Raw genomic sequence first — 57671 nt, 5'->3', positions numbered from 1 at the left:
TGAATGGCTTGAGATTGAAGACGAAATTTATGCTGAAGATTCAACTATTCAGAATGAACCGATAGTTGGCATAGGTGCAGAGGCCTTAAAGCAATTACTTGAAGATTTAAATTTAAAAGAAGTTGCTGAGCAATTACGAGAAGAAATTGCTACGAGCAAAGGTCAAAAAAGGGCTAAGCTTATAAAAAGACTAAGAGTAATAGATAACTTTATTGCTACAAGTGCAAGCCCAGAATGGATGGTGTTAGATGCGATACCTGTAATACCGCCTGATTTGAGGCCTATGGTGCAATTAGATGGGGGTAGATTCGCTACCTCAGATTTAAATGACTTATACAGAAGAGTAATCAACAGGAACAACCGTCTAGCTCGTCTTCAGGAAATACTAGCTCCAGAAATAATAGTCAGAAATGAAAAAAGGATGCTTCAAGAGGCTGTAGATGCGCTTATTGATAATGGTAGAAGGGGAAGAACTGTTGTTGGCGCAAATAATCGACCCTTGAAATCGTTAAGCGATATTATCGAGGGTAAGCAAGGTAGATTTAGGCAGAATTTGCTTGGGAAAAGAGTTGATTATTCAGGTCGCTCGGTAATAGTAGTTGGCCCCAAGTTGAAAATGCATCAATGTGGATTGCCAAAGGAAATGGCGATAGAGCTTTTTCAGCCTTTTGTAATTCATCGATTGATTCGCCAGAATATTGTCAATAACATCAAAGCTGCAAAAAAATTAATACAGAAAGCAGATGATGAAGTAATGCAGGTATTACAGGAAGTCATAGATGGTCATCCTATCCTGCTCAATCGTGCTCCTACTTTGCACCGATTAGGTATCCAAGCTTTTGAGCCTAAATTAGTTGCTGGACGAGCTATACAACTACATCCATTAGTATGCCCAGCTTTTAATGCTGATTTTGATGGAGATCAAATGGCTGTTCATGTGCCTTTAGCAATTGAGGCGCAAACAGAGGCAAGGATGTTAATGCTAGCTAGTAATAATATTCTTTCCCCTGCAACTGGGGATCCAATAGTTACCCCATCCCAAGATATGGTCTTGGGGTCTTACTACCTAACTGCAATTCAGCCTCAAGCAAATCAGCCGAAGTTCGGAGATTATTCAAATACCTTTGCCTCACTTGAAGATGTTTTACAAGCTCTTGAAGATAAAAGAATAGATTTACATGATTGGGTTTGGGTTCGATTCCCTGGTGAGATTGAGGACGACGAAGAGCTTCAGAAACCTCGAAAGTCAGAGACTTTGAAAGATGGGACTCGTATTGAGGAATGGACATATCGACGCGACCGATTAGATGAAGATGGAAGTTTAATTAGCCGTTATATATTGACTACAGTTGGCCGAGTCGTAATGAACCATACAATTATTGATGCTGTAGCAGCCACCTCATAAACCTTAGAACAAATCCACTTTTTTTTGAATAGTATCTTTTTGTCATGACTTCTTCCTCTCCTAAAACTCGTAAATCCTCTACTAAATCAAAAGCAAAAAGAGGCTCTAAAGCAAAGAAAGCAGCAGAGATGAAAGTAGTCCAAAGACTTTCTAAAACTCCTCCTCCCTTTAGAAATAAAGTAGTTGATAAGAAAGTTTTGAAAAATTTAGTTGCATGGGCATTCAAGCATCATGGAACAGCTGCAACGGCTTCTATGGCAGATAACTTGAAAGATCTTGGCTTTAGATATGCAACCCAGGCGGCAGTTTCAATTTCTGTTGATGATTTAAAAGTTCCAGAGGCAAAACAGGATTTACTCGGTCAGGCCGAAGAGCTAATCACAGCGACAGAGGAATGCTATAGATTAGGAGAAATTACTGAGGTTGAGAGGCATACAAAAGTTATAGATACTTGGACTGAGACCAATGAAAGATTAGTTGATGCAGTTAAAAAGAATTTCAATCAAAACGATCCATTAAATTCAGTATGGATGATGGCTAATTCAGGAGCCAGAGGAAATATGTCTCAGGTCCGTCAGCTTGTTGGGATGAGAGGATTAATGGCTAATCCTCAAGGAGAGATTATTGACTTGCCCATAAGAACTAATTTTAGAGAGGGTCTAACGGTAACTGAATATGTTATTTCCTCTTATGGAGCTCGTAAAGGTCTTGTTGATACTGCTTTAAGAACTGCTGACTCTGGATATTTAACTAGACGCTTGGTTGACGTCGCTCAAGACGTAATTGTTCGAGAAGAGGATTGTGGTACCACGAGATCAATTTTAATTAGTGCAGAAGATGGAAGCTTTGGTAATAGGCTTGTTGGACGCTTGACCTCTGAACAAGTAGTTAATGCAGACCAAGAAGTTTTAGCTGAAAGAGATACTCCAATTGATCCTCAGCTATCTAAGAAATTTGAACAATCACATATTCAAGGTGTGAGGGTTAGATCTCCTCTTACGTGTGAGGCGACCAGATCAGTTTGTCGTAAATGTTATGGTTGGGCGCTGGCGCATAACCAACTTGTTGATTTAGGGGAAGCGGTAGGTATTGTTGCTGCTCAATCTATTGGGGAGCCAGGTACCCAATTAACTATGAGAACTTTCCATACTGGTGGGGTTTCAACAGCAGAAACTGGTGTGGTTCGCTCCACTCTTTCAGGAAAAGTTGAATTTGGTTCAAAGGCACGAGTAAGAGGTTATAGAACACCACATGGTGTTGAAGCTCAGCAAGCAGAGGTTGATTTTAATCTAAGTATTGTTCCGACAACTGGTGGCAAATCTCAAAAAATTGATATACCTATTGGTTCTCTACTCTTTGTAGACAATGGTCAAAATATTGATATGGATATTACTGTCGCTCAGATTGCCAGTGGAACTGTACAAAAAAGTGTTGAAAAAGCTACTAAAGATGTTATCTGTGATTTGGCTGGACAAGTTAGGTATGAAACAATTATCCAACCTAGAGAGGTCACAGACAGGCAAGGTAATATCACTCTTAAAGCACAACGACTCGGTCGACTTTGGGTTCTAGCAGGAGACGTATATAATTTACCTCCTAATGCATTGCCAGTTGTAACTGGCAATGTTTCTGTAAAAGAGGGACAAGTTTTAGCTGAAGCGAGTCAGGCAAGTGAGTTTGGAGGTGAAGTAAGACTCAGAGATTCTATCGGTGACTCTAGAGAAGTCCAAATAGTCACAACTTCGATGACTTTAAATGATTTTAAATTACTTGAAGAGTCAACGCACTCAGGCGAAATATGGCATCTTGAAGCCCAAGATAATACTCGTTATAGACTGAATACTATTCCTGGAAGCAAAATTGGGAATAACGAGGTAATAGCTGAGTTATCAGATGATCGCTTTAAAACTGAAACAGGTGGACTTGTTAAATATGCCCCTGGGTTGACAATTAAGAAAGCTCGTTCTGCAAAGAATGGCTATGAGGTAAGTAAAGGGGGAACTTTGTTATGGATCCCTCAAGAGACTCATGAAATCAATAAGGATATTTCATTGTTAATGATTAAAGATCGCCAATGGATAGAGGCAGGGACAGAAGTTGTTAAAGATATTTTTAGTCAAACTGCAGGAATAGTTACAGTTACTCAAAAAAATGATATTCTCAGAGAAATAATAGTGAGAAGCGGTACTTTTAAACTTTGTAAAGAAAGTAAAGCACTTGATAGATTTGAAGGAGATGGGCAAATAGTGAATCCCGGAGAAACTATCGCAAAAGGGATTAAGACTGATTCAATGGTAATGGTTCAATCAGTTGAGACACCAGAAGGTAAAGGTCTTTTATTAAGACCTGTAGAGGAATTCACGATTCCTGATCAGGCACAATTACCTGAATTAAAGCATGTTAAACAACCTAAAGGCCCATCACTAGGTATAAAAGCATCTCAAAGACTCGCTTTTAAGGATGGCGAACTTATTAAATCTGTTGAAGGTATTGAGTTGTTGAAAACTCAACTGATGCTTGAGACATTTGACACTACGCCACAGATGACAGTAGACGTAGAAGTAACACAAGACTTAAATTCAAAGACTGGTGATAGATTAAAATTAGTAATACTTGAAAGTATTTTAGTCAGAAGAGATACGACATCTGATTCTAGCCATGGATCAACACACACTGAATTACAGATTGAAAACGCTCAAATTGTTGTAGCTGGAGACGTTGTAGCTACAACGCAGATCTTGTGTAAGCAGGAAGGAGTTGTTCAACTCCCTGATGCTGTTGACGGAGATCCAGTCCGTCGACTTATCGTTGAAAGGGATGAAGATACAATAACAATCGATTCAAAAGGAACTACTCTTTTGAAAGTAGGACAAAGAGTAGTAGATGGAGACTTAGTTTCAAAAGATCAATCAATTGGTGCTTGTGGTGAAATAGAAAATATAGATGGAAAGAAAGTTAAGTTGCGTCTTGGTAGACCTTATATGGTTTCACCAGATTCAGTCCTTCATGTTCGTGATGGTGATCTGGTACAAAGAGGAGATGGTTTGGCTTTGTTGGTTTTTGAAAGACAAAAAACAGGAGATATTGTTCAAGGTTTACCGAGGATTGAAGAATTACTCGAAGCTCGGAGACCCAGGGATTCAGCTATTTTATGCAAAAAATCTGGAACAGTAGAAATTAAAGAAGGAGATGACGATGACTCCTTAGTTGTATCTATTATTGAGGAGAATGATGCGATTTCTGAGTACCCGATTTTGTTAGGTCGTAACGTAATGGTAAGAAATAGCCAACAAGTTGTAGCTGGTGAATTCTTGACTGATGGCCCAGTAAATCCACATGAGCTTTTGGAATGTTTCTTTATAGACCTGCGTGATAAAAAACCTTTAATGGATGCAGCTCAAGAGGCTATAGCTAAGCTCCAGCATAGGCTGGTAAGCGAAGTGCAAAATGTTTATAAATCTCAAGGGGTAGCTATAGACGATAAACATATAGAAGTTATAGTTCGGCAGATGACTAGTAAAGTGCGAATAGAAGATGCTGGAGATACAACATTTTTACCTGGAGAGCTGATCGAACTCAGGCAAGTTGAAGATACAAATCAGGCTATATCGATTACTGGAGGTGCTCCATCGGAATTCACTCCTGTATTACTTGGTATTACAAAAGCATCGCTTAATACCGATAGTTTCATATCAGCGGCTTCATTCCAAGAAACAACTCGAGTTCTTACCGAAGCGGCTATTGAAGGTAAGTCTGATTGGCTTCGTGGACTTAAAGAAAATGTTATTATTGGTCGTTTGATACCTGCCGGTACAGGTTTTAGTGGCTTTGTTGAAGAGTTGAATGCTGAAGCAGGTCCTCATCCAGACATTCTTGCAGAAGATCCGGCTGGCTATCGAAGGATACAAAACCTTAGACCTGACTATACTGTTGATATGCCTTCTTCCCCAGTCGCTAAGAATACCTCTGTTTTGGCTGACCCAAGCGAAGAGGATTTAGAGGCAACTAGAAGTAGACATGGAATTGACCCTACAACGAGCAATTTTGCAGCATTTGCGCGTCCAACAGGCGATGATGAATCGCCTGAAGACCAAATGCCAGATCCTGCTGCGTTGGAGGGATTGCAAGAAGAAGGCCTGCTTTCAGATGAATAAATGAATTTTCTACATTACTCTTTCAAACTTTCTAATATTTAGTTCTTCCACTTAAAAGTCCATCGATGATTGATCCACCTGTAGTACCCAAGCGTAAATTACCTCGCTATGGCTTTCATACACATACAGAAAGAGTTAATGGTAGATGGGCAATGATTGGTTTTATTGCGTTAGTTCTTTTGGAATTTAAATTGGGTCATGGCTTAATGAATTGGTGACAAAACTTCCTAAACTATTAAGTAATGCATCCTTGCTTGGCTTAAGTTCGGAAGATCTTCAACAATTTGCCTGTCAGGAAGGTGAAAAGGCTTTTCGTGGCAGGCAAATTCATGAATGGATATATCAAAGAGGAGCAAAAAGCTTAGATTCAATAAGTGTTCTTCCAAAAAAATGGCGAGATTCATTAGAAAGTAAAGGAATTAGGATTGGAAGACTGGACGAAATCAATAGAGTTGTAGCCGAAGATGAGACATTGAAATTATTAATGGGGACTATTGATGGCGAGATTATAGAAACAGTAGGAATACCAACAGATAAAAGACTTACTGTTTGTGTCTCAAGTCAAATTGGCTGCCCTATGGGTTGCAAATTTTGTGCAACTGGGAAGGGGGGGCTTAATAGATCTCTCAATGTCAATGAGATAGTTGATCAAGTGATTAGTGTTAGAGAAACAATGAACAGGAGGCCGACCCATGTGGTGTTTATGGGCATGGGCGAGCCACTCCTAAATATTCGGAATGTTCTAGACTCTATTGAATGTCTTACAAATGATATTGGTATTGGTCAGAGGAAGATAACTGTTAGTACTGTTGGGATACCTAATACTCTTCCAGATTTAGCGAAATTAGCTCAAGACCGTTTAGGAAGAGTTAAATTCACTCTTGCAGTCAGCCTTCATGCGCCTAATCAGACGTTACGTGAATTGATAATCCCCTCGGCGAGTTCATATCCAATTGATTCGTTATTGAAAGACTGTAAAAAATATATAGAACTCACTGGTAGACGAGTAAGTTTCGAGTATATACTTCTGGGTGGTTTAAATGACAAAGATATTCATGCAGAGCAGTTGGCTGATTTGATGAGAGGCTTTCAGAGCCATGTTAATTTGATAGCTTATAATCCAATTGCTGAAGAGAACTTTAAACGACCAAGCCAATTCAGAGTTAATGCCTTTAGAGAGCTATTAGAGAATAGGGGAGTTGCTGTAAGTGTCCGTGCAAGTAGAGGTAGAGATAAAGATGCGGCATGTGGACAATTAAGAAGGCAAACAATCGATAAAATAAGAATTAATTAAGCATGAAATACATATTTCTTTTGGGATCTTATGACATTCATTGATTGGTTTATTCTATTTGTTTATTTGATCTTTTCCTTGATATTAGGAATTTATATCTCTCTGAAAAATCATAATGAAGCAGACTATTTTGTTGCTGGTCGTCGTCTGAATGGATTGCTGGCAGGTATGTCTATGGCTGCAACAACGTTTTCTATTGACACACCTCTTTATGTGGCCGGTATTATTGGGACTAGAGGCTTGGCGGGAAACTGGGAGTGGTGGAGTTTTGGCCTTGCACATGTTGCTATGACAATTATATTCGCGCCAATGTGGAGACGTAGTGGAGTATTGACTGATGCAGCCTTTACTGAATTACGTTATGGGGGGCGTGCAGCAGCTTACTTAAGAGGTATAAAAGCTTTTTTACTCTCAGTTCCAATCAATTGTATTGGGATTGGTTATGCTTTCTTGGCAATGCGTAAAGTGGCTGAATCATTAGGTGCAGTAGATGGACATCTTGTATTTGGACCCTTTACTGACACGATGCTTTTAATGACTTTAGTTGCTTTATTTTTGCTTGTTTATACTGTACTAGGCGGGCTTTGGGCAGTAGTTGTTAATGATTTTGTACAACTAGTATTCGCTATTTTAGGTGCATTTGCTGTTTGCTTTGTCGCACTTGATGCTTCAGGTGGCATGACGGATTTGTTGACAAAGTTAGAGGCATTAGATCGACCCGAGCTGCTTTCTTTATTTCCATGGACATTCAATAAAAATGGTTTCAATTGGTTGGATAGCTCAGGAATAAGTATTACTACTTTTTTCGCTTTTATTTCTTTGCAGTGGTGGAGTTTTAGACGTAGTGATGGTGGTGGGGAATTTATTCAACGTTTATTGGCCACAAAAGATGAAAAACAAGCAACTTTGGCAGGAATAGTTTTTTTAATTGTTAATTATCTTATTCGCAGTTGGCTTTGGATTTTAGTTGGGTTTGCTGGTTTAGTCCTCTTGCCTCAACAAACTGACTGGGAATTAAGTTATCCAAACCTCGCTGTCAAATATTTGCCACCTGTGGGACTTGGATTAGTAGTGGTTTCATTGGTCGCTGCGTTTATGAGTACCGTAAGTACTTCAATCAATTGGGGGGCAAGTTATCTTACTCATGATCTGTATAAAAGATTTGTTAGGCCATCTGCTGGGCCTAGAGAAATGATTTTTATGGGCCAGATTGCAAGTATTTTGTTGCTTCTAATTGGAGTCCTCACGGCTTTATTTAGTAACAGTATTGGTTCAATGTTTAGACTTGTTATTGCAATAGGTACAGGTCCAGGTGCTGTTCTGGTCCTTCGTTGGTTTTGGTGGAGGGTTAATGCTCTAGCGGAACTTTCGGCAATGTTGAGCGGTTTTTTTATAGGATTAATTACCTCAGTTTCGCCTTATTTCATAATTGAAGATTTTGGAAAAAGACTCTTATTTACTACTTCATTTTCAGCTGTAATTTGGCTGCTAACTTTGCTTTTTACTAAGCCAGAGTCAGAAGAGACACTAAATGAATTTGTTAAACAAGTAAAACCCCCAGGCCCTGGTTGGAAAAAAATAAGGAAAACTTTGAATATTGATCCAGTTGACTCTTTTTCAATGCTTGGATCTCGCTTTTTATTAGGCTCAGGAATTCTCTATGGTGGCTTAGTAAGTATCGGAGCTTTCTTGTTACACCAAGAGAGGAGCGCTTGGATTGCACTCTCCATTGCTGTGAGTTGTGCGTTTTTAATCAAGAAAACAAGACTAATAACTCAATAATTTGACCCTTCATAGCCAAATGGTCAAAATTTAGAGCAGAATGAAATTCTAATTCACTTGCAATCTTGGGTTTCTTACGGACAACGCTCTTCCCTATTTTAATTGTTGCTCTTTTTGGTATCGCTTTATTTGCAGTCAGCGCTCGGATATGGCTGCCTGGGGATATGCTTGCACCAGCACCAATTAACTAATCTTGCTCTTCTTCAGTCAGGGCTATGAATGATGCAAATCAAAATTTAAGTAAAGAAGGTTTGGCTAACTTGGCCATAGACCCTGATCTCTTGGCTAGAGAATTAGCTGCTCAGTCAGCTGGAGATACTTTAGATGAACTTGAACTAGATAAAACTGATGAAGATTTAGTGAATTCATCAAAAAAGTGCGATATTGCATTGAAATGGCTTCAATCTGGAAATCAAGAAAGACTTCAAGGCCTGAGAGTCTTTTGTGAACATAGAGATTCCAGAGCTCTTCCATTGTTAGTACCTTTACTTGATGAACCCTCTCCTGTCGTAAGGATGAGTGCTGTTTATGCTTTAGGTAGAAACCCTTGTCCCCAAGCTATCGATCTTCTATTGCATTTACTGAGGTTCGATAGTAACGCTTATGTGCGAAAAGCTACTGCTTGGAGTCTTGGAAATTATTCAAATGCCCCCGTTCTAGAACCTCTGATTAATGCATTAAAAAAAGATGTTGCTGCTGTTCGACTTTGGGCATCCAGTTCTTTAGCAGAGGTTGGCCTTAATTCATTAGAAAGCTCTTTACCAGCAGCAAATCAATTACTTGAAAGTTTGCAAATTGATGGTGAACCAATCGTTAGGAGTAACTGTATTTGGTCTCTTGGTCGCCTTTACATCCATTTGAGTGAGGAAATCAAAATCCACATAGTAGAGGCTTTCATTTCTGTTTTATTGAATGACCGTGAACCTTCTGTCAGGTATGAAGCAAGGACAGCTTTGGAGCAATTGGACAGTCAAGAGGTACAAAAAAAATTAAAATCATTAATTGATGATGGTCAATTGGTTTAATTTTTGGTACAAAAACAATTCGTTGTCATTAATAATTCGCGTTTCTAGAGTTTTTTTCTATATCATGCGTGACTTAGGGCCTCTATCTTTCATGCCACAACGAACATTGCGTTTTAAAATTCGACAAGATGGACGGGTTGAAGAATCCGTTGAGGGTCTTGTTGGTGAAGCATGTATCGATTTGACTGAGAAGCTTGAGGATGCTTTAGGTACCGTCGAGAGAAGAGAACCAACCTCTGATACTTTTCTTCGTGAAAAGGTTCAAAAACAGACTATTTCTGCAGAAATCCACTGATGTCACATTTCAGCACTGTAAAAACCCAACTTCGTAAAAAAGAGTTTCTAAAACAAGCTCTTATTGATTTAGGTTATATCCCTAACGAAGGTGAAAATTTGGTTAGAGGTTATAGAGGTCAAACAGTTAAAGCTCAAATTACTGTTGAGATGAGTAAGGGTGCAGATATTGGATTTCGTTGGAATGAAGGGTCAAAATCATATGAACTAGTAACTGACCTTGATCTCTGGAAACAAACAATACCAATCGAAAGATTTTTAGCTCAAGTCACTCAGCGTTATGCTCTTAATACTGTTCTTAATTCAACAATTAGAGAGGGATTTCAATTATCTGAGCAAAAACAGAATTTAGATGGATCAATAGAACTAGTTGTCACACGCTGGGATTCCTAAGATTTTTTTTGAAAATTGACTTTTGATCCTAGAGCAGCTTTTGAAACTAGGTCTATTGAATATCAGTCCTCAAATGGTATTTATGATCCAAGTCTTGCATTCGAAGCAGCTAATAATGAAGATTTCGAGCTTAGTGGTAGAGATCCTGCCCTGGGAGGGAAGTTAAGGGAAAAAGCTGTTTGGGTTGATGAGAGAAAATGTATTGGCTGTACATACTGCAGCTCGGTTGCTACGAACACTTTTGCAATGGAGCCAGAAGAAGGTAGAGCAAGAGCTTTTAGGCAAGATGGAGATAGTCATGAATTAATACAAGAGGCCATAGATACCTGCCCAGTTGATTGCATAGATTGGGTTTCTTTTGAAGATTTAATTAAATTGAAGGAAGTTATAAAAAATCATAATTTTAGGAATTTAGGGTTACCACCTGTTACTTGATTTGAAAAATATAAGTGGCAAGAAATAAATATAGTAAAAACAATTCAATTCCTAGAAGAAGATTTGGGCGAACTGAGATTCAGATCCCAGTCTTATCTCTGGGAGGGATGCGCTTTCAACAAAGCTGGAAGGATTTAGATTCTAAAGAGATCAATAATCAACAGCAAGACAACTTGCAAAAAATAATTAACCAAGCCGCTAAAAACGGTATGCATCATATAGAAACTGCTCGTCATTATGGCACATCAGAGCGCCAGATAGGCTGGGCCTCCGATCAAATCGAAGACCCAAAAAGAATATTACAAACAAAAGTCCCACCAAATAATGATCCTGTGATATTTGAGCAAGAACTTGAGTTAAGTATGAGTAGATTAGGTTCCAAAAAAATTGATTTATTAGCTATTCATGGTATCAACCTACCTGAGCACTTAGATATGACTATTCGTCCTAACGGATGTCTACAGATTGTTCGTCGTTGGCAAAAAGATGGTCTTATTGGTCATGTTGGCTTCTCAACTCATGCAAACGTTGACCTGATAATTAAAACAATTGAAACAGGATTTTTTGATTATGTTAATTTGCATTGGTATTTTATTCGTCAGGAAAACGAAAGAGCTTTGCAAGCCGCATATGCTAATGATATGGGCGTTTTTATTATAAGTCCTACTGATAAAGGAGGCCATTTACATACACCGTCATTGAAACTTTTAGATTTATGTAGTCCTTTGCATCCAATTGAATTTAATGATCTGTTTTGTTTGAGGGATAAACGAATTCATACATTAAGTGTTGGAGCCTCAAACCCTGAAGATCTGGATATTCATTTAAGTGCGATTTCTAAAATGGAGACCATGCAAGGGGCAATTAATACCATAGAAAAGCGACTTATAAATGCCTCGTATAAGTCGCTTGGAGCGTCATGGTTGACTACTTGGAATATAGGACTCCCCCGTTGGGATCAAACTCCAGGAGAGATTAATATACCTATTTTGTTATGGCTAAATAATTTATTAGAGGCTTGGAATATGGAAAGCTTCGTTAAAGATCGTTATGGTCTTTTAGGGAGAGGAGGACATTGGTTCCCAGGGGAAAATGCAGATTGCTTGGATTGTGAAGTGAGTGAGGATGACTTGAAAAAAGTGTTGATTAATAGCCCGTGGAGCTCTGAAATACCTTTTGTACTGAGAAAATTGAAAGATAGATTAGGGGGAGAAAGAAGGGACAGATTATGGGGGATTTAGTAACCTAAAGGCTGTTTTTTGGGTTTGCCAATTGATCTTGGGTATTGATGGGGACATTTATTAATAGAATTAATCCTAATAATATTTCTAACACCGCGATTGTTAGGGAGTTTAAATTCATGTGTTCTTTGGATCACTGCATTCAGTTCAGCTAAAGCTTTTTTTAGTATTTCTTGCTCTGTTTCACTCCAGCCTCCTTTGAATATGAGCGCTTGACCTGTTGTATTTAAAAAAGGCACGAGATATTCTGCTACTACATTTGCAGAAGCAACTGCTCTTGCAATGGCATAGTCAAAATTACTTCGAAAGGTTGGATCCCTTCCTGCTTTCTCAGCACGTTCGGTTACTACTTTTATACGAGAATCCAATCCAATCTCTTTCGACACTTCTTTCAGAAAAGTTGTTTTTTTACTTGAAGAATCTAAAAGAGTAATATCTGAATTTGGCATTGCTATAGCTATAGCAATGCCAGGAAATCCACAGCCAGAACCAATATCAATATATTTATGAGAAACTTCTGGATATTGAAGTTCTTTATAGAGTGGCAACAAGCTATCGCAGACTTGTGCAGTCCAGAAATCATCCCCATCGACTAAACGAGTAAGGTTGGTCTTCTTATTCCATTCTTTCAGTAACTCTTGCAAATGGATGAATTGAGCTAATTGTTTTTCACTTGGTACCCATTTAAGCTCATCCCATATTATGAGATGATTTGCTGCTCTGTGTTTTTTATCAGTAGACATTTTTAATTGTTTTTGAAATAGTCAGTCCTGAGATATTTAGATAAAATCTATACATTATTAGATCATATTTTTTTTAGTTGACTCCTTCTTCTAATTGTTACGAACTGCTGGGTGTTTCTCCCTCTGCTAATAATGCAGAGCTCAGAAAAGCTTTCCGTCAATTAAGTAAGCGGCTTCACCCGGATACGACATCTTTCCCAAGTGATGAAGCAACAAGGCAATTTCAAAATGTCTGTGAGGCTTATGATTTATTAAGTGATCCTGTCCTAAGGGCAAACTATGACTTGTCTATAGAGAAAGACAATTATCTTATGAGTCAGAATAAAGAACCTTATTTAACAAATATAAAACCTGTACAGTTTTCTAAATCGATAGGAGTAAGGCGACCGTTATCAGGTGGAGAATTGTTTTCACTTCTTCTTTTAATTACCTCTATTTTTTTGAGTCTGGCTTTAGGAGTTTTTATTGCTTTGTTAAGAGGTGGAAACTTGGATTTTACTCCAAGTTGGTTAATGTAAGTTTAATTTTCAGAAATAATTTTATAATTAAGTGATTAGAGTCTTTACAAGAAAAAATCTTAGGATAGAGAATTTAAGCCCTCTTGGATTCCATAATAGCATTTCTCTAATTCTTTGTCTGTGATACATAGTGGTGGCATTAGATAAACTACATCTCCCAATGGCCTAATGAAAACACCAACCCTCAATGCACTTGCTTTCATTATTTTTCCAACTGAACTCAAATACCCTTTATTACCTTTCATTTTAATATTAAAAGCAGCAATGGTTCCTGTGATTCTAGGACATTCAATTCTTGGATCTTTAACTATTTTTTGTAGATGTGGTAGGTGACGTGATTCGAAATCTAAATACTTTTGAGGGGATTTTTCTAAAAGATCTAAGCTGGCATTAGCAGCTGCGCAGCCTAATGGATTCGCCGTGAAACTATGACCGTGCCAAAAGGTTTGCTTTGGATCTTCCCCAAGGAAACCTTCGGAAATCCTTTTGCTTGACATAGTAACTCCCATCGGAAGAAATCCACCGGTTAATCCTTTTGAGAGTGATATAAGGTCTGGCTTTAAACCTGCTCTTTGAAAAGCAAATAGTTCTCCACACCTTCCAAAGCCAGTTAATACTTCATCTGTGATAAGTAGAGAATTTGCATGGCGAATTCTTTTTTCGACTTCTACTAAAAATTCTGAACGAACCATTCGCATTCCTCCAGCTCCTTGCACTAATGGCTCAAGAATTACAGCAATAGTTGGTGTTTTTAGGAGGTGATCAAGAGTTTCTAAAACCTCCTTTTCGCGTCTTTCAAAATCTTCATCGCCCCACCATGTTTCAGGCCAAGGGACTCTGCTAACAGGAAATAGCATTTGATCAAAAGGTTCGCTAAATATATTTCTTTCGCCTACTGCCATAGCTCCGAATGTATCTCCATGGTAGGCACCTTCGAATGCAATGATTTGAGATCTATTGTCCCCTTTATTTTTCCACCATTGACGAGCCATTTTTAAAGCTACTTCTACTGCTGTAGAACCATTATCTGAAAAGAATAACTTTTCTAGACCTGTTAATTTACTAAGTCGATTAGCTAGTAGCTCAGCTTGAGGATGAGTGAAATCTGCAAAGATAATTTGTTCTAATTGTTCTGCTTGAGTTGCGATAGCCTTAGCAATATATTCATTTGCATGACCATGAAGAGTGACCCACCAGCTACTTATGCCATCAATTATTGGAGTTCTGTCTTTAGGAAGTAAAAGGGCATCTTTGGCTTTCTCAACCAATAATTGAGGCTTAGAGGATGTAAGTTGTGTGAATGGTGGCCATATATGAGGATTCTGAATAGTTTGATTTGAATTTTCTGTCTCATTCATCCAATTTAGTTTTCCCTCTTGTTTCATTTAACTTGATTGAAGTCATAATAATCTTTTGATTAAGAAAAAAATAAAAATTTAATTTCGAATGTATTTTTTAAGCTTGTGGTCTAATTGCTGTCTTTTCCATTCTCGTGAAAGTACTTTTGCGTTGACTTCGTCAAAGATAGGAAGACTTGCAAGAATTTTAGTATCTCCAAATTGCTCTAGAGTCTTAGGATTATCTTTATGTGGAGGGCCGTTTAATACTATTCCTAATACATCTAAATTTCTATTTTTCAAGGCTTCTAGACTTAACAAGGTGTGATTGAGAGTACCAAGACCGGTTCTGGCTACAAGAATTATTGGAGCCCCCCAAACCTTTAATTGGTCTATTTGTAGCCAATCTCGATTTAAAGGAACCATTAAACCACCTGCAGTCTCTATGATTATTAATTCATCTAAGTAAGGTAATTTTAAATTGCTTGGTTCAATAAAACCAGACTCTTGTTCGGCCGCCCAATGTGGAGAGACAGGAGCCTTGAATTTATATCTTTCAGAAAGAAAGCGGTTAGGTTCAAGACTTAAGAGATTGCAAACAGTTTTGGTATCTGTACCTTCCTCTGTTCCACTTTGAATGGGTTTCCAGTAGATACCTTTAAGACCTTGGACGAAAAAACTACTAACTATCGTTTTACCTACATCTGTATCTGTACCACAAATAATAATTCTTTTTGAGAAAGCACTCATCGCTTTATTAATAAAAATTGAATTGACCAACTAAGGCTTACTTGTTGATCTTGGTTGGAATTTGGCCAAAAAGATAATAGATGTCGCCAATCTGAAACACTTAGTTGTTCCTTCTGACTACTTTGGGCCCCGACCTTGATAATCGGTTTTAATAAAGAGGTCGCCTTCTTAGCTGTTTGTTTAATAACTTCAATTTTATCATATATAATACTTTGTCTCGGAACGACTCTAATCAGTGAGTCGTATGATGGTAAATCAAGAGCCGTACATGTTAAATTTGCCTTTTCTGCAGCTTCATACCATTCTGGAAAACTTCCTTGGATTGGGATTGCTAAAGCAATCCATCCATTTAAGCTTAGAGAGTTGAACCATTCCTTAAGTTTCTTTTGTGGATTATCAAGCCAATGTAAAACAAAACTTGAAGCTAATAAATTTGGTTTTTTAGGCCACTTAGGTAACCCATCATTTAAATCCCAAAGTTGTTTAACACTCTTTTCTGAATGTTGATCAATCATCTTTTTAGAATTATCCAATCTCAAAACAGATTGGTTTGGATGTATATCTTCTAATGATTTAGCAAGTAGTCCAGTGCCAGAACCAAGGTCAACCCATAGTCCATGTCTAATTGAATGATGAGAACATATTTTTGCAAGTTTTAAAGCAGTACTTTTTTGAATTGATGCTGATTCGTCATAACTTAATGCAGCGTCATTAAAGTTTTTCTTAACTTGGCTAGACCATGTTTTTTGCATGATCAAATTCTAGCCAGTGTTTTATTTTTTTGATATTTTTAATTTTTGTAATGGAATGCCCCTCGCCTTGAAGGTTGATTGTTTTCGGTAAGAGCTCTAAGTGTTGTTTTAAATCTTCAGCTAGCTTTACTTTCGTTTGATTAGCCAATATATAGTCTTCTTCACTATTAACAATAAGTACGTTGGCATGAGTATTTAATCCAGTTGGCAGAGAAGTAGAATTAATCAAACGTATTAAATCATTTTTTAGTCTCACCCTCCCTATCTCTGAGATGTTAATGAGATTGGATTCAATTGCCTTAGCATCTATGTGATTCGGTTTATAAGCTTTTACATGAAATTTTCTTAACATAGATGCTTCATTTGGTGTATTAATTGTATTCATCATCTTATTGAGTACCATTTGTACAGGGCGATTCTCTTTACCACTTGGGATAAAACGACTAAAACTATTGATTAATACAACGTGTGTAGCTGAGTGTAAGACTTGTTTATCTATCAAATGTGAACCAAGAGAGTGACATATCGCAACTCTTTTTAGGTTGACTGTATTTGAGTTGTGATTCCATTTTGGTGTGTGCGGACTTAAAGCTTTGTATCCGCGTTCACAAGTTTGCCATTCCCATTCGCAACACTTAAATATCTTTACCCAATTTGCCCATTGATTGCTATCACCAGCCCACCCATGCATAGCGATTATTTCTTTCATTTATTTTTAAGAACTTCAATAAGTCTTTCGAAGGCCTGAACTGGAGTATTTCGCCTGATCACTAATCTTAGTCTCGATTTACCTTCAGGGACAGTTGGTGGACGGATTGCAACAGTTAGAAGGCCTTTCACCTCTAGTCTTTTTTGATAATCCATGGCTAATCTGTCTGAACCAAGAATTATGGAGATTATTGGGCCTTTACCAGCAGGTCTTTGCCAACCAATTTGAGACAATCTGTCTCTTAAAACTATTGATTTTTCTATCAGTTGGCTCCCCCAGCAAGGGTTGCTTTCAATTATATTTAATGCAGCTAAAGCACTTGCACAAAGTGGAGGAGCTAATGCCGTGGTATAACGAAATGCTCCACAGTTTTGGATGAGATTTTCTCCTGTTATTTTATCTGTTGCTAGAAATGCTCCTCCACTTCCAAAGGCTTTACCGAAAGTCCCACTGATAATTGAAATTGGTTCTTTGAGTCCAAATGACTCACCTCTTCCTTCTGACCCCATGACGCCAAACGCGTGAGCTTCATCTATCAATAACTTTGAATCGTATTCAATACATAGCTTTGAAATTTCTTTTATGGGAGCTGTTGTACCCTCCATGCTGAAAATGCTTTCAGTAATTACTAAAGGTTTTTTTCGAGGATTGTTTTGTCTAGATTTTTTTAAAAGCTTTTCTAGTTCAGATAAATTGTTGTGTTTGAATCTAAAGAGCTTTGCTCCACTCGCTTTGACTCCAACGAGTAGAGAATGGTGTATCAGACGATCACAAATAATATGAGTGTGACGATCAGCAAGTGCTAAAACTGCAGCCAGATTCGCTTGGAAGCCACTCGGGTAGAGCAGTACAATCTCACGATTAAGCCATTCACCAAGCTTTGTTTCAAGTTTTTGATGAATATTTCTACTGCCGGTAATAAATCTTGATCCTCCAGAACCAATCCCATCAGTTTCTAAAATTTGTCTGGCTGCCTCTATTAATAATGGATGTCTTGCAAGATCAAGATAGTCATTACTTGCTAGGTCAATTAGAGTGATTTTATTTTTATTTTCATCTTCACCAATCAATTCTGATGATCTTTTTCCTGGAACCCAAGTCCTCAGTGTACGAATTCTAGAAGTAGGGATTTCAGGCATATTTTTATTTTCTCCTCTGGGATTAAAGATTTAGGTGTTGGCTTAACATTTTTTCTTGAGTTTCTTGATTTCATTACTTATCCACGTCAAAAATTATGTGGTCATAGAATATTCGTCTAAGGTTTAGTAATGAATTCATCAGAAAGAGATACGTCTGAAAACGAAATCCTCCAAAACAATTTAAATCCAGAGGAGATCTTTCCTTTTGCATTGGATGAATTTCAACTTAAAGCAATTGATTCACTCAATCAAGGACACTCTGTAGTTGTCAGTGCCCCTACAGGATCAGGAAAAACACTAATAGGTGAGTATGCAATTTATAGAGCGATTTCTCATGGAAGTAAGGTGTTTTATACAACGCCTTTAAAAGCTTTATCTAACCAAAAGCTAAGAGACTTTAGAAATCAATTTGGTTCAAACAATGTGGGTCTTTTAACAGGTGATTTAAGCCTGAATAGAGAGGCTTCGATTCTTGTTATGACTACTGAAATTTTTAGAAATATGCTTTATGCAGCAGCAGATAGAAATGATGACCCTTTACTTGATATAGAAACTGTTGTTCTTGATGAATGCCATTACATGAATGATGCGCATAGAGGGACAGTGTGGGAGGAATCAATTATTCATTGCCCTAAATCAATTCAGTTCGTTGCTCTATCGGCAACCGTTGCCAATGCAGGTCAATTAACTGATTGGATTGAGCAAGTTCATGGACCTACAGATTTGATATCTAGTGATTTAAGACCAGTTCCCCTGGAATTCAATTTTTGTAGTGCCAAAGGACTTCATCCATTACTCAATGATAAAGGAACTGGATTACATCCAAACTGTAAAATTTGGCGCCCAATAAAATCACATAAGAAGAGAGGACGTTTATCCAAGCCTACTCAACCTGAATCTCCTTCACTGGGCTTTGTGATATCGAAGCTGGCAGAAAGAAATATGTTACCCGCCATTTATTTCATATTTAGTCGTCGTGGCTGTGACAAGGCTGTGAAAACAATAGCTAACACTTGTTTAGTCAACCAAGAAGAAAGAAAATTAATTCAAGATCGATTTGAAAAATTTATAATTTTAAATTCAGAAGGTTTGAGAGATGATTTACACATAAAAGCTTTATTTAATGGGATCGGATCTCATCATGCAGGAGTTCTTCCTGCCTGGAAGGAGTTGATTGAGGAATTATTTCAAGAAGGATTGATAAAGGTTGTTTTTGCAACTGAAACCTTAGCTGCAGGAATCAATATGCCGGCTAGAAGTACAATTATATCTACTTTATCGAAGAGATCAGATAATGGACATCGTCAATTAATGGGGAGTGAATTCTTGCAAATGGCTGGTAGGGCCGGAAGAAGAGGCCTTGACTCTAGAGGCTATGTAGTCACTTTACAGACTCGATTCGAAGGGGTTCGAGAAGCTGGTCAATTGGCTACAAGCCCAGCCGATCCACTTATTAGTCAATTCACACCCAGCTATGGCATGGTGCTGAATCTATTACAGCGTTATGACTTAGATAAATCAAAAGAATTGATAGAGAGAAGCTTTAGTAGATACTTGGCGAGCTTGGATTTAGTTGAAGAAGAAGAAGAGTTATCTAGATTAAAAGAGGAGTTTAAAGAGTATAAAACTTTTTCAGAAGACATACCATGGTCCGATTTTGAGAGATATGAGAAAATAAAAAGTCATCTCAAGGAAGAAAGAAGATTATTAAAAATCCTGCAAAAACAATCAGCAGAAACCTTATCTAATGAATTGATCTTAGCCTTAGAATTTGCAAATAATGGAACCCTCATAAGTCTGAAGACATCACAATTGCGAGGAAAAGTTACACCTGCAGTCATTATTCAGAAAATTCAAAAAGGAGATAGACAAGCTCAATTGTTATGCTTAACAGATGAAAATATTTGGATACTCATTGCTTGTAAGGAAGTTGTTAGTCTTTATGCTGATTTGACTTGCTTAGACGTATCACATATCACGACTCCTAAAATTAGTAGAATTGGAGAGATACATCATGGTGATTTACTAAGCAATGAAATAGCTTCAATAATCTCGAATTTGGCTAAGAAAAATGACATGAGAACAGCTCAATATGATCTTGCTAGTGAAGTTTTATCTCAAGCTAAATTAGTTAAATCTCTGGAGGATGAATTATTGATACAGCCAGCTCATCGATGGGGGGATAAGAAAAAATTAAAGAAACATAGACGAAAAATGGACGAACTGGGTATTGAAATACATGAACGTGAGGAGATGCTCTACGACAGGTCAAATCGTCACTGGGAAACTTTCTTATCACTAATTAAAGTACTAAACCACTTCGGATGCTTGGACGATTTAAACCCTACAGAGATCGGCAGGAGTATTGGATCCTTAAGAGGTGAAAATGAGTTATGGTTGGGCTTGGCTTTGATGAGTGGACATCTTGATGAACTAACACCAACAGAATTAGCTGGAGTTGTTCAGTCAATTGCGACAGAAGTCAATCGCCCTGATCTATGGTCTGGATTTATTCCAAGTGCAATTGCGGACGAAGCATTTAATGATTTATCAAATATTCGAAGAGAATTGTTTAGAGTTCAAGAACGATTTGGTATAGAAATCCCTATCTTATGGAGTTCAGAGTTAATGGGCTTAGTAGAAGCATGGGCTAGAGGAAGTACTTGGACTGATCTAATTTCAAATACTTCGTTAGATGAGGGAGATGTTGTAAGAATTCTAAGAAGGACAAATGATTTACTTTCACAGATTCCCTATTGCGAGGCTGTGAGTAGACAACTTAGAAATAATGCTAAGGCAGCGATGAAACTAATGGATAGATTCCCAGTTTGTGAAGCTGAAGATATTAATCAAGCAAAAGAAATAAATCATGAACTTACTAATCCAGCGACTGAAAGACATAATTGAGATTAAATAACTTTTTTCAGTCACTTCCTATCATCGATTTTGGAGTAATGAGATTATCAAATTCTTCTTGATCAAGATAATTTAATTGGCTGGAAGCTTGTCTTAGACTTAGATTCTTTTCATGGGCTAATTGTGCTATCTTACTTGCTTTTTCGTATCCTATTGATGGAGATAAAGCGGTTACCAACATCAAAGAATTGTCTAGATATTGTTTGATTTTTGCTTTATTAGGTTGAATACCTTCAATCATATTCTCTCTGCAACTCCTACATGCATTTTGAATAAGGTTGATGCTTTTTATAATGTTGTAGCCAATCAGTGGCTTATAGACATTCATTTGTAGATGCCCTCCACTCCCTGCGATCGATACTGAGGTGTCCATGCCAATTATTTGCGTACATACCATTGCCATGGCTTCGCATTGAGTAGGATTTATTTTCCCAGGCATTATTGAACTGCCAGGTTCATTGGCTGGAAGCTGTAGTTCTGATAATCCAGCTCTTGGGCCACAAGATAAAAGTCGAAGGTCATTAACAATTTTGAGAAAAGTGACGGCTAGTAATTTTAGTTGAGACATTATATTTACAAGACCATCATGACTAGCCATGATGGCAAATTTATTATCTGCAGTTTCAAAAGGTAGATTTGTTTTTTTAGCTATGTCAAGAGCAATTAAATTATCGAAATTCTTAGGAGTATTAAGCCCTGTACCAATAGCGGTTCCTCCAAGTGGAAGTGGAAAAAGTTCCTCGATGTTGACTTCAATGCGTCTTAAAGCGGTTTCTAATTGAGCAGCCCAAGCAGAGACTTCTTGGCCAAGAGTTAGTGGTACTGCATCTTGAAGATGAGTACGTCCTATTTTTATAATATCTTTCCATTCTTTACTTTTTTTATGGAATACATCAATGAGGTTTTTTAATTCAGGTATTAATGTGTCTTTTAAGGTGACTACTGTGGCTATTTGGATTGCAGCTGGAAAAACATCGTTTGTTGATTGAGAGCAATTCACATGATCATTGGGATGTATTGGATCATGACTACCTAACGGATTATTTATACTTTTTGAGGCTATATTACATATCACCTCATTGACGTTCATATTGGTTTGAGTACCACTTCCTGTTTGCCAAACTTTTACAGGGAATTGATCATTATGTTTCCCTTCAATAATTTCTAGACTTGCTTCGGTAATAAATTGTGTGGTTTCTTTATTTATTAGACCTAGATGATTATTCACTTGAGCAGCAGAGGCTTTTATTTGAGCAATTGCATGAATAATCTCGAGTGGTATGACCTCATCACCAATAGCGAAATTTAATATTGATCGTTGAGTTTGAGCTCCCCATAGCGCATCCTTGGGGACATCAATCGAACCTAAGCTATCTTTCTCGAGTCGTTTCATATTGTGCATTGATCTTGGGTTGAGAATTTTTGAGTTTCCTATGGAATAGAACTATATTTAACTATGGATTTTAGTTAAATATAGTTCTATTCCTTTTTTAGAGTGCATTCACTGATATTAATTGATTCAGCTTTTAAAGTTAAATACCAAGCCTTTCCCAAATAACTCTCAAATTGGACTGATGTAATTCGGTTGAAAAACAGTCTGAAAGTTTTTCTGTTGAGAGACTATTCATTACTTCTGGATCATTCTCAAGGTTTTTTTTGAAATTTCCTTCGTTTTGATTCCACGCTGAATGAGCATTTTTTTGTACTAGTCGATAAGAATCTTCCCGACTCATTCCATTCTCAACTAAAGCCAAAAGAACTCTTTGACTAAAAACTACTCCTCCATAAATGTTCAAATTTTTCAGCATATTATCTGGATAAACCCCAAGCCCTTTAATAATTGCCGTCATTTCTGTGATCATAAAATGAAGAGTAATGGATGTGTCTGGCAGCATTAATCTTTCATTGGAACTGTGGCTTATGTCTCTTTCATGCCATAGAGCTACATTTTCCAGGGCTGCAACTACATAGCTTCTTAAAACTCTGGAAAGACCACTTACTCTCTCACTCCGTATTGGATTTCTTTTATGGGGCATTGCAGAGCTTCCTTTTTGGCCTTTAGCAAAGTTTTCCTCTACTTCAAGAACATCAGTTCTTTGAAGATTTCTAATTTCTGTAGAAAAACGATCTAAGGAAGATCCGATTAAAGCAAGAATCTGTACATAATTAGCATGTCTATCTCTTGAGATAACTTGAGTGCTAGCAGTATCACACTCAAGCTCCAAAAGTTCGCAGGTCATTCTTTCTATTTCTGGATCAGTATTCGCATAAGTACCCATGGCCCCGCTAATTTGCCCAACTGAAATGTCTTTCTCAAGATTGTTTAGCCTTTCTTTGTTTCTGAGAGTTTCAGCTAGCCATCCCGCTAACTTGAATCCAAAAGTAATAGGTTCTCCATGAATCGCATGAGAACGTCCAATCATTACGGTTTTCTTATGCTGCCTTGCTAAATCTCTAATAGCTTCTTCAAGTAATAAAAGCTCTTTTGTTAAAAGCTTGACTGATGACTTTAATTGAAGCGCAAGTCCAGTATCAAGAACATCACTACTGGTCATTCCCACGTGAATGTAACGGCCAGCATCCCCAACATATTCATTTACATTTGTTAGAAAGGCAATTACGTCATGGCGAACTTCCTCTTCTATTTCGAGGATGCGTTCTGGATTGAAACTTGCCTTTGTTCGAATCGTTTCCATTGCACTTTTAGGGATTTTCCCTGATTTGCAATTAGCCTCACATGCGGCAATTTCAACATCAAGCCATGTTTGGTATTTGGCTTGATCAGACCAAATATTTCCCATCTCTGGGTTTGTGTAACGCTCAATCAAAGTGCTACAAAGTTAAAGGGTACTATTAATTTAGATCCTCAAGGTCAAGCTGACTTGAGTCTATTGTGTTCAACTTCCCAATGGACATATCTTCCCCAAGCTTGTTGTCTTACCCTGCATCTTCCTCCTTTGCAATCAATCACTTGAAAGGGAGGCAAATCATTTGGATGATTTGAAAATATTGCAAAACTTCCTGGAGGTAGAAGTTCAAGCACTTCTCTAGTTTGTTTTTTTGAGGTTAGATGAAAATGACCATGGCAAGATAGCTCATTTTCATTTGTTGGATGCCTGAGCTTTTTAGACAAAACCTTTGGTCAGTTAAATAGATTCTCTATTGAAAAAGAGGATAAGCACTAGTTCTGCGGTTTTTGTTCCGTTTCCTGTTTGTTTTTGTAAACAAATGACTAAAAAATCGCGATTAGATCTTCACTTGCTGACTAAAGGGTTGGTAAAAACACGTCAAGAGGCTCAGAAGCTCATCAGAGCTGGCAAAGTTAAAACAATCAACGGTCAGGTTCTTGATAAACCAGGCCAAGAAGTTTTAAAAGATCTTGAGATAAAAGTTACGCAGTCCTTGAGATATGTATCTAGAGGGGGTGAAAAGTTGGCTGAAGCTTTTAATCAATTCCCACTAGATATTAAGAATAGGGTTTGTTTAGATGCTGGGATTTCAACTGGTGGTTTTACAGATTGTCTTTTGCAGCATGGAGCGGCAAAGGTTTATGGAGTTGATGTTGGTTATGGTCAGACGGCATGGAGTATAAGAAATGATCCAAGAGTGGTTCTTTTGGAACGTACTAATATTAGGCATTTAACTCCTGAAAAATTATTCAATGATGGAGACCCAATACCAAACTTCGCAGTTGCAGACTTATCTTTTATCTCTCTTAAAATTGTTTTCCCCAGTATTAAATCTCTTCTTAAATCTAACCGATCTGAGTTGCTTGTATTAGTGAAACCTCAATTTGAGGTTGGCAAAGATAAAGTGGGCAAGGGGGGGGTGGTTCGTGATCATTCACTGCATGCTGAGGCTATAGAAGGGGTAGCAAACGAATCTAAAAAATATGGGTGGTACCCAAAAGGATTGATTGCATCACCTTTAAAGGGTCCTGCTGGAAATCAAGAATATCTTCTTTGGATGGGTGATGAAGTTGAGGGAGGTATTGAAATCGAAAAATTGTTGAATGTTTTAAGCTTTTGAATTTTTTGGTTTAAAGAGCTGTTTCGTTTCTGTCGCCCGTTCTGATTCGCACAACAGAATCAACTGGACTAACAAAAATTTTTCCATCTCCGATCTCTCCTGTCTTAGCTGCATCAGCAATAGCTTTTAAAACAATTTCAGATTTTTCATCAGGAACTACTACCTCAATTTTGAGCTTTTGAAGAAACTCAACAGTGAACTCTGAACCTCTATATCTCTCGACTTGTCCTTTCTGTCTCCCAAACCCTCTTACCTCGCTTACTGTCATGCCAACTATACCTGCATTTACTAATGCAATTTTTACATCCTCCAATTTAAATGGGCGGATTATTGCCTCTATCTTTTTCATATCGCTTTTATGTAACTTCTAGGATCTTAGATAGTTTTTATTAGATTTTGTTCGTTTGAGTTAGAGAATTGATGAAATTTACATTTAGACCAGCAATTACTGCATCTCCACAAAGCATTTCTGCATCTTTGGTAGGAATTATAACCAGACCATTACTTATTGATTCCCAATGTTCAGATTCAAAATGGGTTTGTAGCCAAAGGAGTCCATGCACGCTTTTTGGTTCTATTTGAGTTCCATTTTGTTTTTCAAAAAGACTTATGTCCATGTAAAACCTTTATTTTTATCTATTAAGGGGGATAGCTGTAATTAGTTTTGTACCCAATGATACAAAACAGCTTTTTGCCATCATTCCGTAACTTTTTGATTAGAAAAATTTATTTAAAGTTTCAATTTTTAATAGAATTTATCTGTAGTGTGAGTTTTAAATGCAAATAAATTGTGATTAGACAAGAAAAAGACATCAATGAAAAAGTTATGTATGGGGAGAGAGAAATAGAGAATGGGCGCTTAAATTGTTTCCCAAATCCAAATAGTAATAGAGATTATGAAATTTCAATAGATTTCCCTGAATTTACATGTAAATGTCCTTTCTCGGGTTATCCTGATTTTGCAACTTTGAGAATTAAATATCAACCAAATACTATGGTTATAGAGTTAAAAGCAATTAAACTTTATTTAAATGGCTTTCGAGAAAAGAAAATATCTCATGAAGAAGTGACTAATAAAATAATCGACGACTTTGTTGAAGTTTCTGATCCTAAGTGGATGCAATTAGAGGCTGATTTTAATCCTAGAGGTAATGTTCATACAATCATTAGAGTCTGTCATGGGAAAAGAAATAATTTAGAGCTAACTCTCTAAGAAACTAATTAAACTTGGCAATTCTTTTGAAAGACCAGATAGATTTCTGTTGCTTAATCCACCTATATAAATCCTAGATTTTTCCTTTTCATGTAAGACCCAGATTTTCTTAGTTGAAATAATACTAAGTGAACCACCAATAATTATTATAGCAAAACTTGTATATACAAGAGGAACCCCAGGATCATGCTTTAATAGTAATCCACTACTTGGAATTATATTTATTATCTTTATTGAAATCTCTTTTATTTTTGCTTCCTTATTTATATTTAAGGTTGTAAGTAATGTACCATCATTATCAAAAATATTTACTGGTCCTAGTTCACTATCTACGGTTACTAAGATTGGGTCTTTACCATCTTTTTGTGTCGGTATAATGGTACCCCAAACTTGTTCACCTAGTTCAGGAATAGCTTCTATTGGAATTTGTAATTTCGGGCTATTATTTATTTGAATAGTAATGGCTGCCAAAGCCCAGTCGGCTTGATATAATGTTAGGCCTTGGTATCTTAAAGGATGATTAACACTAATTTCTTTTGATTGATTATTTCCATCTGGCTCATTAATATTGACTACAGACTTATACTGCTCAGCTCTTCCTTGAGGGTCTCTTTCGATTTTAAACTTTTGCAATTCAATAGTTAAGCCTTTCTCTTTATTATTGTTTAATAAATCTATTGATCTGCCAGGGGCTAGAAATTTTTCTATGGTTTTCCCATTTAATGATCCGTATGTTGCCCCTATCATTAATAGGATCATTCCTAGATGAATTAATATAGGTCCTAATCTACCAATTACTCCTTGACGAGCCGCTATCCTTCCATCTTTTTCTTTTATATTCCAACCTTTTTTTTTTAAATTAATTTTAATTTTTTCTAAGTGCTCCGAATAATTATTAGTCACTATTGTTTGAGCAATAGAAAGTTTTGCTATTTGGCGAGGTGATTTATAATCTACCCACTTTAATGCTGATTTAAGTATCGGTAATTGTCTTCTAAAACTACAAACTGCAAGAGCTAAACCAAGCCAAATAAGTAAGAATAAAAACCAAACACTTGTATAAACATGGTTGAATTCAAAAAGTAGTAATATATTTCCATTAATTATTCCAAGAAAAGGATTCTTATTGAAATTCTCGTAATAGAATTGATCTGATTCTTGTTGTGGTATTAAAGTCCCAGTTGCACATGCAATAGCTATTATTAGTAATAGTAATATCGCAATTTTTAAGCTAGAAAGCCAGTTTAAAACTTGGCTGATTTTTTTCATCTATTTTATATCCAAATAGAAATAAGGCTTACAAGACCTACGGTTAACAAAATTACTCCACTTATTGGCGGGACCCATTCCCCAATAGGTCGTAAAGATAATAATTTTGGAATACTTGCTGCAAAGGTACCTGCTACAAATAAAGGCACAATCTGTCCAATTGCAAAACTTCCAAGAAAAATTGTGCCACTAAGAGGATTTCCTTGTTTAGCAACCCAGGCTAGAAGAACTGCAAGAACAGGAGTAGTGCAAGGTGAGGAGGCTAATCCAAAAGCAAAACCTGCTGAAACTGGTGCGAATGCGGGAGGAACTTGATTTTTCCAAATTTCAGGGTCAGGACCAGATGGAAGTGAGAATTTAAGAATCCCAAGGAGATTAAGACCCATAATTATTGCTAGAAAACTAATGAATATTGAAAAGAAACCTGGTAATTGACCATAAATTTTTCCTAAAAAACCGCTTAGACTTCCTAATACCACAAGTGATATAACTATACCGCCGCAGAAACTAATCGTTTTTTGTAATGGGTTTTGGTTATTTTTAAATCCAGCTAAATATGCAACTGTGATTGGCAAAAGTGACAATGAACAGGGACCCAAGCTAGTCAAAAGTCCTCCCGTGAAAACTATCAGAATTGTTAGGGGGGTTGGATTATTGAGTCCATTGTTAATTAAATGCTCGCCATGACGAGTCAAATCAGAGAAGATTAAACTTGTAGAAAAAATGTTCAAAAAGAGATTTGTCACTCTAAGTCTTACCCAGATTATCTAGTTAGAAGTCTATTTGAGGCATTTTTAATTAATAACTCTGAAGATTCAATAGACGATCTGACCAATAGGGCCGCTATTAAAAAGCTTGAAATCAATGAGTTTCCCCCATAGCTAATCATAGGGAAGGGAAGACCAGTTGTAGGCATTGCTCCTGATGAAACTGCTATGTGCATAATTGATTGGCCAACAAGAATAGTACCTGATCCCATAGAGATTAGTTTAGAATAATTATTTCTACAATTAAGAGATATTTTCAGGGTTAAATATGCAACTACAAGCAAAAATAATAAAAGTAAAATTGATCCAAAGAAGCCAAATTCTTCAGCAAAAACAGCAAATATAAAATCAGTACTCCTGTAGGGTAAGTATTGTAATTTTTGCATTGAAAGACCATAACCTTCCCCAAATAGACCACCTGAACCAATAGCATAAAGACTCTGAATTAATTGATATCCACTCCCTTGTGGATCTTTCCAAGGGTCTATAAATGACATGACGCGACTTTGTTGATAGTCATTAAAAAAAATACTTGTTGCACCAATAAAAAAGCCTGATATAGCAGTGTTAAAAAGATATCTGAAGTTAATACCGGATGCTAATGCAATCATCCAAAGTAATATCCCGATTAATGCAGCTGTACTTAAATTTGGCTGCTTTATAATTAATAAAATAATAGATGCAAAAATAGTTAACCAAAAAATTTTTTTTTCTGAATTTATTCTTTCCCATTGACCAAAAAGCTTTGCACTTTGGAGAATGATGAAAGGTTTGATTAACTCAGATGGTTGAATTTGGACTGGGCCGATAATCAACCATCTAGTAGAACCATTAACGGTACTACCGAAAAAGCTTGTTGATGCAATCAGGACCATACCTATAAAAAGGCATGGTCCTGATATTTTAAGCCAATTTTTAAGATTGATATTTATTGCTAGGTAGAAAATACTCCAACTCGCGACCAGCCAAATGAGTTGTCTTTTTATGTAATAAGCACCTTCACCCATCTCTCTAATAGCTACCCACCAACTAGCTGATCCAAGAATAAAGATTCCCGATATGCTCCAAAAAACAAATAATCCCATTATCAAACGCCCTTCCTTGGGCCAAAAAGACCAATGCAATGGAAGTATCTTGTTGCTTAATAGATTATCTAGATAATCTTTTGATTCATAAGTATTTTTCCTTCTGGGTTTTGAATGAATTTTTTTATTCGAAATATTACTCAAAGGATCTTTTGCTTATAAACCATTGAGCCGCTTAATTGCCATCTTGCCAAGTCTCTAAATGTAATTAATTGTTAGTTTTTAGAGACAAAATAAAAAAAACAGATGAATCTCTAGTTATAAAATGTCATGTCATCAGCATTAAATTTTTAATATAGATTATCTATTGATTTAAATTTTAAGACTTAGAATTATACTGAAAATTCTTGCTCAAGTTATAAAATTAGCTAACTTTTCAATTTTATTGATAAATTTTTTTTGTTTTGATGCAAGTCTCGTGATAGATTCCGCGGGCCTTTGCAGAGAGCTTAGGTGTCTTGATTTCAAACAACTTCTCGCTATCACTGATGAACTCAAATAAGAGGAATTTTTGTGGCATCTGAGACTGTTGAAAATTGCTCAAGTCATGATCCTCTACTGGATTTTGATTCATCGGATTTATCGTCCGGAGTCAAATCAGACGAATATCTTGAACTTCAATTTCGAGTATTCCGTCTGGCTTTTTTATTGACTATTTTTTCTGTTGGCATAGCAGGTTTCTTTTGGGGAATCCAAGCTGGCGCAAGCCTATTTATTGGTGCTTTATCAGGAATTTTTTATTTTCGCTTGCTTGCTCGCGGAATTGGAAGGTTAGGTACTTCATCAAAAATCGTCGGTAAAGTCCAGTTATTAGTTCCGGTTCTTTTGGTTTTGGTATCTTCTAGATTTCCTCAACTTGATTTGATTCCGGCTTTATTAGGATTTTTGCTTTATAAACCAGCGTTAATTATTCAGTTTCTATCTATGCCGTAGGGCTTATTTAGAAATCAAATTTTTAAGTTTTGTTTGTTTGGCTTTTATTTTCTACGCAACCTAAACTTCCAGATAATGGGTTTTTTGCCATTTGTTTTTCCTTTCGCTGAATTAGAAGTTGGTCAACAACTCTATTGGCAAATTGGAAATTTTAGAATTCACGGCCAAGTCTTTATGACTTCATGGCTTCTTATAGGCGCTTTGCTTGCCTTAGTGGTCATTGGGACTAAAAAAATGGAACGTGATCCAAGGGGTGTTCAGAACCTTTTGGAATTTCTTTGGGATTACATACGTGATCTTGCAAGAACACAAATTGGTGAAAAGGTTTATAGAGATTGGATGCCTTTCATCGGAACCCTCTTTCTGTTCATTTTTGTGAGCAATTGGGGCGGGGCATTAGTTCCGTGGAAGCTGATCAAACTCCCAAGTGGTGAACTTGGGGCTCCTACAGCTGACATAAATACAACTGTTGCTTTAGCACTACTGGTATCTCTCTCATATTTCTATGCGGGTTTGAGCAATAAAGGTTTGCGTTACTTCGAGTACTACGTACACCCAACGCCAATAATGCTCCCATTCAAAATTGTAGAAGATTTTACTAAGCCTCTATCTCTCTCTTTCCGTTTATTTGGAAACATTTTGGCAGATGAACTTGTTGTAGCGGTACTTGTCTTTTTAGTACCACTTGTTCTACCAGTTCCTGTTATGTTTCTAGGCTTGTTTACTAGTGCTATTCAAGCTCTGATTTTTGCAACTCTTGCTGCCTATTACATCGGGGAAGCAGTCGAAGAGCATCATTAATCAAAATATTTTGCTACTGAATTAACTTTTTAATGGCAAATTTCCTGCTTTTAGGCCTGAAATTCTTTCAGTATCATCTCAAGAACTATGAGATGCACCCCTCGCAGGTATAAACTCCCGATCACAACTTTATAAGCGTTTAAAGCGCTACACATCTTTAGCAGAATTATGGATTCCATTACCACCGCCGCATCAGTTGTTGCAGCTGGTTTAGCTGTAGGCCTTGGCGCAATAGGCCCTGGTATCGGTCAGGGTAGTGCTGCACAAGGAGCAGTAGAGGGTATAGCCCGCCAACCAGAAGCTGAGGGAAAAATCAGAGGTACTTTGCTTCTTTCTTTCGCTTTCATGGAATCACTTACCATCTATGGCCTTGTGGTTGCATTGGTGCTTCTTTTCGCTAACCCTTTTGCTGGCTAAATATTTTCAAAAAAGGGCTGATTGCAGAATTCATTCAAATTGATTAACTTTCAGCCCCAATATTTGAAAATTCTTTAGCAAATTTCAATTGCCTTTATCTGGCTCGTTTAAATTCTTGCACCCCTAGCTAATGCCAACTTTGTTTTTGTTTGGTGCCTCTGAGGGAGGTCTGTTTGATTTCGATGCAACTCTTCCGCTTATGGCGGTTCAGGTTGTATTGCTTACTTTCATACTAAATGCTCTTTTCTTCAAACCTGTTGGACGGGTAGTTGAAGAAAGAGAGAATTATGTAAATAAAAGTAGGGCAGAAGCAAAGAAAAAAATCGCTGAGGTTGAACTACTTGAGACTGAACTCAAAGATCAGCTCAAAGAGGCTCGTCTTGAAGCACAGAAGGTGATTCTTGAGGCAGAGCAGGACTCTGAGAATCTTTATAAAGAAGCACTTGCTCTTGCTACTTCAGAGGCAAATGCATCGAGAGAGAAAGCTAGGCGTGAGATTGATTCTCAAAGAGATGAAGCTCTTAATCAACTCAAAAGCGAGGCTGACAATCTTGGTGATTTGATTATTGAAAGACTCTTGGCAAAAAAATGACTCCTTTAATTTTCGCTTCCGAAGGCTTTGGCCTTAATTTAAATATTTTTGAGACCAACATCATCAACTTAGCCGTTGTTGTCTTTGGCCTCTACAAGTTCTTACCAGGCTTTTTAGGAAAAATCCTTGAAAAGAGAAGAACTACAATTCTTTCTGACTTGAAAGAAGCAGAAGAGCGTTTAGCACAAGCACAAGATTCTCTTTCACAAGCAAAAGATGATCTTTCATCAGCTAAGCAAAAAGCTGACAAAATCAGAAATGATTGCAAAGTTAGAGCAGAAGCAATTCGTCTTGAGAGTGAAAAAAGAACTGTTGAAGAAATGGCAAGAATTAAACAAGGAGCTGCTTCTGACTTAAGTGCTGAAGCTGCAAGGGTGACTGCCCAATTAAGAAAAGAGGCTGCAGAACTTGCTATTGAAAAAGCATTAGCAACGCTTCCTAAAAAGTTAGATTCAAATACTCAAGATAATTTTCTTAAACAGTCAATTAAAAATATTGGAGACAACTAATGCCACTACTTAATACAATAACTACTCCATATGCTGAAGCGTTCCTTCAAGTAGCAGAGAGCCGCAACGAGGTGGATGAAGTAGTTACACAAGCTAAGTCTATTTTAGAACTTTGGAATTCTTGCCCTGAATTTAGTGATGCGATGTCATCACCAGTTTTAGAGGTTAATCAAAAGAAAGCCGCTTTAGAAAAGCTTTTCTCTAGTCAAGTCACTCCATCTTTCTTAAATCTTTTAAAACTTTTGGCAGATCGACAAAGAATAGGATTGTTGAATTCTGTTCTTGAAAGATTATTAGAAATCTATCGAGAACAAAGAAATATTGCTCTAGCAACTATTACTTCTGCTTCAGCGCTAAATGAAGATCAACAATCTGAGCTACTCAAGAAAGTACAATCTATAGCTGGTACAGATAATTTGGAAATCGATCTCAAAGTCGACTCCGAATTACTTGGTGGCTTTGTGGTCAATGTTGGATCAAAGGTCATTGATGCCAGCATCGCAGGGCAAGTCAGAAGACTTGGTCTTGCTTTGGCCAAAGTCAGCTAATTCTCTCCTGACTTTCTCCCCTTCTTCCTCTTTTTCTTCTTCCCCAACTTTAAGTTAATCCCATGGTTTCTATACGTCCCGACGAGATCAGTTCAATCCTTAAACAGCAGATTGCTGATTACGATAAGTCAGTATCTGTAAGCAATGTAGGTACCGTTTTACAAATCGGTGATGGTATCGCAAGAGTTTATGGCCTCGAAAAGGTTATGGCAGGTGAACTAGTTGAATTCGAAGATGGAACAGAGGGGATTGCTTTAAACCTTGAAGATGACAATGTTGGTGTCGTTTTGATGGGTGAAGCTTTAGGAGTACAAGAGGGAAGTACAGTTAAAGCAACTGGAAAGATTGCCGCAGTCCCAGTTGGTGAGGCAATGCTCGGAAGAGTTGTTAATCCTCTTGGACAGCAAATCGATGGGAAAGGAGAGATGGCTACAACTGACTCAAGATTAATTGAGTCAATAGCACCTGGAATTATTAAGAGAAAGTCAGTACATGAGCCTATGCAAACTGGGATCACATCTATTGATGCGATGATCCCTATTGGAAGAGGTCAGAGGGAGTTGATTATTGGAGATCGACAAACAGGGAAGACTGCAATAGCAATCGATACAATCATCAACCAAAAAGGTCAAGATGTTATTTGTGTTTATGTAGCGGTTGGTCAAAAACAAGCATCAGTGGCAAATGTGGTTGAAGTTCTTAAAGAAAAAGGAGCTTTGGATTATACAATTATTGTTAATGCCGGAGCATCTGAAGCTGCTGCTTTGCAATATTTAGCTCCTTATACAGGTGCCGCAATTGCTGAGCACTTTATGTATCAAGGTAAGGCGACACTAGTTATATACGATGATCTAACTAAGCAAGCTCAGGCGTACAGGCAAATGTCATTACTTTTACGTCGTCCACCAGGACGTGAAGCATATCCTGGAGATGTTTTTTATTGCCATAGTCGTTTACTTGAGAGGGCTGCAAAACTTTCTGATGCAATGGGTGCAGGATCAATGACCTCTTTGCCTATTATTGAAACCCAGGCTGGTGACGTATCTGCATACATCCCAACAAATGTTATTTCAATTACTGACGGTCAGATTTTCTTGAGCTCAGATTTATTTAACTCCGGTTTAAGACCTGCAATTAACGTTGGTATATCTGTTAGTCGAGTAGGAGGGGCTGCGCAAACAAAAGCCATTAAAAAAATTGCGGGTACGTTGAAACTTGAACTAGCTCAGTTTGATGAACTTGCGGCATTCTCTCAATTTGCTTCAGATCTTGATGAGGCTACACAAAAGCAATTAGGTAGAGGAAAAAGACTAAGAGAACTTCTTAAACAACCTCAGTTCGACCCCTTGAACTTGGCTGAGCAAGTAGCTATTGTTTATGCAGGTGTTAAAGGATTGATTGATGAGGTGCCTGAGGAAGAAGTGACAAAGTTTGCTCGTGAATTGCGTGATTATCTAAAAACAAATAAGGCTGATTTCATTAAAAATATTCTCTCTGAAAAAGTTTTAAGTGAAGCATCTGAATCAATGCTTAAAGACGCTATTAACGAGGTTAAATCCTCCATGCTTGCGGCTTAAACACAAAGGCTATCTAAGAGAGAATTACCTATGGCTAACCTAAAAGACATAAGAGACAGAATTGTATCTGTCAAAAACACAAGGAAAATCACAGAAGCAATGAGACTTGTTGCTGCTGCGAAAGTTCGCAGAGCACAGGATCAGGTCTTAAGGAGCAGACCTTTTGCTGACAGATTGGCAAGGGTTTTAGAAAATATTCAATCAAGAATGCAGTTTGAAGCAGCTGACTCTCCTCTGTTAAATAAGCGTGAAGTTAAGACAATTACTCTCCTGGCTGTCACTGGGGACAGAGGATTATGTGGGGGGTACAATGCAAATATAATCAAACGAACAGAGAAGCGCTATGCCGAATTAAAAGGACAAGGATATAGTCCCGATCTAGTTTTAATTGGCAAGAAAGCAATAGGATATTTCGAGAATAGATCTAGTCTTTACAATATAAGAGCTACTTTTAAAGAATTAGAGCAAGTCCCGACTTCTGAGGATGCTGCATCCATAACTAGTGAAGTATTAGCAGAATTTCTCTCTGAAAGTACTGACAGAGTAGAAGTCATTTTTACTAAGTTTGTAAGTTTGGTTAGTTGTAATCCAACAATTCAAACTCTTCTGCCTCTAGATCCTCAAGGAATAGCAGATTCAGAAGACGAAATTTTTAGATTAACTACAAAAGATAGTCAACTAATTATTGAGAAAGATGCTGCTCCTTCTAATGAAGAGCCGAAACTACCATCGGATATTGTTTTTGAACAAAGTCCCGATCAGCTTTTGAATGCTCTTTTACCTCTTTATTTACAGAATCAATTATTACGAGCATTACAAGAGTCTGCTGCTTCAGAATTGGCGAGCAGAATGACTGCAATGAATAACGCTAGTGATAATGCTAAGGAATTGGCTAAAAATCTTACGGTTGATTATAACAAGGCTAGACAAGCGGCAATTACGCAAGAAATTTTAGAAGTTGTCGGTGGAGCAGCAGCATAGTTGCTTATCTATCCCTGTCTTTACGAATTGTCAATGTATAAGTAATAAATAAAGTGAATCTTGAATTTACAGAATTGGACCTTGATTGGCCTTCTGAAGTAAGTTTGTTTGACTTGAAAAAATATATTTTATTTAAGTTAATGGAGTATGGTGAACCACTTAGGTGGGCCATTACTTCCATTACTAATCATCCTGAAAAAAAAATCAAGATAATATCGGTCGAAGTTGTGTTGATTATTTATCAAGATAAGGGTAAACCTATTATTCCTGAATTGAATATTTAATGACTAACGCTGGACCTTTGCCAACATTAATGATTATACCTGCTGGAATTGGTTGCAATGTCGGTGGATATGCAGGGGATGCAATCCCTGCTGCAAGATTATTGGCTTCTGCTAGTGACTGTTTAATAACTCATCCTAATGTTCTGAATGGTGGATCTTTATATTGGTCAGATACTTGTATCCACTATGTAGAAGGATATAGTTTAAATCTTTTTGCCGCTGGAGAAGTATTTTTAAAACCAGTAAGGCAACAAAAAGTAGGTTTATTATTAGATGCTGGCTTAGAGTCTGATTTAAAGAAAAGACATTTACAAGTTGCTGATGGCTGTGTGGCAAGCTTGGGGTTAGATATTGGCCCTGTGATTACTACTGAAAGAGCTGTCCGAATTAATCTGAAAAAAGGTTTAAGTGGTTCAAGTTGGGGAAATATCGAAGAACCAGATGTCCTTTTGAGAGGAGCTGAAAAACTTAAGAAAGCTGGTGCAACAGCAATTGCTGTGATAACTCGCTTCCCTGATGATAGCGAGGAACTAGAAACTAAACTTTATCGACAAGGTAAAGGTGTTGATATTATTGCGGGGGTCGAAGCTGTAATAAGTCATCTTCTTGTAAAACATTTATTGATTCCATGTGCACATGCACCGGGGTTGCCCCCCTTGCCAATTGATTATGATCTTGATCCTCGAACCTCGGGAGAGGAGATAGGATATACATTTTTGCAAAGTGTTTTAGTTGGTCTTAGTCGTGCACCCGATCTGATTTGTAAGTCATCTATGAAAACCAAAGAAAATACTTTTTTACAGTTGAAAACTTTATTAAGTAATAGGGATTTAGGAGCAGTTGTTGTTCCACAGGGCGCATTAGGTGGCGAAGCGGTTTTGTCTTGCATCGAAAGATTTATTCCTTTGATAATAGTTTCTAATCAGGGAGTATTAAATGTTAATTCCACAAAGATGAGGCTAGATTCCGTAAGTGGTGATAAACATAAAAATATTTTGTATGCTGAGAATTATGTAGAGGCTGCAGGACTAATAACAGCTTTACGTCATGGGATTAATATTAAGTCTCTGCGAAGACCAATTGATTGCTTGAAGGAAATGAATGACGAATAAAGTAATTTTAAGGACTTATCTTGAAGCTATTGGTTTTTTCCACCCACTTCCAAAAGCTTGATTGCTTATTTTCAATAAAGGAGGTGCTTGATAACGTTTGAATTCGGCGTTCTTTAACAAATTGGCGACTTTATGGACAATCTTTTCATCAAATCCTTTTTCTATTAAAACTTTTGTTGGCAAGTGCTGTTCAATCAATCCTTTAAGTATTGGATCAAGAATAGAATAATCTGGCAAAGAGTCGCTATCTAATTGTTCTGGGCTTAATTCAGCACTGGGAGGCTTATTTCTTATTTCAGAACCTATGATTTCTCTGGTTTTAGGTAGAAAGAAATCATTTCTACAACTGGATGACGACTCACTATCTATCCAATTACATAAATCAAATACGCTTGTTTTATAAAGATCTCCAATTACAGATAAGCCTCCATTCATATCTCCATAGAGGGTGCAATATCCTACGGCCAGTTCTGATTTATTTCCTGTAGAAAGAAGTAAATGATTTTTTTGATTTGCTAGAGCCATCAATATTGTGCCCCTAATACGAGATTGTAGATTTTCAGCTGTGATATCGGTTGGTATCCCGCATGTTGTATTCGATAAAACATCGTTAAAACTATTCATTACATTAGAGATAGGAATCTTTTGATGATTTATTCCAAGTCGATTAGCTAATGTCGTGGCATCTTTTATAGATCCTAGTGAACTCCATGGAGATGGCATTAAAATTGCATGAACTTTAGAGTTGCCTAAAGCTGCTACTGCAATAAGGGCTACTAGAGCTGAGTCGATACCACCACTTAATCCAACAATGGCACTATTGAAATTACATTTTCTTGCATAATCTTTAACTCCAAGTACTAAAGCTCTGAAAAGAACTTCTTGTGAAACTGGATATTTACTAGATATCGAAGGTTGTTGTGTAAGAGAAGATATATCAAAAAGACCAACTGACTCTTTGAAGGCAGGAAGTTCGTATTGTAATTTGCCTTTTTTATTAAGAGCAAAACTAGAACCGTCAAAGATTAGCTCATCATTCCCTCCCACTTGATTGACATAGACCACCGGACATGAAAGACGAATAGCTGCTTTGGCCGCTATTCGTTGGCGTAATAAATTTTTTGATTCAATAAATGGAGAAGCTGAGAGATTTATAAGTAAATCTAATTTTTCTTTTTCTAGGGATCTTATAGGATCTTCTCCGAGGATCTTTTCCTTTTGAAGATTTTGCTCAACCCATAAATCTTCACAAATAGTTATTCCTATCTTCCAAAGTTTTTCTTGGTAATTAAAATTTAAAACACTACTTTTCTCTGCCGAACGAAAATAACGTTTTTCATCAAACACATCGTACGTGGGAAGGAGTTGCTTCCTCGCTACGATTCTCCAAGTACCCTTTTCCAAAATAACAACTGAATTATAGAGTTTAGGAACTTCTATGTCTGGAGTTGGTTCTGCGATACCAATTAATATAGAAAAGTTTTGACTAAGCTTACTTATTCTTTCGCTTAATTTGTTTAGGACATCTTTTTCGTCTTTATAAAGCAGTGGGTTAAATAATAAGTCTTTTGGGGGGTAGCCGATCAAAGAAAGCTCAGGTGTTATGACTAGATCCACCTCCTTGTCTTTGATCTCTTTGCACACTTCAAATATATTCTCGGCATTACCCTCGAGATCTCCAATGATTGGATTGAGTTGGGCTAATGCTAATTTCATTATGTGTTATCTGCTATTCCGTATAGATTCTCTTCAAGTAGTAAGGGGACAAGCTCTTTAGGGACAAGAACTTCTTGAGGTCTCTCTCTAAATTTTGAACTTGATGATTCAGGTATATTAAAAGGCAATAGATCAATTTCACCTCCAAGATTTTTAATCTCTTCTAATTGATTATCTCTAATTGGCCATCCATCCCTCATCGCAATCGCTATTGTTGCTTTATTGAGAATAGACTTGGCATTAAGCCACTTTGGAACTTGAACAGCTAAATCACTGCCAATTACAAAACTAAAACTTGCTTCAGGCCATAGTTGGAAAGCTTTTTTTAGAGTATGAATTGTCCTAGGGCTACTCAATTCTTGAACTAGCTCTAATTTAGGATGTGAGATTTTTTTTACCAGAATTCTTAAAAGCTGGGTCCTTTTCAAAAGTGGAATTTGATGCTTTTTATCAGGGTTATCACTTGCCCAGGTTATAACTTTTGGGAAGATTTTTATTAATTCACCCAATAAGGCCTCGTGACCTAGAGTGGGTGGATCAGCACTTGTCCCAAATAAAGCTATTGAATTAATTTTTGCTTTCATGGCAACAAATAATTTTTATTTTTTTCCGTACTTGATGTAAGAAATTTAAAGTCACCAAGCATTATTCTTAAGTCTGAGTTGTTTTTGAGAAGATAGTTCAACATTAATCGAGGCCTTCCATCATTTCTATTTGTCCCCATTAGAAATTTATAAGCGGCGAGACGACCTATAAGTTTTGTCGTATAGATAGCAAGAGCTGCTTGAGCTAAGGCTATAGGAGCAGTTGGCGCAAGGCTTAATCCTCCAGTAAGAGGTGCCGCAAGGATCAGAATATGCTTGAAAATATTTAAAGTAATTTGTATTCCTATCTGTGCTCCCCCTAGTAATGAATTTTGGAGACTAAGCTTTTTTACTAGTTGTCTGGCGGTGGGACCACCTACTTCTAACCCATATAATTTACTTAGTTGAATAATAAGAGAACTATCAAAAGCTAGACCGGTAATAAGGTCAATCATTAAGAAGGGATTAACTGCTACCCCTGAGGCTTTTAAAGTTGCATATCTGCCGATTAAAGATTGCGCTTCTTTTTTCTTTTTCAGTAGTCGATTCTCCTTAAGTAATTTGTAGAATTGGTCTGCAATTCTTAAAGTATTTATACAAAGAAAAAATTCCCCACTTTTGTCGATAATATCTTTAAGTTCGTTTTTGAGGATATCAACTTTAGGCGTTGTTTGTTCACTTCTAACTGTTCCGTCCGGTTTTATTTTTGCTTCCCTTGGGGATGACGATACTAAAGCAATCTTAACCTTTTGTTTGCAAAAGGATAATTTTCTGTGAACACTTGAGAGTATTAATTTTGTTTCTCTTATATTCCATTGATCACAACGATTTAAGACTATTAGCAGAGGTTTGTTATTCCTTAACAGATCCTCAATGGAGTTCAAATCGACTCTCGTTATATCACTATCAATTACATAAAGAATCAAATCTGAATCTAAGACATAATTAAAATTTATTTCTTCATTATTAGAATTATTTATTTCATCTGTGCCTGGAGAGTCTATTAGCTCAACTTTATTTAAGCCTTTAAAGCTCTTGCCCCATTTATAACATTTACTGGTTTTTGTATTACCGTTAATTATATCAGTTGGAAATATATGCTTTTCAATTAATGCATTTAATAAGCTTGATTTGCCAACACCTACTCGACCATGCACTGATATCTGTAGTACTTTTTTTTCTAATTTATTTATTTGAAAATCAAGTTGATTTAAAGTGTCTTCAAATTTTGTTTTCTCGTAATTCGTGAGATTTAACTTTTCTTTCCATTGACCAACTAAAATCTTGCATTTTTTAGTTATATCTCTTTGGTTCATCATTTATTTGATTTCCTCCACCAACCAGCTAAAACTGCTAAGACAGCTTCTGCTCCTATTAAACCAACAAAGCCACCAAACTCATCAACTACAACCCTGACTCCATTTTTATCTTCATTAAAACCAAGCAGTAGTCTATCTACTCGAATCATTTCAGGTACAAACTCTACATTCTCGCTTAGATCATAAGGAGTTAAATGAGAGTCTCCTTGAAGTAAAGAGGCTAATAACTTTTCACGATTAGCAACCCCAACAACCTTGTCTACTTCTTCTCCTAATACTACCCACCATGTTGCATTATTTTCTAACAAGTTTGATTTAACAGATTGCAAAGAAACTCTTCCTGGAAGTGTGGGAGCCGCAACTCGTGGAGTCATCAAATCTTTAGCAGTCAGATCATTAAGTTGGAAAACTTTGGATATCATTGCAGCCTCATCAGCTTCTATTTGACCTATTTGAGATCCAAGTCTAGCCATCTGTCTTATCTCTTCTTCGTCTGTTGTTAGCTCGCTCTTGGCAGTGATAATTGGTAGTAGACGTTCAAGAATTATTAGCAATGGACGCATAACTATACTTAAGAAATCAAGGACAGGAGCGCTTGTTAAACTGATTTGTAATGCAAGTCTTGTGCCGAGAGCTTTGGGAACAATTTCTCCAAGAAGTAAAACAAGAATAGTTAGGCCAACAAAAAATATGGGCTTTACATTTCCGATTCGATCTTGAAATATGTAAGTTGCGTAGCTACCCACCATCAAACTTCCAAAAATATTGAAACTGTTATTTGCAATTGTTACTACAGTTAAAGTCCTCCCAATTCTGTGGCGTAATTTTTCTAATCTTCTAGCTCCAAGTATTTTGGGCTTTCTCCTGGCGAGCTCATGCACGCGTAATGGGTTAACTGCTAACAATGCTGCTTCTATCCCTGAGCACATTGCAGAACCCATTATAATAACTGCAACAAGAGCAGTTAAAAGCAGAATATCTTGGCTCATCCTCTAAAGATTTTTTTAAAGAGTAGGGATCTTTTACTTTTATTTTTCCACTAAGTTAGTTCTCTTGCCATCCTTAAGTGTAAATAGCAGTATTTTTGTGGCTGATCTAAGTGTTTTTCATCGCCGTAGAGACTTGTTTTTGTCACGTTTAGGTTCTTATGCGGCTATTATTCCAGCCGCAGAGTTGGTTACTCATCATGCAGATTGCGAATATCCCTTTAGGCAAAATAGTGATTTTTGGTATTTAACAGGTTTTGATGAGCCAAATGCAGTGGCTTTGTTTTTGCCTCATAAACCCAAGGGGGAACAATATATACTATTCGTCTTACCTAAAGAGTCTGCGGCAGAAGTTTGGACAGGCTTTAGATGGGGAACAAAAGCAGTTTTAGAAAGTTTTGATGTTGACATCGCCCACTCTTTGAATGAATTGCCAAGCCTTCTAGCTCATTATTTAGAGGGGGCAGAGGGAATTGCTTTTCGAATTGGGAATCATCCGCATATTGAGCCTTTGGTTTTAAAAACTTGGTCGGAGCATTTACAAAAACTTCCAAGAAGTGGCTTAGCCCCATTATCCATGATTGCTCCTTGTCCAATACTTCACAATATGCGACTTCGTAAGGATGATTTTGAAATAGAAAGGATGCGTATGGCATCAAAAATTTCTGCAGAGGCTCATGAATTAGTTAGAGAGTTTGCTCGCCCAGGCATGAATGAGAGAGATTTACAAGCTCAGATAGAAAAATACTTTCTTGAAAAGGGGACTCGAGGACCTGCTTATGGCTCAATAGTTGCATCAGGTGATAATGCATGTGTGCTTCATTACACGGAAAACAATTCACCCATAGAGAGTGGGGACCTTGTTTTGATAGATGCAGGTTGCTCTTTAGATGACTATTACAACGGTGACATAACAAGAACATTTCCAGTCAATGGAAAGTTTTCTGGAGAGCAAAAAGCTTTATATGAAATTGTTCTTATTGCTCAAAAAGCTGCAATTGAGTGTGTTCGTCCAGGTGATAATGCTGAGAACGTACATATGACTGCCTTGAAATATCTAGTTGGCGGTTTAGTTGATATTGGATTACTCGTTGGCGATGTGGATTCTATTATTGAACAACAAGCTTACTCGCATTTATACATGCATCGAACAGGGCATTGGTTAGGTCTTGATGTCCATGATGTAGGTGCTTATAGACTTGGTGACTATCATTTAAATCTTGAACCTGGAATGATATTGACAGTTGAACCTGGCATTTATATTAGTGATCGGTTAGCGGTTCCTAAAGGACAGCCTGAGATAGACCAAAGATGGAAAGGTATCGGCATTCGTATCGAGGATGATGTTTTAGTTACAAAAGATTCCTTAGAAGTTTTGAGTAGTAAAGCAGCTAAGAATTTGGCAGACATGGAATATTAGTTTAAATTCTTTGAGTTATTTTCTAGGAAATAATCTGATCAGTTAAAAACCGTTCATTTTTTTTTGAATGAATTCATCCACATATTTTGCTTCTTTAAAATTCCATTATTGTCCAAAAGTAGAAAACCTTTTGGATTCCCACCTGACTAATTCAAATATGTCCTGGTTCCTGTTAAGTTAGAACTTTGTTAGTTAGTTGAAAATTAGAAATGATGGTTTCTGAAGAGGCCAGTACTGTTCAAGAAGATTTAACAAGTACTGAGGAAAGCACACAAACTGAAAATCAAGAGAAAGTAAATTCAGGTGAGACTAAATCAGGTCGACCAAGTGCGCTTGGAGGTGCTGCAGCATTAGCAACAGCAACAATAGATGCCGATGGTGTACCTTCTGGACATACACCAAAGGCAGACGAGGGAAGGTTTTTACTGAAAATTCTTTGGTTGCCAGATAATGTGGCATTGGCCGTTGATCAAATTGTTGGAGGCGGTCCTAGCCCACTTACAGCCTATTTCTTTTGGCCAAGGGAAGACGCATGGGAAACATTAAAGTCTCAATTAGAAGAAAAAAGTTGGATTACTGATAATGAAAGAGTGGAAGTATTAAACAAAGCGACAGAAGTTATTAATTATTGGCAAGAGGAAGGCAAAGGAAAAACCTTAGAACAAGCCAAAGTTAAATTCCCTGATGTAACTTTTTGCGGTACGGCATAAAAAAACCTTGAACAAAATATTTGTTCAAGGAAAAATATTCATTAAAAATCTTAGTTTGATTTTGATGCTTGAAACCAAGCTTTTGCTTTGTTCAATGTTTCTTGTGCTTTGATTTTTTCAGGAGAATTTCCTTGATCCTTGTTTTGGCTTAGTTGATTTTTAGCTTGTTCTAATTCAGCTTCAGCTTTGCCAGAGTCAATATTTTTACCCATTTCAGCTTTATTTACTAAAACGGTAACTTCGTTAGATTCAACTTCTGCAAAACCTCCAGTTAGGGCAATTGAATCCCAATTACCATTTTTTAAAACCCTCAATACACCAAAATCAATAGCAGTAACCATTGAAATGTGACCAGGTAATACTCCCAAAAGACCTGTAGTGCTTGGAAGTATTATTTCATCAGCAGTATCGTCAAATACGCTCTGATCAGGAGCAAGAACTCGTAGAGTTAGAGTCATTTCTTGAGGAATTTAAAAAAAAGTTGAGTTGAGGTAATTAAACAAAACAAATTGATTTAAGCTTTTGCTTCAGATGCTATCTTTTCTGCTTTAGCTTTCACTTCATCAATGCTTCCAACAAGATAGAAAGCTTGCTCAGGGAGTTGGTCAAGTTCACCTGAAAGAATCATATTGAAACCTTTGATTGTATCTTCTAATTTGACGTATTTACCTGACATACCTGTAAATATTTCAGCAACAAAGAATGGTTGAGATAAGAATTTCTCAATTTTGCGGGCACGATCAACAGTCTTTCTATCTTCTTCTGATAGTTCGTCCAATCCCAAAATAGCAATAATATCCTGCAATTCCTTATATCTTTGAAGTGTTGATTGAACAGCTCTTGCCGTGCGGTAATGTTCATCTCCAACAACAGATGGCTGAAGCATTGTGCTGGTTGAGTCAAGTGGATCAACAGCAGGATAAATTCCCTTAGCGGCAAGAGCTCTTGCTAAAACTGTAGTCGCGTCTAAGTGAGCAAAAGTAGTAGCAGGCGCAGGGTCTGTTAAGTCGTCAGCAGGTACATAAACAGCCTGAATTGAGGTAATAGATCCTTCAAGGGTAGAGGTGATCCTTTCTTGAAGCTCACCCACGTCAGTTCCCAAGGTTGGCTGATATCCAACTGCAGATGGCATTCGTCCTAGCAAAGCAGATACTTCTGATCCAGCCTGAACAAATCTGAAAATATTATCGATGAAAAGAAGAACATCTTGCTTATTTACATCACGAAAATGCTCAGCCATAGTCAATGCAGATAAGCCCACCCTCATTCTTGCGCCTGGGGGCTCATTCATTTGGCCAAAGCACAAAGCTACTTTTGACTTCGTTAGATCTTCTGAATTAATAACACCAGATTCTTTAAATTCTTCATATAAATCGTTACCTTCTCTAGTTCTTTCTCCAACCCCACCAAAAACTGATACTCCACCATGCTCTTTGGCAATATTGTTTATGAGCTCTTGAATTAGAACTGTTTTACCAACTCCAGCACCACCAAATAATCCAACTTTTCCACCCTGACGATATGGAGCCAGCAAATCGATAACTTTGATACCAGTCTCAAATACTTTTGGTTTTGTTTCTAAATCTGTAAGGCTTGGGGCTGATCGGTGTATTGGAGAAGTAGTTACGTTTTTAAGATCACCCTGCTCATCTACTGGCTCTCCAAGTACATTGAAAATTCTTCCAAGTGTTGCTTCTCCAACAGGTACTGAAATAGGAGCGCCCGTGTCTGAAGCTTCCATTCCTCTGACTAATCCATCAGTTCCGCTCATGGCAACGGCTCTAACTCGATGGTCACCTAAAAGTTGTTGAACTTCGGCTGTCAGTGCAACATCTTGCCCGGCAGGGTTCTTAGCCTCAATTCTTAAAGCATTGAGGATTTTTGGGAGCTTGCCAGCAGGAAATTCGACATCTAAAACAGGTCCAATTACTTGACGAACAATTCCCTTAGTTCCAACTGTAGAAGTAGCAGAAGCGGCCATAAGATAACTAGTAACTTTGTGAGCATGCTCTGATGTGCATACTCTCTATCAGCGGCTAAGACTACCACTCCACAGGCATTTTTTTTTAGTGTTCGGTCAACCGCACAGAATAAATGTGGTCTAGAGCGTACCTACGGGCATAAATTGAAATGGTTGGTAATGAGTAATACTCTTTATCGAGTTTGCGCTAAGCGCTTTTTTGTTTTTTTGCTCCTGCATTAATTTATGGCAGCTGTATCCCTCAGCGTCTCCACTGTAAAGCCACTTGGAGATCGTGTATTTGTAAAAGTTTCTGAGTCAGAAGAGAAGACAGCCGGAGGCATATTGCTTCCCGACACAGCTAAAGAGAAACCTCAAGTTGGCGAAGTTGCTCAGGTTGGACCTGGCAAACGCAACGAAGACGGCTCTCGTCAATCTCCTGAAATTAGTGTTGGAGACAAAGTTCTCTACAGTAAGTATGCAGGTACTGATATCAAACTTGGCAGTGATGAATATGTTCTTTTATCTGAGAAAGACATCTTGGCTGTCGTCAATTAACACTCAGCTTTTTAGCTGCAGTCCAAACCCAAAAAACTTTTCGAAATCAAAGGAAATCGCCTCTTATGGCTAAGCGCATCATTTACAACGAGCAAGCCCGCCGAGCACTCGAGCGAGGTATTGACATTTTGGCTGAATCAGTCGCGGTAACTTTAGGCCCAAAAGGTCGTAATGTTGTCCTAGAAAAAAAGTTTGGTGCACCTCAAATAATCAATGATGGTGTAACCATTGCTAAGGAGATCGAACTCGAAGATCACATTGAAAACACTGGAGTTGCGCTCATTCGTCAAGCAGCTTCAAAAACTAATGACGCTGCTGGCGATGGAACAACTACCGCAACTGTTCTTGCTCATGCGATGGTCAAAGCAGGTTTGAAAAACGTTGCCGCAGGTGCTAATGCCATCACTTTAAAAAAAGGAATTGATAAAGCAACTGAATTTCTGGTTGAAAAAATAAAAGATCATTCCAAACCAATCAGTGACAGTAACGCTATTGCCCAATGTGGAACAATAGCTGCTGGTAATGATGATGAAGTCGGCAAGATGATTGCTGATGCAATGGATAAAGTTGGCAAAGAAGGAGTAATTTCCTTAGAGGAGGGCAAATCAATGACCACAGAATTAGAGGTCACTGAAGGAATGCGCTTTGATAAGGGGTACATTTCTCCTTACTTTGCAACTGATACTGAGAGAATGGAAGCAGTATTGGATGAGCCTTACATTTTGCTTACTGACAAAAAAATTGGCCTAGTGCAAGATCTTGTTCCAGTTTTAGAGCAAGTAGCTAAAACCGGTAAACCTCTTCTAATCATTGCTGAAGATATAGAAAAAGAAGCTTTGGCTACATTAGTCGTCAATCGCTTAAGAGGTGTTCTAAACGTTGCAGCTGTTAAGGCTCCTGGTTTTGGTGATCGTAGAAAGGCGATGCTTGAAGATATGGCTGTTCTAACTAATGGTCAACTCATAACTGAGGATGCAGGATTAAAACTTGAGAATGCAACTCTTGATATGCTCGGAACTTCAAGGAGAGTGACAATCAATAAGGACACATCAACAATTGTTGCTGAAGGCAATGAAGTAGCTGTAAAAGCAAGATGTGAACAAATTAAGAAGCAGATGGATGAGACCGACTCAACCTATGACAAAGAAAAACTGCAAGAAAGATTAGCTAAACTTTCTGGTGGAGTGGCTGTAGTGAAGGTTGGAGCTGCGACTGAGACTGAGATGAAAGATAAGAAACTTCGATTAGAGGATGCAATTAACGCAACTAAGGCTGCAGTTGAAGAAGGCATTGTTCCTGGTGGTGGAACTACACTCGCTCATTTGGCTCCTGCATTGGGAGATTGGTCCTCCTCCAATCTTCAAGGTGAGGAATTAATCGGTGCAAATATTGTTGAAGCTGCTCTTACATCTCCATTAATGCGCATAGCTGAAAATGCTGGGGCTAATGGAGCAGTTGTTGCAGAAAATGTTAAATCTAAGCCGGTCAATGATGGCTATAATGCTGCAACTGGTGAATATGTAGACATGTTATCTGCTGGAATCGTTGATCCTGCGAAGGTAACAAGATCTGGTTTGCAAAATGCTGCTTCAATAGCAGGAATGGTTCTTACCACTGAATGCATAGTTGCTGATCTACCTGAGAAGAAAGATTCTTCCCCAGCAGGGGGTGGAATGGGTGGTGATTTTGATTACTAAATAATCATTCTCACTCAATCAAACAAAAAAGAGAGATTGTTTTTAACAGTCTCTTTTTTTTGTTTGAAAACTTAGATATGTATTCTAGGTTTTAAATAAATGTAGTTCATAGTTAGCTAAGAATAATATTGATATGAGTTGAAAAATAAGACAATATAAATCTATAAATTTACTTTAACCATCCTGCGCTAAGAATAACAGCAAGAGATAAAAACAAGATAAGACATGCCCAGGTTGCTCTATTTAAGGTCGATTCTGCACTGCTTGCACTCGTAAACATTGAACTCCCACTAGAGGCTAGGCCACCCATCCCATCACCTTTTGGGCTATGAAGAAGAACTAGTAGTATTAGAAAAACTCCTGAGATTGCCCATGCCCAAGATAAAAAAGGAATGATCATTGTTTTATTTTAATATGCTGGTTGAGGGATAAGATTCGGTTTCTTAGGTAAGTTAATTGGCTCAATAAGAGTAGTTCCAGTCATTGCTTTTGGCTTTGGTAGATTCAATAAGTGTAAAAGAGTTGGAGCCAGATCAGCTAGTCCTCCGCCGGACTTTCTTAGCTTTATATCATTACCATATCCACTCAATTTACGCTTTTCACCTTCAATAAGTATAACTGGTACAGGATTTGTTGTATGCGCGGTCCATGGTTGACCATCAGGGCCAATCATCATTTCAGAATTACCATGATCAGCTGTTATGAGAAGAGATCCTCCTAACTTCCCAATTGAATTTAATAATTTTCCAACGCAGCTATCAACTTTTTCATTAGCTTTTATCGCAGCTTTCATTATTCCCGAATGTCCAACCATATCTGGATTAGCAAAATTAATTACTACTAATGAGTAAATTCCAGTTTCAATTGCTCTGATGCAACTTTCAGTTAGTTCGTCTGCTGACATCTCAGGCTCTAGATCGTATGTTGCAACTCTTGGGGAAGGAACAAGATGTCTTACTTCTCCTTTTAATGGTTTTTCAATACCTCCATTTAAAAAATAAGTTACGTGTGGATATTTTTCAGTTTCAGCTGTCCGATATTGATTTAAACCATGAGCAGAAATCACTTGACCTAACAAATCATTTAGAGGCTCAGGTGGAAATGCAACTGATACAGGAAGACCTGATTCGTATTGTGTAAAGGTAAGAACGTTAATATCTATTTTGTTTTTCCTCTCAAAGCCATCAAAATCTTTTAATTTAAGTGCCTTTACTAACTGCCTAGCTCTATCAGGACGGAAATTAAAAAAAACCAATCCATCTCCATCTTTTAAAAATGAGGAGGAAAGTCTAACGGGTTCAATAAATTCATCTGTTATTCCTTCTTGATAGCTTTTATTTATGCTTTCTGATGCTGATAGCTTGCTTATCGCAAGGTTTGGGTTGGTTAATAATTCGTAGGCTTTTGATGTCCTTTCCCATCGATTATCTCGGTCCATAGCCCAATATCTGCCACAAAGTGATGAAATTTCTCCTACTCCTGTTGCTTTGATTTTAGCTTCTATCGTTTTTATATATTTAGATGCACTCTTTGCGGAAGTATCTCTCCCATCAGTAAATAAATGCAATGAAACATTTTTTAGCCCCTTGTTGGCAGCCCACTCAATTAATCCACATAAATGATTAATGTGGCTGTGAACTCCTCCATCAGAACAAAGTCCCATGATATGGAGCGTTCCTCCATCTGTTTTCAAGGATTTGGAGAATTTATTAAGAGCAGGGTTTGTAATTAATTTATTTTCTTTAACTGTATTAGATATTCGAACTAGTTCTTGCTGAATAATCCTCCCTGCTCCAATGGTGAGATGGCCAACTTCAGAGTTACCCATTTGTTCGTCTGGGAGTCCAACATCTGCACCACTAGCCTCAATAAGAGTATGAGGATAGGCATGCCATAAGGCATCAATTACAGGAGTTGATGCTTGTTTTATCGCATTATGTTCAATTTCTTCTCTATGTCCCCAACCATCAAGTATCGCTAGCACGACAGGCGCTACTTTCATTTTATTCATTGAAACAGCTGGATTACTGTCTGACATTCAAAGTGAATTTGTTTCTTTTGATGGTTTTCTTTTGTATTAAATTACTTCCTAATTGGCAAAGAGGCTAATACTTTGATGTTTGGTTAGCTTTTCCCTATTAGATTAAAAAAGTATTTCAGCTATTCCTAAGAAAAAATAAAATTTTTAGGACTTTAAAAAATGTCAGATCAAGCCATAAATAAAGAGATAGAAATCCTCTCAAAAAAAGAACTTGATAGAATGATAAAGAGATTAGCCTCTCAAATCTTGGAAACAACTCCAACTATAAGTTCTTTATTGCTTAGTTGGAATACCAACTAGATGAGTTTATTTATCTAAATTATTAGAAAATAAACAGAGGAACTAGCTGATCAGCGAGTTGAGAATGGTTGCTTAGATTCTACTTTTCATAGAGATGATCTTGCGAGGGTAGGAACTCACATTGCCCAAGTGACTGATTTATCATCCTCAGTTGATGATAGAGAGGTTGTTTTGATTGATGATTTCATATAGAAATGGAGAAAAAAGATCAAAGCTGCATTAGAAGCCCTACATTCATGAGGAAGAAGGGCGAAAAGGGGTTGATAGGGGCCAGCGAAAATTTCCAATTCAAGGAGATTTTTGTGGACATGTATGACTACCAACCAGTAAAGATGAGACCGTTGATCTTAGATTGAGAGAAGTTGATGGTGAAGAAGGTATCTTTATTGTGTGAAAAATTATATATGATTAATATTAAAAAACATAAAATATTTATCTTATTTCTCCAAGATTTTGACTTGTTATCTGTTTATTATTACGTAAATCGATACCCTCAACCTCAAGTTGACAACTATCATTAATATTAAAAATTAATTTAATACAATCTTGACCAATTTTACCAGGAGGATCCAAAGGGATTGAAATAATAGTATTATCTATCTTCTTGATTTTATCCTTGGATTCTATTGTTGTTAAAGTAGGTAATCCATTAATATAAACAATCTCATTTGATCCTTCTTCCATAGGTTCTCCGATTATTAAATCTATGCTTAATTGATTATTTATACTTGCAGCTAAAATTATTTCTAAAGGCTTATTTGTTGGCCATGTTTGACCGGCTAAAAAAAGAGGATGCCATATGTGCTTTTCATTTTTTTTATTCCAGCATCTTAAACTTACCCCTTTATTAAGAACATCTTTTATTTGAACTCCTGGCGTGAGGTTTAATGCTCCCAATGCAATTGCTTCAATAGGTGGAGGAGTCAAAAAAGGGATGGAATTGCAGATATTACTTAAATAATTTTTAATTAAAGGTATGCGAGATCCTCCTCCGACTAAGACCACGCTATCAAGATCTTTTAATTCAAATGAATTTCGTTTTGCAATATTAATTGTTTTTATGAAAAGATTTTCAATACTTTTTAGGAGCCCTTTTTCTAAAAGTAATTCTTCAAGTCCTTTCTTAGATAGTTTTAAAAACTTTTCTTCATTCTGATTATTTTTTACTTTTTTAGTGATAACCAACGTCTCTTTTATATTAGTATCACTTAATTCACATTTGAGTTCCTCGGCCTTTCGCAAGATTGAATTGTTTGGATTTTCTTCTGGTAATAAATGATGAGATATCCATCTATCTATATCTTTTCCTCCTAACCGAAGCCCTGATTTACCAAGAACTTTTGCTGTGCGAAGAACTTGTGTACTTTTACCCTCTAAATTATTGCCATCAAATCTAACAAGCTGAGCAATTGGTGAAGCTTTTCCCTCTCCTCCCTCTAAAGCAACAATTGACATGTCAATTGTGCTTCCTCCAAAATCTAAAACAAGTAATGTTGACCCTGGATCTAGTCCAGCTCCCATGGCAGCAGCAGTAGGTTCGTCAACTAAAGCAATCTCTTTTACTTCTAAGGAATTACATACATTGACTAACCAAGTTCTATATTCTCGATAGGTATCTACTGGAGAAGTTAATACTAGTCTTTTGATGTTTACCTTCTTTGAGACTTCCCCCCATATATTGTGAATTAAAATCTCACCTGCTTTTTCTGGTGTGATTTTTGAATCATATATAGGTTCAATTTCCGTAGATCCTATCCATCTTTTAAAATCTTGACTTAAGTTATTGTCTTTTTCATTAATGAGATTTAAATCTATAATTTGTTGACCAATTAAATAGGATTCTTCTTTTTCTGATAACTTCCAAATTAAGCTTGGTATCTCTCCAGGAGATCGACTAATTGGAGGTAGATCTAAAAGTTCAGGAGGTTGCCCATTTTCTTTTTGGAAAACAACTACTGTTGTTGAACTTCCTAAATCGATGGCTAATGTTCCAAAAACATTTTTGTTGATTTCAGGTGGAAAGATGTTTTCGGATTGATCAATGTTATTTTTTTCCATCTTGCTTAGTGAATTTTTAATAGGTGCAACAAGACTCAATCAGGAACAAGTTAGTCTAGAAAAACTAACATCAATCTTATTATTTTGAGAAAAATATAGAAATGAATGATTATCTCCTAGAATGAATCAACAATAAATTTTAAGTGTGATTAAGTCAGGTTCAGGGTTGAATTCCAACGATTTAGCAAAAAGAGGCGAGAGTCTCATCAGGCACTCAACTAATCGCTACCTCACTACTGTGAAGATTGCTTTTAGAGCAAAGCAAAGAAGATTTGATGATTTTGATGGACTTTTAGAGGAATCCACAGTTAAGCCAGTACAAAGATCGATAATTGAACTAAGTGATGAACAAGATCAACCTGATTTATTACCTGGTTAGGTGATCAAAAAAGAAGGTCCAGGTTGGAGAATAATTTTTGATTCATCAAGAGATAACTTTTCTACGCTTATAGGAGGAGAAGATTGGGCAATAGAGTTGAATAAGTCTGAATGGAAAACTTTAGTTGAGATAATAATAGAGTTGTGCGATCAATACAAATTAGTGAAGGAGCAATTAATGGGTGAAGAGGATATAACTTTGGAATTAGAACGTAGGCCTTGGTTAGCAATTTTGAAAGGTGATCAATATGGGTGGAATCTTAGATTGATCTTGAGTGCTAGTGGTCTATTTAATCGAGGAGCAGAGGTCTATTGGCCTAGAGATGTGACTAAACATGTTGAAAATGCCATGAGAACAATGTGGGATTCAGACTATTTGTGAGAGAACGTAACAAAAAGTTTTTCAATTTTTCCCCAAATCTAACTGGATTAAACTCACATCTTTTCCACAGGATTTATGCTCTTAACTCAGTCCGGACTGCCTACTGTTGAAAAAAACTGAGTTTGATAATTTAAATTTGCCTATCAAATAAGTCGAATGCTAATAATAAGTAATTCTTATAGTTTCTTTTGAAAAGTAGTTGAGTACTTAATTTGAGAATGAGATTGCCTGAGAAAGCATTTTTTATAGATCTGATTTTGGTAGTAGTTTGCTGATGGAATAAATTTTCTAAGAGCTTTTCAAATGAATAATATTGATTTTATGGAAGATAAAAGTTTGATCCAAAGTCCGGAAGTTTTGGAATCTGAGGAAACAATTAGTTTTCAAACAGAAATACCCAAGCAAATTCAACAAGCAATGGAGGTTTACATTGAGAAACATCCCAATTGGGATCAATACAGACTTTTACAAGCTGCGCTTGCAGGGTTTTTAATCCAAAATGGCATCAGTTCCAGATTGATAACGCGTCTTTATATTGGAAATATGTTTGGATCTCATTCTTTTTGAATTAATTTTTCTCTAGCTTTGTGAGAATCTCCAAAGCAATATCTTTATTAATTGGCATAATTGATAGCCTGTTGCCTTTGCGAACTAGAGTGAGTTCTTCAGACGTATAAGTTTCAGATAGCTCCTTTAAAGTAATCATATTTTTAAATTCACAGATATATTTAGTCTTGACGCAATCCCAACGAGGGTTATCTTTTTTTGATTTTTTGTCAAAATACTTTGAACTTTCATCAAACTGAAATGGGTCGATTAAGTTTTTTGCAATAATTTCCATCAGGCCGACTATTCCAGGGGGTTTAGTATTTGAATGATAAAAAAAAGCTTGATCACCAATTTCCATTGACCTCATAAAGTTTCTAGCCTGATAATTTCGAATTCCATCCCAGAGAGTTTCTTCTTCTTTTTTTAAATCTTTAATACTGTAAGCATTTGGCTCACTCTTCATTAGCCAATAGTTAATCTCTTCAAGTGCCATGGTGGAATCTCAGCGAAAATGTTAAGTTCGAATGAAGTTCGAATGAAACTTGTTATAGCTTCTATCTCTTTACATTATCCCCTATGAGGAGATTGAGCTCTAGCTCGATTCTTAATTTGACTTCAAACATTTCTGTCAAAGCTTGAAAAAGCAAATGTAACGGTTTTGATTTTTAGCTATAAAGAAGTCTATATAACTACTTTTCTGCGTCGATATTAGTTACCTTCCCTTGCCCTAAAAGTATGATTAAGGAAATAGGAATCAAAAATCGGCCGAAAAGGACTTGTGATGAAACTCCTTTGAATTGGATATATGATAAGAAGGAGACTCGCTACTGTTTATCAAGCTGGTTTAGAAACTTTCTACTTCTCTCGTGTCTTGCATTAGAAAAGAAGATATTTGGAGGAGATGTTTCTATGACTTTACCTGAATCCATAAATAAAACTTGATCACTTACGTCTTTAGCAAAACCAATTTCATGTGTTACTACAACCATTGTCATTCCTTGCTGAGCAAGTTTTCTCATTGCATCGAGTACTTCGTTGATTCGTTCTGGATCTAGAGCGCTAGTGGGTTCATCAAATAGAAGTAGTTCAGGCTTTAAGGCTAAAGCTCTAGCGATGGCTACTCTTTGTTGCTCTCCTCCGCTAAGTTGACTTGGGTATTTTTTTGCATGTGAATCTATTCCCATTTGATTTAAAAGATACATGCCATATTCTTCCGCTTCAGCTTGACGACGTTTTTGCACATGTACTGGAGCGAGAGTGATGTTTTCAAGGATTGAGAGATGAGGGAATAAATTGAATTGTTGAAAAACCATTCCTACTCTTTTTCTTATTTTTTGTATTTTCCTTTCATTATGAGTGGAATCTACTTTTATTCCTAGAATATTTAGTTCTCCTCTATCAAAAGTTTCAAGACCATTAAAAGTGCGAATCAGAGTACTTTTCCCTGAGCCTGAGGGGCCCATGACTACTAGGACTTTCCCTTGATTAACTGTAAGAGAAACATTGTCAAGAGCTCGTAATCCTTTTGTGTAAGACTTAGTGAGATTCTTCGCAACAACAATAGGTTCCATGAATTATTAGAAATTAGCTTGATTAATGGTCATTCTTTGTTCAAGATGTCTTGCAAGAACAGCCATGATTGTACAAACGATCCAATAGACACATGCTAGCCAAACATAAACTTCAATATATTGACCAATAAATTCTGGATTAGCCAGGATACTTCTGCCTATGCCTAGTAACTCAACTAATCCTAAAATAGCCATTAACGATGTATTTTGAAAAAGTCCAATGGATTGATTAGTCAGAGCAGGTAATGCAATGCGTAAAGCTTGAGGAATTAATATGAATTGTATGATTTGGTATTGATTAAGGCCAAGACTATTTGCTGCCTCTATTTGAGTGTTGGGAATTGACTGTAGTCCACCACGAATGTCTTCCGCTATGTAGGCTGAAACAAATAGTGTAAACGCAAAGATAGCTCTCCAAACTCGATCAATTTCTATTTCAACGGGAAGAAATAAAGGTATTAGTAGTTGACCAAAGAAAAGCACTGCAATAAGCGGTATTGCTCTCATAACATCTATAAAGATTGAACTTAGCTTTTGAACCATTGGTAATGAACTATGTCGACATAGTGCTAAAACTATTCCAATAGGTAATGATAATAACGAGCTACAAACAGTTAGCAGTATAGTTAGAGTTAATCCACCCCATTGTCTACTCATTATAGGCGATAAGCCAAGTCCACCATAAAGTAAATATAGACCCAATGGTATTGTTCCTACCCACACTATTATTAGGTTTTTACGTAGCCATTTCCACTCAGGGCCATAAAGAGTAAAGATACTGAGTGAAAGAAGACTGATGATCCACGTAGCAGGTCTCCATTGTTCATTAGATGGAAAACTACCAAATGCGTATAAAGGGAGATTTGATATTACAACTTTCCAATTAGCCTTAAATATGAGCCATTCAAAAGTATTAAAACAAGCTACGCTAAAAAATAATATAATGAGCAAAGTGATAATTGTATTGAATAAATTTGAAAACAATGTTTTTCTTGCATTCTTGAAGAAAATTATTAATGAACTTGTATAAATTCTGAACATATATCAACTGTATCTTTGTGATTTTAAAATTAATCTATTTATGATTTCCATGGCATTAGTTATCAATAAATTTAATAGCAAGAAACTAATAAGTAATATGATAAAACACTCGATAGCTCTTCCTGTTTGATTAATGATAGTATCATTAATTGCGTAAATATCTGAATATCCAACGGCTATAGCTAAGGTACTATTTTTAGCAAGGTTAAGGTATTGACTTGTAAGTCCAGGAATGATCGCTGGTAATGCCTGTGGAAGTATTATGCGGATAAGTCCTTTTCTTTCTGAAATTCCTAAGCTCCTAAATGCTTCCCATTGCCCTCTCGGAACAGAAAGAATACCTCCGCGGATTACCTCTGCTATGAAAGCACTTGTAAAGATACTTAGACCAAATAATAATGCTAGAAACTCCGAAGAAAAAGTTAATCCTGAAAACTCTATTCCTTTATTTGAAATGTTAAATATATTTTTTATTTGGATAAACATATTGTCTTTTAAACCTAAGAACCCAACAAAATACCAAAACATAAGTTGAAGTAAAAGAGGGGTTTGTCTAATTATTGTGATGTAACCAGCCGAAATGAGACCTAGTAATGAGTTTGAACCTGTCCTTGCAAAGCCTATTAGTGTCCCCAAGAAAGTAGCCAATATTAATGATGAGACAATAACTTTAAGACTGTTAAGCCAACCTATAAATAAAGCCCAAGCATAGCTATCTGAAGAGGTATAAGGTAAGGGGTGTTCCGCTAAAGCAAAACTTGCTGGTTTAAAAAGCCAGCTAAAATTAAAACCAAGACCTGTTCTTATTAGATTTATTATTAAATTATTAATTAGTATCCCAAGTAAACCAAAAAAGATAATAGATATTCCAAATTGCAAAAATAATTTTTGATTTATTTTCATTCCCGCAATAAATTATTTTTAGTTGAATGGTGGTGAAATATGTACACCTCCTTTCTTATACAACTCATTTTGTCCTCTTGGAATAGGTACTTCGCTATTTTGTCCTAAATGTCTTTCGTAAATCTCTCCATAATTGCCTGTTGAGCTAATTACTTTAACTACGAAGTCATTGCTAAGTCCAATTTTTTCTCCTAGTCCCCCATCAATACCTAAAAATCTTCTTAAAGGTTTTAACTGAGGATTATTCTTTGCAATTTGAACTTTTTTATCAATATTTGATTTTGTTATCCCTTGTTCTTCTGCCGATATAAGGGAAAAGACAACCCATCTCATGGCATCAGCTAGTTTCTGATCTTGGCCATCGGAAGCGGGAGCAAGTGGCTCCTTGCTTAATACATCATCAAGAATAATATGTTCTTTTGGATTCTTAAAGCCAGATCTAGCTGCAGCTAATTGTGAACGATCAGAAGTCATAGCTGAACAACGACCCTGTA

The 57671-nt window shown here is 36.9% G+C and carries 60 protein-coding genes (2 of these 60 only partly in view); 32 read left to right on the top strand and 28 right to left on the bottom strand.

Features of this window, described 5'->3' with window-relative positions:
* The 10 genes from EW15_RS08590 to EW15_RS08545 all read left to right on the top strand — a co-directional run.
* Positions 1–1405, top strand: partial view of a DNA-directed RNA polymerase subunit gamma gene (locus EW15_RS08590; protein ID WP_038654154.1) — the 3' portion only. 503 nt of this gene lie to the left of the window's left edge; 1405 of the gene's 1908 nt are visible here — the last part of the coding sequence; the start codon falls outside the window, past its left edge; it ends in the stop codon at positions 1403–1405.
* A gap of 44 nt (positions 1406–1449) precedes the next feature.
* Positions 1450–5559 (top strand): DNA-directed RNA polymerase subunit beta', encoded by a 4110-nt coding sequence (locus EW15_RS08585; protein ID WP_038654152.1) that lies wholly within the window; start codon positions 1450–1452, stop codon positions 5557–5559.
* 65 nt (positions 5560–5624) lie between these two features.
* Positions 5625–5777 carry a high light inducible protein gene (locus EW15_RS08580; RefSeq protein WP_038654151.1) on the top strand — a complete coding sequence of 51 codons (153 nt, stop codon included), beginning with the start codon at positions 5625–5627 and terminating at the stop codon, positions 5775–5777.
* Complete coding sequence (gene rlmN / locus EW15_RS08575) at positions 5774–6853, top strand: 23S rRNA (adenine(2503)-C(2))-methyltransferase RlmN (protein ID WP_038654150.1); 1080 nt, start codon at positions 5774–5776, stop codon at positions 6851–6853. Before EW15_RS08580 ends, rlmN begins: the two co-directional genes overlap by 4 nt.
* A 30-nt stretch (positions 6854–6883) precedes the next feature.
* Entirely contained in the window at positions 6884–8635 is a 1752-nt protein-coding gene (locus EW15_RS08570) for a sodium:solute symporter family protein (protein WP_038654149.1), read from the top strand.
* Positions 8636–8850: 215 nt separating this feature from the next.
* Positions 8851–9660 carry a HEAT repeat domain-containing protein gene (locus tag EW15_RS08565; protein ID WP_038654147.1) on the top strand — a complete coding sequence of 270 codons (810 nt, stop codon included), beginning with the start codon at positions 8851–8853 and terminating at the stop codon, positions 9658–9660.
* Positions 9661–9751: 91 nt separating this feature from the next.
* The gene (locus EW15_RS08560) at positions 9752–9955 is read left to right on the top strand and encodes a DUF2997 domain-containing protein (protein ID WP_038655468.1); all 204 of its coding nucleotides are present in this window, start codon (positions 9752–9754) and stop codon (positions 9953–9955) included.
* On the top strand, positions 9955–10347 hold the full coding sequence (locus EW15_RS08555) for a DUF1257 domain-containing protein (RefSeq protein ID WP_038654145.1): 393 nt from the start codon (positions 9955–9957) through the stop codon (positions 10345–10347). The genes EW15_RS08560 and EW15_RS08555 overlap by 1 nt, the downstream gene beginning before the upstream one ends.
* 15 nt (positions 10348–10362) lie before the next feature.
* Positions 10363–10782: a ferredoxin gene (locus tag EW15_RS08550; RefSeq protein ID WP_038654143.1), complete on the top strand. Its 420-nt coding sequence runs from the start codon at positions 10363–10365 to the stop codon at positions 10780–10782.
* A gap of 14 nt (positions 10783–10796) precedes the next feature.
* Complete coding sequence (locus tag EW15_RS08545) at positions 10797–12023, top strand: aldo/keto reductase (protein WP_038654141.1); 1227 nt, start codon at positions 10797–10799, stop codon at positions 12021–12023.
* On the opposite strand, the gene rsmG is transcribed toward EW15_RS08545, so the two are convergent.
* Positions 12020–12766 carry a 16S rRNA (guanine(527)-N(7))-methyltransferase RsmG gene (gene rsmG, locus EW15_RS08540; RefSeq protein WP_038654134.1) on the bottom strand — a complete coding sequence of 249 codons (747 nt, stop codon included), beginning with the start codon at positions 12764–12766 and terminating at the stop codon, positions 12020–12022. The two genes, EW15_RS08545 and rsmG, sit on opposite strands and share 4 nt — an antisense overlap.
* Before the next feature lie 77 nt (positions 12767–12843).
* On the opposite strand from rsmG, the gene EW15_RS08535 reads away from it, so the two are divergent.
* Complete coding sequence (locus EW15_RS08535; protein ID WP_038654126.1) at positions 12844–13284, top strand: J domain-containing protein; 441 nt, start codon at positions 12844–12846, stop codon at positions 13282–13284.
* A 59-nt stretch (positions 13285–13343) separates the two neighbouring features.
* On the opposite strand, the gene bioA is transcribed toward EW15_RS08535, so the two are convergent.
* The 5 genes from bioA to EW15_RS08510 all read right to left on the bottom strand — a co-directional run bounded on the left by bioA (position 13344) and on the right by EW15_RS08510 (position 17971).
* A complete protein-coding gene (gene bioA / locus EW15_RS08530) occupies positions 13344–14642 on the bottom strand; it encodes an adenosylmethionine--8-amino-7-oxononanoate transaminase (RefSeq protein WP_038655465.1) in 1299 nt (432 codons plus the stop codon).
* Positions 14643–14720: 78 nt separating this feature from the next.
* Positions 14721–15371, bottom strand: a complete 651-nt coding sequence (bioD, locus tag EW15_RS08525; RefSeq protein WP_038655463.1) for a dethiobiotin synthase — start codon at positions 15369–15371, stop codon at positions 14721–14723.
* Positions 15368–16123 carry a methyltransferase domain-containing protein gene (locus EW15_RS08520; protein WP_038654119.1) on the bottom strand — a complete coding sequence of 252 codons (756 nt, stop codon included), beginning with the start codon at positions 16121–16123 and terminating at the stop codon, positions 15368–15370. The genes bioD and EW15_RS08520 overlap by 4 nt, the downstream gene beginning before the upstream one ends.
* Positions 16104–16832: an alpha/beta hydrolase gene (locus EW15_RS08515; RefSeq protein ID WP_038654117.1), complete on the bottom strand. Its 729-nt coding sequence runs from the start codon at positions 16830–16832 to the stop codon at positions 16104–16106. Before EW15_RS08515 ends, EW15_RS08520 begins: the two co-directional genes overlap by 20 nt.
* Complete coding sequence (locus EW15_RS08510) at positions 16829–17971, bottom strand: aminotransferase class I/II-fold pyridoxal phosphate-dependent enzyme (RefSeq protein WP_038654115.1); 1143 nt, start codon at positions 17969–17971, stop codon at positions 16829–16831. Before EW15_RS08510 ends, EW15_RS08515 begins: the two co-directional genes overlap by 4 nt.
* 129 nt (positions 17972–18100) lie before the next feature.
* Between EW15_RS08510 and EW15_RS08505 the strand changes: the two genes are divergently transcribed.
* Positions 18101–20878: an RNA helicase gene (locus EW15_RS08505; protein ID WP_038654113.1), complete on the top strand. Its 2778-nt coding sequence runs from the start codon at positions 18101–18103 to the stop codon at positions 20876–20878.
* A gap of 16 nt (positions 20879–20894) precedes the next feature.
* On the opposite strand, the gene EW15_RS08500 is transcribed toward EW15_RS08505, so the two are convergent.
* The 3 genes from EW15_RS08500 to EW15_RS08490 form a co-directional block, all read right to left on the bottom strand.
* On the bottom strand, positions 20895–22289 hold the full coding sequence (locus EW15_RS08500) for a class II fumarate hydratase (RefSeq protein WP_038654111.1): 1395 nt from the start codon (positions 22287–22289) through the stop codon (positions 20895–20897).
* Between the two features lie 130 nt (positions 22290–22419).
* Positions 22420–23715: an adenylosuccinate lyase gene (gene purB, locus EW15_RS08495; protein ID WP_038654104.1), complete on the bottom strand. Its 1296-nt coding sequence runs from the start codon at positions 23713–23715 to the stop codon at positions 22420–22422.
* A gap of 44 nt (positions 23716–23759) precedes the next feature.
* Positions 23760–24020 carry a hypothetical protein gene (locus EW15_RS08490; RefSeq protein WP_038654103.1) on the bottom strand — a complete coding sequence of 87 codons (261 nt, stop codon included), beginning with the start codon at positions 24018–24020 and terminating at the stop codon, positions 23760–23762.
* Between the two features lie 95 nt (positions 24021–24115).
* Between EW15_RS08490 and EW15_RS08485 the strand changes: the two genes are divergently transcribed.
* On the top strand, positions 24116–24916 hold the full coding sequence (locus EW15_RS08485; RefSeq protein ID WP_038655461.1) for a TlyA family RNA methyltransferase: 801 nt from the start codon (positions 24116–24118) through the stop codon (positions 24914–24916).
* A gap of 10 nt (positions 24917–24926) precedes the next feature.
* On the opposite strand, the gene EW15_RS08480 is transcribed toward EW15_RS08485, so the two are convergent.
* Both EW15_RS08480 and EW15_RS08475 read right to left on the bottom strand, forming a co-directional pair.
* The gene (locus EW15_RS08480; RefSeq protein WP_038654102.1) at positions 24927–25265 is read right to left on the bottom strand and encodes a P-II family nitrogen regulator; all 339 of its coding nucleotides are present in this window, start codon (positions 25263–25265) and stop codon (positions 24927–24929) included.
* A 40-nt stretch (positions 25266–25305) separates the two neighbouring features.
* Complete coding sequence (locus tag EW15_RS08475; RefSeq protein WP_038654101.1) at positions 25306–25533, bottom strand: hypothetical protein; 228 nt, start codon at positions 25531–25533, stop codon at positions 25306–25308.
* Positions 25534–25727: 194 nt separating this feature from the next.
* Here EW15_RS08475 and queF point away from each other — a divergent pair, with 194 nt between their 5' ends.
* The gene (gene queF / locus EW15_RS08470) at positions 25728–26129 is read left to right on the top strand and encodes a preQ(1) synthase (RefSeq protein ID WP_038655458.1); all 402 of its coding nucleotides are present in this window, start codon (positions 25728–25730) and stop codon (positions 26127–26129) included.
* Here queF and EW15_RS08465 read toward each other — a convergent pair.
* From EW15_RS08465 to EW15_RS08455, 3 genes are read right to left on the bottom strand one after another with little or no spacing between them, the layout of a single operon-like run.
* On the bottom strand, positions 26118–27398 hold the full coding sequence (locus EW15_RS08465; RefSeq protein ID WP_038654100.1) for a cytochrome c biogenesis protein ResB: 1281 nt from the start codon (positions 27396–27398) through the stop codon (positions 26118–26120). The genes queF and EW15_RS08465 overlap by 12 nt on opposite strands.
* A 5-nt stretch (positions 27399–27403) precedes the next feature.
* Positions 27404–28144 carry a cytochrome c biogenesis CcdA family protein gene (locus EW15_RS08460; protein WP_081930469.1) on the bottom strand — a complete coding sequence of 247 codons (741 nt, stop codon included), beginning with the start codon at positions 28142–28144 and terminating at the stop codon, positions 27404–27406.
* 17 nt (positions 28145–28161) lie between these two features.
* A complete protein-coding gene (locus tag EW15_RS08455) occupies positions 28162–29394 on the bottom strand; it encodes an FtsW/RodA/SpoVE family cell cycle protein (RefSeq protein WP_038654099.1) in 1233 nt (410 codons plus the stop codon).
* Between the two features lie 369 nt (positions 29395–29763).
* Here EW15_RS08455 and EW15_RS08450 point away from each other — a divergent pair, with 369 nt between their 5' ends.
* The 10 genes from EW15_RS08450 to EW15_RS08405 all read left to right on the top strand — a co-directional run bounded on the left by EW15_RS08450 (position 29764) and on the right by EW15_RS08405 (position 37004).
* Complete coding sequence (locus EW15_RS08450; protein WP_038654097.1) at positions 29764–30183, top strand: ATP synthase subunit I; 420 nt, start codon at positions 29764–29766, stop codon at positions 30181–30183.
* A 75-nt stretch (positions 30184–30258) separates the two neighbouring features.
* Complete coding sequence (atpB, locus tag EW15_RS08445) at positions 30259–30984, top strand: F0F1 ATP synthase subunit A (RefSeq protein ID WP_011295331.1); 726 nt, start codon at positions 30259–30261, stop codon at positions 30982–30984.
* A gap of 168 nt (positions 30985–31152) precedes the next feature.
* Positions 31153–31401 carry an ATP synthase F0 subunit C gene (gene atpE, locus EW15_RS08440; protein WP_011125758.1) on the top strand — a complete coding sequence of 83 codons (249 nt, stop codon included), beginning with the start codon at positions 31153–31155 and terminating at the stop codon, positions 31399–31401.
* 130 nt (positions 31402–31531) lie between these two features.
* A complete protein-coding gene (locus EW15_RS08435) occupies positions 31532–31993 on the top strand; it encodes a F0F1 ATP synthase subunit B' (protein WP_038654096.1) in 462 nt (153 codons plus the stop codon).
* Entirely contained in the window at positions 31990–32502 is a 513-nt protein-coding gene (locus EW15_RS08430) for a F0F1 ATP synthase subunit B (RefSeq protein WP_038654095.1), read from the top strand. The genes EW15_RS08435 and EW15_RS08430 overlap by 4 nt, the downstream gene beginning before the upstream one ends.
* Positions 32502–33050, top strand: a complete 549-nt coding sequence (gene atpH, locus EW15_RS08425; protein WP_011824392.1) for an ATP synthase F1 subunit delta — start codon at positions 32502–32504, stop codon at positions 33048–33050. The genes EW15_RS08430 and atpH overlap by 1 nt, the downstream gene beginning before the upstream one ends.
* A 62-nt stretch (positions 33051–33112) precedes the next feature.
* Positions 33113–34627, top strand: a complete 1515-nt coding sequence (gene atpA, locus EW15_RS08420) for a F0F1 ATP synthase subunit alpha (protein ID WP_038654094.1) — start codon at positions 33113–33115, stop codon at positions 34625–34627.
* A 30-nt stretch (positions 34628–34657) separates the two neighbouring features.
* Positions 34658–35608: a F0F1 ATP synthase subunit gamma gene (locus tag EW15_RS08415; RefSeq protein WP_038654093.1), complete on the top strand. Its 951-nt coding sequence runs from the start codon at positions 34658–34660 to the stop codon at positions 35606–35608.
* A 53-nt stretch (positions 35609–35661) separates the two neighbouring features.
* Positions 35662–35892 carry a hypothetical protein gene (locus EW15_RS08410; RefSeq protein WP_038654092.1) on the top strand — a complete coding sequence of 77 codons (231 nt, stop codon included), beginning with the start codon at positions 35662–35664 and terminating at the stop codon, positions 35890–35892.
* The gene (locus EW15_RS08405) at positions 35892–37004 is read left to right on the top strand and encodes a DUF3326 domain-containing protein (protein WP_038654090.1); all 1113 of its coding nucleotides are present in this window, start codon (positions 35892–35894) and stop codon (positions 37002–37004) included. The genes EW15_RS08410 and EW15_RS08405 overlap by 1 nt, the downstream gene beginning before the upstream one ends.
* 15 nt (positions 37005–37019) lie before the next feature.
* Here EW15_RS08405 and EW15_RS08400 read toward each other — a convergent pair whose 3' ends face one another.
* From EW15_RS08400 to EW15_RS08385, 4 genes are read right to left on the bottom strand one after another with little or no spacing between them, the layout of a single operon-like run.
* Positions 37020–38720 (bottom strand): NAD+ synthase, encoded by a 1701-nt coding sequence (locus EW15_RS08400; protein WP_038654088.1) that lies wholly within the window; start codon positions 38718–38720, stop codon positions 37020–37022.
* Positions 38720–39304, bottom strand: a complete 585-nt coding sequence (locus tag EW15_RS08395) for a nicotinate-nucleotide adenylyltransferase (RefSeq protein WP_038654086.1) — start codon at positions 39302–39304, stop codon at positions 38720–38722. The genes EW15_RS08400 and EW15_RS08395 overlap by 1 nt, the downstream gene beginning before the upstream one ends.
* On the bottom strand, positions 39301–40623 hold the full coding sequence (locus EW15_RS08390) for a GTP-binding protein (protein WP_038654084.1): 1323 nt from the start codon (positions 40621–40623) through the stop codon (positions 39301–39303). The genes EW15_RS08395 and EW15_RS08390 overlap by 4 nt, the downstream gene beginning before the upstream one ends.
* On the bottom strand, positions 40620–41612 hold the full coding sequence (locus tag EW15_RS08385) for a CNNM domain-containing protein (RefSeq protein WP_038654082.1): 993 nt from the start codon (positions 41610–41612) through the stop codon (positions 40620–40622). Before EW15_RS08385 ends, EW15_RS08390 begins: the two co-directional genes overlap by 4 nt.
* A 97-nt stretch (positions 41613–41709) precedes the next feature.
* Between EW15_RS08385 and EW15_RS08380 the strand changes: the two genes are divergently transcribed.
* Both EW15_RS08380 and EW15_RS08375 read left to right on the top strand, forming a co-directional pair.
* Positions 41710–43029, top strand: coding sequence for an aminopeptidase P N-terminal domain-containing protein (locus EW15_RS08380; protein ID WP_038654080.1), 1320 nt, complete (start codon positions 41710–41712; stop codon positions 43027–43029).
* Between the two features lie 209 nt (positions 43030–43238).
* Positions 43239–43739 (top strand): 30S ribosomal protein PSRP-3, encoded by a 501-nt coding sequence (locus tag EW15_RS08375; protein ID WP_038654078.1) that lies wholly within the window; start codon positions 43239–43241, stop codon positions 43737–43739.
* Between the two features lie 50 nt (positions 43740–43789).
* Here the strand turns inward: EW15_RS08375 and atpC are convergent, their stop codons facing one another.
* Together atpC and atpD are read right to left on the bottom strand one after the other, a co-directional pair.
* Positions 43790–44197 (bottom strand): ATP synthase F1 subunit epsilon, encoded by a 408-nt coding sequence (gene atpC / locus EW15_RS08370; protein WP_038654076.1) that lies wholly within the window; start codon positions 44195–44197, stop codon positions 43790–43792.
* A 56-nt stretch (positions 44198–44253) separates the two neighbouring features.
* Positions 44254–45720, bottom strand: coding sequence for a F0F1 ATP synthase subunit beta (gene atpD / locus EW15_RS08365; RefSeq protein ID WP_038654074.1), 1467 nt, complete (start codon positions 45718–45720; stop codon positions 44254–44256).
* 225 nt (positions 45721–45945) lie between these two features.
* Here atpD and groES point away from each other — a divergent pair, with 225 nt between their 5' ends.
* The gene (groES, locus tag EW15_RS08360; protein ID WP_036905521.1) at positions 45946–46257 is read left to right on the top strand and encodes a co-chaperone GroES; all 312 of its coding nucleotides are present in this window, start codon (positions 45946–45948) and stop codon (positions 46255–46257) included.
* A 65-nt stretch (positions 46258–46322) separates the two neighbouring features.
* A complete protein-coding gene (gene groL, locus EW15_RS08355) occupies positions 46323–47954 on the top strand; it encodes a chaperonin GroEL (protein WP_038654071.1) in 1632 nt (543 codons plus the stop codon).
* A 169-nt stretch (positions 47955–48123) separates the two neighbouring features.
* On the opposite strand, the gene secG is transcribed toward groL, so the two are convergent.
* Entirely contained in the window at positions 48124–48354 is a 231-nt protein-coding gene (gene secG / locus EW15_RS08350; protein ID WP_038654069.1) for a preprotein translocase subunit SecG, read from the bottom strand.
* Positions 48355–48363: 9 nt separating this feature from the next.
* On the bottom strand, positions 48364–49992 hold the full coding sequence (gene gpmI, locus EW15_RS08345; protein WP_038654067.1) for a 2,3-bisphosphoglycerate-independent phosphoglycerate mutase: 1629 nt from the start codon (positions 49990–49992) through the stop codon (positions 48364–48366).
* A gap of 162 nt (positions 49993–50154) precedes the next feature.
* Between gpmI and EW15_RS11700 the strand changes: the two genes are divergently transcribed.
* Positions 50155–50295 carry a hypothetical protein gene (locus tag EW15_RS11700; protein ID WP_369793861.1) on the top strand — a complete coding sequence of 47 codons (141 nt, stop codon included), beginning with the start codon at positions 50155–50157 and terminating at the stop codon, positions 50293–50295.
* A 432-nt stretch (positions 50296–50727) separates the two neighbouring features.
* Here the strand turns inward: EW15_RS11700 and EW15_RS08335 are convergent, their stop codons facing one another.
* Entirely contained in the window at positions 50728–52353 is a 1626-nt protein-coding gene (locus EW15_RS08335) for an Hsp70 family protein (RefSeq protein ID WP_038655452.1), read from the bottom strand.
* 166 nt (positions 52354–52519) lie between these two features.
* On the opposite strand from EW15_RS08335, the gene EW15_RS08330 reads away from it, so the two are divergent.
* The 3 genes from EW15_RS08330 to EW15_RS08320 all read left to right on the top strand — a co-directional run bounded on the left by EW15_RS08330 (position 52520) and on the right by EW15_RS08320 (position 53680).
* Complete coding sequence (locus EW15_RS08330) at positions 52520–52732, top strand: DNA-directed RNA polymerase subunit omega (RefSeq protein WP_038655450.1); 213 nt, start codon at positions 52520–52522, stop codon at positions 52730–52732.
* Positions 52733–53113, top strand: coding sequence for a DUF1818 family protein (locus EW15_RS08325; RefSeq protein ID WP_038654063.1), 381 nt, complete (start codon positions 52733–52735; stop codon positions 53111–53113).
* A 303-nt stretch (positions 53114–53416) separates the two neighbouring features.
* Entirely contained in the window at positions 53417–53680 is a 264-nt protein-coding gene (locus tag EW15_RS08320) for a DUF2811 domain-containing protein (protein ID WP_052041213.1), read from the top strand.
* A 1-nt stretch (position 53681) separates the two neighbouring features.
* Here the strand turns inward: EW15_RS08320 and EW15_RS08315 are convergent, their stop codons facing one another.
* The 5 genes from EW15_RS08315 to EW15_RS08295 form a co-directional block, all read right to left on the bottom strand.
* Positions 53682–54155 (bottom strand): EVE domain-containing protein, encoded by a 474-nt coding sequence (locus EW15_RS08315; RefSeq protein WP_038654061.1) that lies wholly within the window; start codon positions 54153–54155, stop codon positions 53682–53684.
* 331 nt (positions 54156–54486) lie between these two features.
* A complete protein-coding gene (locus EW15_RS08310) occupies positions 54487–55233 on the bottom strand; it encodes an amino acid ABC transporter ATP-binding protein (protein WP_038654059.1) in 747 nt (248 codons plus the stop codon).
* Between the two features lie 6 nt (positions 55234–55239).
* Entirely contained in the window at positions 55240–56274 is a 1035-nt protein-coding gene (locus tag EW15_RS08305) for an amino acid ABC transporter permease (RefSeq protein WP_038654057.1), read from the bottom strand.
* Positions 56275–56277: 3 nt separating this feature from the next.
* Positions 56278–57177 carry an ABC transporter permease subunit gene (locus EW15_RS08300; RefSeq protein WP_038654055.1) on the bottom strand — a complete coding sequence of 300 codons (900 nt, stop codon included), beginning with the start codon at positions 57175–57177 and terminating at the stop codon, positions 56278–56280.
* An 18-nt stretch (positions 57178–57195) separates the two neighbouring features.
* Positions 57196–57671 carry the 3' portion of an amino acid ABC transporter substrate-binding protein gene (locus tag EW15_RS08295; RefSeq protein WP_038654053.1) on the bottom strand. It continues 586 nt past the right edge of the window, so the window shows 476 of its 1062 coding nt (coding positions 587–1062); the start codon falls outside the window, past its right edge; its stop codon occupies positions 57196–57198.

Source organism: Prochlorococcus sp. MIT 0801 (assembly GCF_000757865.1).
Taxonomy (GTDB): domain Bacteria; phylum Cyanobacteriota; class Cyanobacteriia; order PCC-6307; family Cyanobiaceae; genus Prochlorococcus_B.
Note: the sequence above shows the minus strand (reverse complement) of the source record. Positions and strands in the feature narration are given on the sequence as shown.

What these genes read in the sequence shown, in the direction of transcription:
- EW15_RS08515 (WP_038654117.1), bottom strand. Translation starts at nt 16,832, where the DNA reads ATGAAAGAAATAATCGCTATGCATGGGTGGGCTGGTGATAGCAATCAA.
- atpH (WP_011824392.1), top strand. Translation starts at nt 32,502, where the DNA reads ATGCCACTACTTAATACAATAACTACTCCATATGCTGAAGCGTTCCTT.
- EW15_RS08395 (WP_038654086.1), bottom strand. Translation starts at nt 39,304, where the DNA reads ATGAAAGCAAAAATTAATTCAATAGCTTTATTTGGGACAAGTGCTGAT.
- EW15_RS08415 (WP_038654093.1), top strand. Translation starts at nt 34,658, where the DNA reads ATGGCTAACCTAAAAGACATAAGAGACAGAATTGTATCTGTCAAAAAC.
- EW15_RS08435 (WP_038654096.1), top strand. Translation starts at nt 31,532, where the DNA reads ATGCCAACTTTGTTTTTGTTTGGTGCCTCTGAGGGAGGTCTGTTTGAT.
- EW15_RS08570 (WP_038654149.1), top strand. Translation starts at nt 6,884, where the DNA reads ATGACATTCATTGATTGGTTTATTCTATTTGTTTATTTGATCTTTTCC.
- groES (WP_036905521.1), top strand. Translation starts at nt 45,946, where the DNA reads ATGGCAGCTGTATCCCTCAGCGTCTCCACTGTAAAGCCACTTGGAGAT.
- EW15_RS08385 (WP_038654082.1), bottom strand. Translation starts at nt 41,612, where the DNA reads ATGAGCCAAGATATTCTGCTTTTAACTGCTCTTGTTGCAGTTATTATA.
- secG (WP_038654069.1), bottom strand. Translation starts at nt 48,354, where the DNA reads ATGATCATTCCTTTTTTATCTTGGGCATGGGCAATCTCAGGAGTTTTT.
- bioA (WP_038655465.1), bottom strand. Translation starts at nt 14,642, where the DNA reads ATGAATGAGACAGAAAATTCAAATCAAACTATTCAGAATCCTCATATA.
- EW15_RS08430 (WP_038654095.1), top strand. Translation starts at nt 31,990, where the DNA reads ATGACTCCTTTAATTTTCGCTTCCGAAGGCTTTGGCCTTAATTTAAAT.
- EW15_RS08335 (WP_038655452.1), bottom strand. Translation starts at nt 52,353, where the DNA reads ATGGAAAAAAATAACATTGATCAATCCGAAAACATCTTTCCACCTGAA.
- EW15_RS08375 (WP_038654078.1), top strand. Translation starts at nt 43,239, where the DNA reads ATGATGGTTTCTGAAGAGGCCAGTACTGTTCAAGAAGATTTAACAAGT.
- atpC (WP_038654076.1), bottom strand. Translation starts at nt 44,197, where the DNA reads ATGACTCTAACTCTACGAGTTCTTGCTCCTGATCAGAGCGTATTTGAC.
- EW15_RS08300 (WP_038654055.1), bottom strand. Translation starts at nt 57,177, where the DNA reads ATGAAAATAAATCAAAAATTATTTTTGCAATTTGGAATATCTATTATC.
- rsmG (WP_038654134.1), bottom strand. Translation starts at nt 12,766, where the DNA reads ATGTCTACTGATAAAAAACACAGAGCAGCAAATCATCTCATAATATGG.
- EW15_RS08555 (WP_038654145.1), top strand. Translation starts at nt 9,955, where the DNA reads ATGTCACATTTCAGCACTGTAAAAACCCAACTTCGTAAAAAAGAGTTT.
- EW15_RS08500 (WP_038654111.1), bottom strand. Translation starts at nt 22,289, where the DNA reads ATGCACAATATGAAACGACTCGAGAAAGATAGCTTAGGTTCGATTGAT.
- EW15_RS08305 (WP_038654057.1), bottom strand. Translation starts at nt 56,274, where the DNA reads ATGTTCAGAATTTATACAAGTTCATTAATAATTTTCTTCAAGAATGCA.
- EW15_RS08565 (WP_038654147.1), top strand. Translation starts at nt 8,851, where the DNA reads ATGAATGATGCAAATCAAAATTTAAGTAAAGAAGGTTTGGCTAACTTG.
- EW15_RS08320 (WP_052041213.1), top strand. Translation starts at nt 53,417, where the DNA reads ATGAATAATATTGATTTTATGGAAGATAAAAGTTTGATCCAAAGTCCG.
- EW15_RS08405 (WP_038654090.1), top strand. Translation starts at nt 35,892, where the DNA reads ATGACTAACGCTGGACCTTTGCCAACATTAATGATTATACCTGCTGGA.
- EW15_RS08465 (WP_038654100.1), bottom strand. Translation starts at nt 27,398, where the DNA reads ATGAAAAAAATCAGCCAAGTTTTAAACTGGCTTTCTAGCTTAAAAATT.
- EW15_RS08580 (WP_038654151.1), top strand. Translation starts at nt 5,625, where the DNA reads ATGATTGATCCACCTGTAGTACCCAAGCGTAAATTACCTCGCTATGGC.
- EW15_RS08520 (WP_038654119.1), bottom strand. Translation starts at nt 16,123, where the DNA reads ATGCAAAAAACATGGTCTAGCCAAGTTAAGAAAAACTTTAATGACGCT.
- EW15_RS08315 (WP_038654061.1), bottom strand. Translation starts at nt 54,155, where the DNA reads ATGGCACTTGAAGAGATTAACTATTGGCTAATGAAGAGTGAGCCAAAT.
- atpB (WP_011295331.1), top strand. Translation starts at nt 30,259, where the DNA reads ATGGGTTTTTTGCCATTTGTTTTTCCTTTCGCTGAATTAGAAGTTGGT.
- EW15_RS08510 (WP_038654115.1), bottom strand. Translation starts at nt 17,971, where the DNA reads ATGCCTGAAATCCCTACTTCTAGAATTCGTACACTGAGGACTTGGGTT.
- gpmI (WP_038654067.1), bottom strand. Translation starts at nt 49,992, where the DNA reads ATGTCAGACAGTAATCCAGCTGTTTCAATGAATAAAATGAAAGTAGCG.
- groL (WP_038654071.1), top strand. Translation starts at nt 46,323, where the DNA reads ATGGCTAAGCGCATCATTTACAACGAGCAAGCCCGCCGAGCACTCGAG.
- EW15_RS08505 (WP_038654113.1), top strand. Translation starts at nt 18,101, where the DNA reads ATGAATTCATCAGAAAGAGATACGTCTGAAAACGAAATCCTCCAAAAC.
- atpA (WP_038654094.1), top strand. Translation starts at nt 33,113, where the DNA reads ATGGTTTCTATACGTCCCGACGAGATCAGTTCAATCCTTAAACAGCAG.
- EW15_RS08485 (WP_038655461.1), top strand. Translation starts at nt 24,116, where the DNA reads ATGACTAAAAAATCGCGATTAGATCTTCACTTGCTGACTAAAGGGTTG.
- atpD (WP_038654074.1), bottom strand. Translation starts at nt 45,720, where the DNA reads ATGGCCGCTTCTGCTACTTCTACAGTTGGAACTAAGGGAATTGTTCGT.
- EW15_RS08560 (WP_038655468.1), top strand. Translation starts at nt 9,752, where the DNA reads ATGCCACAACGAACATTGCGTTTTAAAATTCGACAAGATGGACGGGTT.
- bioD (WP_038655463.1), bottom strand. Translation starts at nt 15,371, where the DNA reads ATGAGTGCTTTCTCAAAAAGAATTATTATTTGTGGTACAGATACAGAT.
- EW15_RS11700 (WP_369793861.1), top strand. Translation starts at nt 50,155, where the DNA reads ATGTCAGATCAAGCCATAAATAAAGAGATAGAAATCCTCTCAAAAAAA.
- EW15_RS08475 (WP_038654101.1), bottom strand. Translation starts at nt 25,533, where the DNA reads ATGGACATAAGTCTTTTTGAAAAACAAAATGGAACTCAAATAGAACCA.
- EW15_RS08585 (WP_038654152.1), top strand. Translation starts at nt 1,450, where the DNA reads ATGACTTCTTCCTCTCCTAAAACTCGTAAATCCTCTACTAAATCAAAA.
- EW15_RS08390 (WP_038654084.1), bottom strand. Translation starts at nt 40,623, where the DNA reads ATGATGAACCAAAGAGATATAACTAAAAAATGCAAGATTTTAGTTGGT.
- atpE (WP_011125758.1), top strand. Translation starts at nt 31,153, where the DNA reads ATGGATTCCATTACCACCGCCGCATCAGTTGTTGCAGCTGGTTTAGCT.
- EW15_RS08310 (WP_038654059.1), bottom strand. Translation starts at nt 55,233, where the DNA reads ATGGAACCTATTGTTGTTGCGAAGAATCTCACTAAGTCTTACACAAAA.
- EW15_RS08480 (WP_038654102.1), bottom strand. Translation starts at nt 25,265, where the DNA reads ATGAAAAAGATAGAGGCAATAATCCGCCCATTTAAATTGGAGGATGTA.
- EW15_RS08400 (WP_038654088.1), bottom strand. Translation starts at nt 38,720, where the DNA reads ATGAAATTAGCATTAGCCCAACTCAATCCAATCATTGGAGATCTCGAG.